Origin of the sequence: Kitasatospora sp. NPDC058218, assembly GCF_042882445.1 — a bacterium.
Lineage (GTDB): Bacteria > Actinomycetota > Actinomycetes > Streptomycetales > Streptomycetaceae > Kitasatospora.
Map to the genome: position 1 here is coordinate 1 of NZ_JBHVWC010000027.1, position 56,775 is coordinate 56,775.

At 74.2% G+C, this 56,775-nt stretch carries 49 protein-coding genes and 1 pseudogene (1 of these 50 only partly in view); 15 read left to right on the top strand and 35 right to left on the bottom strand.

Annotated elements, in window-relative coordinates:
* Positions 1–61 precede the first annotated feature (61 nt).
* A complete protein-coding gene (locus ACFVYI_RS18625; RefSeq protein ID WP_387886681.1) occupies positions 62–805 on the bottom strand; it encodes an SseB family protein in 744 nt (247 codons plus the stop codon).
* Positions 806–923: 118 nt separating this feature from the next.
* Here ACFVYI_RS18625 and ACFVYI_RS18630 point away from each other — a divergent pair, with 118 nt between their 5' ends.
* The 3 genes from ACFVYI_RS18630 (at position 924) to ACFVYI_RS18640 (ending at position 3,859) form a co-directional block, all read left to right on the top strand.
* A complete protein-coding gene (locus ACFVYI_RS18630; protein ID WP_387886684.1) occupies positions 924–2,156 on the top strand; it encodes an amino acid deaminase/aldolase in 1,233 nt (410 codons plus the stop codon).
* A gap of 81 nt (positions 2,157–2,237) precedes the next feature.
* On the top strand, positions 2,238–2,696 hold the full coding sequence (locus ACFVYI_RS18635; RefSeq protein ID WP_387886686.1) for a hypothetical protein: 459 nt from the start codon (positions 2,238–2,240) through the stop codon (positions 2,694–2,696).
* Between the two features lie 239 nt (positions 2,697–2,935).
* Positions 2,936–3,859 carry a lytic polysaccharide monooxygenase gene (locus ACFVYI_RS18640; protein ID WP_387886688.1) on the top strand — a complete coding sequence of 308 codons (924 nt, stop codon included), beginning with the start codon at positions 2,936–2,938 and terminating at the stop codon, positions 3,857–3,859.
* 139 nt (positions 3,860–3,998) lie between these two features.
* Here ACFVYI_RS18640 and ACFVYI_RS18645 read toward each other — a convergent pair whose 3' ends face one another.
* The 4 genes from ACFVYI_RS18645 to ACFVYI_RS18660 form a co-directional block, all read right to left on the bottom strand.
* Complete coding sequence (locus ACFVYI_RS18645; protein ID WP_387886689.1) at positions 3,999–5,174, bottom strand: DUF2510 domain-containing protein; 1,176 nt, start codon at positions 5,172–5,174, stop codon at positions 3,999–4,001.
* Between the two features lie 99 nt (positions 5,175–5,273).
* A complete protein-coding gene (locus tag ACFVYI_RS18650) occupies positions 5,274–6,080 on the bottom strand; it encodes a 3-oxoacyl-ACP reductase (RefSeq protein WP_387886691.1) in 807 nt (268 codons plus the stop codon).
* 9 nt (positions 6,081–6,089) lie between these two features.
* Positions 6,090–7,457, bottom strand: coding sequence for an aldehyde dehydrogenase family protein (locus tag ACFVYI_RS18655; protein WP_387886693.1), 1,368 nt, complete (start codon positions 7,455–7,457; stop codon positions 6,090–6,092).
* Between the two features lie 5 nt (positions 7,458–7,462).
* Positions 7,463–8,866, bottom strand: coding sequence for a glutamine synthetase family protein (locus tag ACFVYI_RS18660; RefSeq protein WP_387886695.1), 1,404 nt, complete (start codon positions 8,864–8,866; stop codon positions 7,463–7,465).
* A gap of 155 nt (positions 8,867–9,021) precedes the next feature.
* On the opposite strand from ACFVYI_RS18660, the gene ACFVYI_RS18665 reads away from it, so the two are divergent.
* Positions 9,022–9,774, top strand: coding sequence for a gamma-glutamyl-gamma-aminobutyrate hydrolase family protein (locus tag ACFVYI_RS18665; protein WP_387886698.1), 753 nt, complete (start codon positions 9,022–9,024; stop codon positions 9,772–9,774).
* On the opposite strand, the gene ACFVYI_RS18670 is transcribed toward ACFVYI_RS18665, so the two are convergent.
* The 7 genes from ACFVYI_RS18670 to chrA form a co-directional block, all read right to left on the bottom strand.
* Positions 9,771–10,682, bottom strand: a complete 912-nt coding sequence (locus ACFVYI_RS18670) for an SGNH/GDSL hydrolase family protein (protein WP_387886700.1) — start codon at positions 10,680–10,682, stop codon at positions 9,771–9,773. The genes ACFVYI_RS18665 and ACFVYI_RS18670 overlap by 4 nt on opposite strands.
* A gap of 162 nt (positions 10,683–10,844) precedes the next feature.
* Positions 10,845–12,068, bottom strand: a complete 1,224-nt coding sequence (locus tag ACFVYI_RS18675) for a beta-ketoacyl-[acyl-carrier-protein] synthase family protein (RefSeq protein WP_387886703.1) — start codon at positions 12,066–12,068, stop codon at positions 10,845–10,847.
* A complete protein-coding gene (locus tag ACFVYI_RS18680) occupies positions 12,065–12,313 on the bottom strand; it encodes a phosphopantetheine-binding protein (RefSeq protein WP_387886706.1) in 249 nt (82 codons plus the stop codon). The genes ACFVYI_RS18675 and ACFVYI_RS18680 overlap by 4 nt, the downstream gene beginning before the upstream one ends.
* A 29-nt stretch (positions 12,314–12,342) precedes the next feature.
* Positions 12,343–13,758, bottom strand: coding sequence for an MFS transporter (locus tag ACFVYI_RS18685; RefSeq protein WP_387886708.1), 1,416 nt, complete (start codon positions 13,756–13,758; stop codon positions 12,343–12,345).
* A 91-nt stretch (positions 13,759–13,849) separates the two neighbouring features.
* On the bottom strand, positions 13,850–14,755 hold the full coding sequence (locus tag ACFVYI_RS18690) for a class I SAM-dependent methyltransferase (protein WP_387886711.1): 906 nt from the start codon (positions 14,753–14,755) through the stop codon (positions 13,850–13,852).
* Positions 14,752–15,747, bottom strand: a complete 996-nt coding sequence (locus tag ACFVYI_RS18695; RefSeq protein ID WP_387886712.1) for an acyl-ACP desaturase — start codon at positions 15,745–15,747, stop codon at positions 14,752–14,754. The genes ACFVYI_RS18690 and ACFVYI_RS18695 overlap by 4 nt, the downstream gene beginning before the upstream one ends.
* 162 nt (positions 15,748–15,909) lie before the next feature.
* Positions 15,910–17,106, bottom strand: coding sequence for a chromate efflux transporter (gene chrA / locus ACFVYI_RS18700; protein ID WP_387886714.1), 1,197 nt, complete (start codon positions 17,104–17,106; stop codon positions 15,910–15,912).
* A 176-nt stretch (positions 17,107–17,282) separates the two neighbouring features.
* Between chrA and ACFVYI_RS18705 the strand changes: the two genes are divergently transcribed.
* Positions 17,283–18,341, top strand: a complete 1,059-nt coding sequence (locus tag ACFVYI_RS18705) for a cation diffusion facilitator family transporter (RefSeq protein WP_387886716.1) — start codon at positions 17,283–17,285, stop codon at positions 18,339–18,341.
* Between the two features lie 58 nt (positions 18,342–18,399).
* Entirely contained in the window at positions 18,400–19,299 is a 900-nt protein-coding gene (locus ACFVYI_RS18710) for a 5'-3' exonuclease H3TH domain-containing protein (RefSeq protein WP_387886869.1), read from the top strand.
* A 76-nt stretch (positions 19,300–19,375) separates the two neighbouring features.
* Here the strand turns inward: ACFVYI_RS18710 and ACFVYI_RS18715 are convergent, their stop codons facing one another.
* Positions 19,376–22,231, bottom strand: a complete 2,856-nt coding sequence (locus ACFVYI_RS18715; protein ID WP_387886717.1) for a DEAD/DEAH box helicase — start codon at positions 22,229–22,231, stop codon at positions 19,376–19,378.
* 258 nt (positions 22,232–22,489) lie between these two features.
* On the opposite strand from ACFVYI_RS18715, the gene ACFVYI_RS18720 reads away from it, so the two are divergent.
* Both ACFVYI_RS18720 and ACFVYI_RS18725 read left to right on the top strand, forming a co-directional pair.
* Positions 22,490–22,864 carry a hypothetical protein gene (locus ACFVYI_RS18720; protein WP_387886719.1) on the top strand — a complete coding sequence of 125 codons (375 nt, stop codon included), beginning with the start codon at positions 22,490–22,492 and terminating at the stop codon, positions 22,862–22,864.
* 30 nt (positions 22,865–22,894) lie between these two features.
* Positions 22,895–23,227, top strand: a complete 333-nt coding sequence (locus ACFVYI_RS18725; RefSeq protein WP_387886721.1) for an ArsR/SmtB family transcription factor — start codon at positions 22,895–22,897, stop codon at positions 23,225–23,227.
* Between the two features lie 159 nt (positions 23,228–23,386).
* On the opposite strand, the gene ACFVYI_RS18730 is transcribed toward ACFVYI_RS18725, so the two are convergent.
* A complete protein-coding gene (locus tag ACFVYI_RS18730) occupies positions 23,387–24,565 on the bottom strand; it encodes an aminotransferase class V-fold PLP-dependent enzyme (RefSeq protein WP_387886723.1) in 1,179 nt (392 codons plus the stop codon).
* A 92-nt stretch (positions 24,566–24,657) separates the two neighbouring features.
* On the opposite strand from ACFVYI_RS18730, the gene ACFVYI_RS18735 reads away from it, so the two are divergent.
* The 3 genes from ACFVYI_RS18735 to ACFVYI_RS18745 all read left to right on the top strand — a co-directional run bounded on the left by ACFVYI_RS18735 (position 24,658) and on the right by ACFVYI_RS18745 (position 29,736).
* A complete protein-coding gene (locus ACFVYI_RS18735) occupies positions 24,658–26,727 on the top strand; it encodes a prolyl oligopeptidase family serine peptidase (protein ID WP_387886725.1) in 2,070 nt (689 codons plus the stop codon).
* An 88-nt stretch (positions 26,728–26,815) separates the two neighbouring features.
* Entirely contained in the window at positions 26,816–27,193 is a 378-nt protein-coding gene (locus ACFVYI_RS18740; protein ID WP_387886727.1) for a YrdB family protein, read from the top strand.
* A 170-nt stretch (positions 27,194–27,363) separates the two neighbouring features.
* Positions 27,364–29,736 (top strand): immune inhibitor A domain-containing protein, encoded by a 2,373-nt coding sequence (locus ACFVYI_RS18745; RefSeq protein ID WP_387886729.1) that lies wholly within the window; start codon positions 27,364–27,366, stop codon positions 29,734–29,736.
* 298 nt (positions 29,737–30,034) lie between these two features.
* Here the strand turns inward: ACFVYI_RS18745 and ACFVYI_RS18750 are convergent, their stop codons facing one another.
* From ACFVYI_RS18750 to ACFVYI_RS18780, 7 genes are all read right to left on the bottom strand, one after another.
* Entirely contained in the window at positions 30,035–32,368 is a 2,334-nt protein-coding gene (locus tag ACFVYI_RS18750; protein ID WP_387886732.1) for a collagenase, read from the bottom strand.
* 250 nt (positions 32,369–32,618) lie between these two features.
* Positions 32,619–32,780, bottom strand: a complete 162-nt coding sequence (locus ACFVYI_RS18755) for a hypothetical protein (RefSeq protein WP_387886734.1) — start codon at positions 32,778–32,780, stop codon at positions 32,619–32,621.
* A 136-nt stretch (positions 32,781–32,916) separates the two neighbouring features.
* A complete protein-coding gene (locus tag ACFVYI_RS18760; RefSeq protein WP_387886737.1) occupies positions 32,917–33,942 on the bottom strand; it encodes an ABC transporter ATP-binding protein in 1,026 nt (341 codons plus the stop codon).
* A complete protein-coding gene (locus tag ACFVYI_RS18765) occupies positions 33,939–34,937 on the bottom strand; it encodes an ABC transporter ATP-binding protein (RefSeq protein ID WP_387886739.1) in 999 nt (332 codons plus the stop codon). The genes ACFVYI_RS18760 and ACFVYI_RS18765 overlap by 4 nt, the downstream gene beginning before the upstream one ends.
* Entirely contained in the window at positions 34,937–35,923 is a 987-nt protein-coding gene (locus ACFVYI_RS18770; RefSeq protein WP_387886741.1) for an ABC transporter permease, read from the bottom strand. Before ACFVYI_RS18770 ends, ACFVYI_RS18765 begins: the two co-directional genes overlap by 1 nt.
* Positions 35,920–36,879, bottom strand: coding sequence for an ABC transporter permease (locus tag ACFVYI_RS18775; RefSeq protein ID WP_387886743.1), 960 nt, complete (start codon positions 36,877–36,879; stop codon positions 35,920–35,922). Before ACFVYI_RS18775 ends, ACFVYI_RS18770 begins: the two co-directional genes overlap by 4 nt.
* A 13-nt stretch (positions 36,880–36,892) precedes the next feature.
* Positions 36,893–38,644 (bottom strand): ABC transporter substrate-binding protein, encoded by a 1,752-nt coding sequence (locus ACFVYI_RS18780; protein ID WP_387886745.1) that lies wholly within the window; start codon positions 38,642–38,644, stop codon positions 36,893–36,895.
* Positions 38,645–38,931: 287 nt separating this feature from the next.
* Between ACFVYI_RS18780 and ACFVYI_RS18785 the strand changes: the two genes are divergently transcribed.
* Entirely contained in the window at positions 38,932–40,338 is a 1,407-nt protein-coding gene (locus tag ACFVYI_RS18785) for an aminopeptidase P family protein (RefSeq protein ID WP_387886871.1), read from the top strand.
* A gap of 131 nt (positions 40,339–40,469) precedes the next feature.
* Here ACFVYI_RS18785 and ACFVYI_RS18790 read toward each other — a convergent pair whose 3' ends face one another.
* The 3 genes from ACFVYI_RS18790 to ACFVYI_RS18800 all read right to left on the bottom strand — a co-directional run bounded on the left by ACFVYI_RS18790 (position 40,470) and on the right by ACFVYI_RS18800 (position 43,440).
* Positions 40,470–41,492, bottom strand: a complete 1,023-nt coding sequence (locus tag ACFVYI_RS18790) for a nitronate monooxygenase (protein ID WP_387886748.1) — start codon at positions 41,490–41,492, stop codon at positions 40,470–40,472.
* Positions 41,493–41,566: 74 nt separating this feature from the next.
* Complete coding sequence (locus tag ACFVYI_RS18795) at positions 41,567–42,232, bottom strand: response regulator (RefSeq protein WP_387886750.1); 666 nt, start codon at positions 42,230–42,232, stop codon at positions 41,567–41,569.
* The gene (locus ACFVYI_RS18800; protein ID WP_387886752.1) at positions 42,229–43,440 is read right to left on the bottom strand and encodes a sensor histidine kinase; all 1,212 of its coding nucleotides are present in this window, start codon (positions 43,438–43,440) and stop codon (positions 42,229–42,231) included. Before ACFVYI_RS18800 ends, ACFVYI_RS18795 begins: the two co-directional genes overlap by 4 nt.
* A gap of 258 nt (positions 43,441–43,698) precedes the next feature.
* On the opposite strand from ACFVYI_RS18800, the gene ACFVYI_RS18805 reads away from it, so the two are divergent.
* Together ACFVYI_RS18805 and ACFVYI_RS18810 are read left to right on the top strand one after the other, a co-directional pair.
* The gene (locus ACFVYI_RS18805; protein WP_387886755.1) at positions 43,699–44,775 is read left to right on the top strand and encodes an ABC transporter permease; all 1,077 of its coding nucleotides are present in this window, start codon (positions 43,699–43,701) and stop codon (positions 44,773–44,775) included.
* A complete protein-coding gene (locus tag ACFVYI_RS18810; RefSeq protein ID WP_387886758.1) occupies positions 44,772–45,452 on the top strand; it encodes an ABC transporter ATP-binding protein in 681 nt (226 codons plus the stop codon). Before ACFVYI_RS18805 ends, ACFVYI_RS18810 begins: the two co-directional genes overlap by 4 nt.
* A gap of 1 nt (position 45,453) precedes the next feature.
* Here the strand turns inward: ACFVYI_RS18810 and ACFVYI_RS18815 are convergent.
* The 3 genes and pseudogenes from ACFVYI_RS18815 to ACFVYI_RS18825 form a co-directional block, all read right to left on the bottom strand.
* Positions 45,454–46,045, bottom strand: a pseudogene (locus tag ACFVYI_RS18815) (Uma2 family endonuclease).
* Positions 46,046–46,147: 102 nt separating this feature from the next.
* Positions 46,148–46,861: a GntR family transcriptional regulator gene (locus ACFVYI_RS18820; RefSeq protein ID WP_387886760.1), complete on the bottom strand. Its 714-nt coding sequence runs from the start codon at positions 46,859–46,861 to the stop codon at positions 46,148–46,150.
* A 177-nt stretch (positions 46,862–47,038) separates the two neighbouring features.
* Positions 47,039–47,944 (bottom strand): NAD(P)-dependent oxidoreductase, encoded by a 906-nt coding sequence (locus tag ACFVYI_RS18825; protein WP_387886762.1) that lies wholly within the window; start codon positions 47,942–47,944, stop codon positions 47,039–47,041.
* Positions 47,945–48,044: 100 nt separating this feature from the next.
* On the opposite strand from ACFVYI_RS18825, the gene ACFVYI_RS18830 reads away from it, so the two are divergent.
* Complete coding sequence (locus ACFVYI_RS18830; RefSeq protein WP_387886764.1) at positions 48,045–48,623, top strand: TetR/AcrR family transcriptional regulator; 579 nt, start codon at positions 48,045–48,047, stop codon at positions 48,621–48,623.
* Positions 48,624–48,973: 350 nt separating this feature from the next.
* On the opposite strand, the gene ACFVYI_RS18835 is transcribed toward ACFVYI_RS18830, so the two are convergent.
* From ACFVYI_RS18835 to ACFVYI_RS18870, 8 genes are all read right to left on the bottom strand, one after another.
* Positions 48,974–49,861 (bottom strand): ornithine cyclodeaminase family protein, encoded by an 888-nt coding sequence (locus tag ACFVYI_RS18835; RefSeq protein WP_387886873.1) that lies wholly within the window; start codon positions 49,859–49,861, stop codon positions 48,974–48,976.
* Between the two features lie 92 nt (positions 49,862–49,953).
* The gene (locus tag ACFVYI_RS18840; protein ID WP_387886766.1) at positions 49,954–50,982 is read right to left on the bottom strand and encodes a proline racemase family protein; all 1,029 of its coding nucleotides are present in this window, start codon (positions 50,980–50,982) and stop codon (positions 49,954–49,956) included.
* Positions 50,982–52,355: an aldehyde dehydrogenase family protein gene (locus tag ACFVYI_RS18845; RefSeq protein WP_387886876.1), complete on the bottom strand. Its 1,374-nt coding sequence runs from the start codon at positions 52,353–52,355 to the stop codon at positions 50,982–50,984. Before ACFVYI_RS18845 ends, ACFVYI_RS18840 begins: the two co-directional genes overlap by 1 nt.
* Before the next feature lie 23 nt (positions 52,356–52,378).
* On the bottom strand, positions 52,379–53,383 hold the full coding sequence (locus tag ACFVYI_RS18850; RefSeq protein WP_387886768.1) for a proline racemase family protein: 1,005 nt from the start codon (positions 53,381–53,383) through the stop codon (positions 52,379–52,381).
* A gap of 90 nt (positions 53,384–53,473) precedes the next feature.
* Complete coding sequence (locus ACFVYI_RS18855) at positions 53,474–54,337, bottom strand: dihydrodipicolinate synthase family protein (RefSeq protein WP_387886878.1); 864 nt, start codon at positions 54,335–54,337, stop codon at positions 53,474–53,476.
* Positions 54,338–54,455: 118 nt separating this feature from the next.
* Entirely contained in the window at positions 54,456–55,928 is a 1,473-nt protein-coding gene (locus ACFVYI_RS18860; protein ID WP_387886770.1) for an NAD(P)/FAD-dependent oxidoreductase, read from the bottom strand.
* Positions 55,909–56,253, bottom strand: a complete 345-nt coding sequence (locus tag ACFVYI_RS18865; RefSeq protein ID WP_387886772.1) for a (2Fe-2S)-binding protein — start codon at positions 56,251–56,253, stop codon at positions 55,909–55,911. Before ACFVYI_RS18865 ends, ACFVYI_RS18860 begins: the two co-directional genes overlap by 20 nt.
* 115 nt (positions 56,254–56,368) lie before the next feature.
* On the bottom strand, positions 56,369–56,775 hold the final stretch of the coding sequence (locus ACFVYI_RS18870) for an NAD(P)/FAD-dependent oxidoreductase (protein ID WP_387886773.1). Its footprint extends 757 nt past the window's final position; only the last 407 of its 1,164 coding nucleotides appear in the window; its start codon lies off the right edge, out of view — the gene reads right to left on this strand; the stop codon is at positions 56,369–56,371.

Sequence of the window (56,775 nt, forward strand, 5' to 3'; positions counted from 1 at the left end):
CCCTCCACCCGGCGGGTGGAGGGGGCACCGCCGCGTCCGGCCTCCCTGCCGCGCCCCCGCGCTAGCGGCGGTACAGGGGCTCGCCGGGCAGCCCGGCGTCGGCCGGCAGGACGGCCAGGCCCAGGCCCCGGTCGAGCCGGACCCGCAGCACCGGGTCGGCCGCGACGGCCTGCCCGAGCCGCTGCGCGGCCGCCTGGACGGCCTCCTGGTCCAGCGCCGGGTCGAACACCACCGCGAGCAGGCCGTCCCCCTCCTGATAGGGCGCCAGCAGACCGCTCACCACCTGCGGCTCGGCCGCCAGCAGGGCCCGGACGGCCTCGCGCACCTCGGGGTCGCGCACCGGCGGCAGGTACGGCCGGTTCTCCGCCAGCGCGCGCAGCCGGGCCCCGGACAGCTGGTAGGGCACCGGGCCGGCCGGATCGATCAGCAGGGTGTCCGCGCGCTCGGAGTAGGCGACCATCGCGGCCTGCGGGGCGGCCACCGGCGCCGGCCGGGCGTCGGCCCGCCAGCGGGTCATCGCCTCCATCGAGGTGAAGGCCGGCAGCGCCCGGCGGCCGTCCGCGGCCTCGATCACCGGGACGGCCATGTCACTGGTCTTCTCGTGCTTGTGCCCGTGCTCGTCCAGTTCCACCTCGCCGAGGACGGCGACGATCGGGACCATCAGCCGGGTCGGCGTCAGCGCCGCGAGCACCTCCGGCTCGGCCGCGCGCTCCTGCGCCCAGCGGGCGAGCGCCTCGGCGAGAGCCGGGTCGGCGGTGCCGTCGTCGGCGGCGAATCCTGGGTTCGGAATGTTCTTGCGGTCCACCCGGCCGACCCTATGCCACCTCACACCCGCCACCGGATCGAGGCGGATCACGCGCCGCCGGGGCGGATCACCCGTCACAGGCCTACCCACCGGTAGTCCGGTGTGGCACTCTGCGCCCATGGCCACGCTCGAAGCTGCTGCCCGCACCGCCGCCGCGCCCTCGCCGGCGGCCGACCGAGCCCGGTACGACCGGGCCACCGCCCACCTGGACGGCCCGGTGGCCGTCGTCGACCTGGCGGCCTTCGACGCCAACGCCGCCGACCTGGTCCGCCGGGCGGCCGGCAAGCCGATCCGGGTGGCCAGCAAGTCGGTGCGCTGCCGGGCGCTGCTGGAGCGGGTACTGGCGACGGACGGCTTCGCCGGGGTGATGAGCTTCACCCTCGGCGAGTCGCTCTGGCTGGCCCGGGCCGGCGTCCGCGACGTCCTGCTGGCCTACCCCAGCGCCGACCGGGCCGGCTTCGCCGAGCTGACCGCCGATCCGGCGGCGGCCGCCGCCGTCACCGTCCTGGTGGACGACCCGGCCCAGCTCGACCTGATCGACGCGGCCCGGACCGGCCCCGCCGAGGTGCGGGTCTGCCTGGAGCTGGACACCTCGCTGCAGCTGTTCGGCGGGCGCGTACGGGTCGGCGCCCGGCGCTCGCCGATGCGCACGCCCGAGGACCTCGGCGCCTTCGCCGAGCTGGTGCAGCGCCGCCGGGGGTTCCGGGTGGTCGGGCTGATGGCCTACGAGGGGCACATCGCCGGGGTGGGCGACAGCCTGCCCGGGCGGCCGGTGCGCTCGCGGATGATCCGGCTGATGCAGGCGAAGGCACGAACCGAGCTGGCCGAGCGGCGCGCGGCGGCGGTCCGGCGGCTGCGCGAGGTGGCCGAGCTGGAGTTCGTCAACGGCGGCGGCACCGGCAGCGTCGAGTCGACCGCGGCGGAGCGGGCGGTCACCGAGGTGGCGGCCGGCTCGGGGCTGTACGTGCCGCGGCTGTTCGACCACTACCGCGCGTTCCGCGGCCGGCCGGCCGCGCTGTTCGGCCAGCCGGTGGTGCGCCGGCCCGGCCTCGGCGTGGTGACGGTGCTCGGCGGCGGCTACCCGGCCTCCGGCGCGGCCGGGCCGGACCGCTCGCCGGTGCCCTACCTGCCGCCGGGGCTGCGCTACGACCCGATGGAGGGCGCCGGCGAGGTGCAGACCCCGCTGCTCGGCGCGGCCGCCGACGACCTGCTGATCGGCGACCGGGTCTGGTTCCGGCACGCCAAGGCGGGCGAGCTGTGCGAGCGCTTCGCCGAGCTGCACCTGATCGACGGCGACACGGTGGTGCGCACCGTCCCGACCTACCGGGGCGAGCTGAAGACCTTCCTCTGACCTCGCCGGATTCCCCGCTGCGGCACCGCCGTTGCTCTACCGTGGTTCCGACGGGACCGGACGTGAACCCAGGGGGCAGCCGTGGAGGCCGATATCGTGCAGCAGCTGGTGACGTCGGGCGCCACCACACTGGTCGGGCTGATGGCCACCGAGGCCTGGACGCAGGCCCGTTCGCGCTTCGCCGCGCTGTTCGGGCGCGGCGAGAGCGACGAGACGGAGGCGGCCGCGCTGGAGCGCTCGCGGGTGGTCATCACCCGCGCCCAGGAGAGCGGCGACACCGAGGCCGTCAACGACCTGACCGGCACCTGGCGCGGCCGGCTCCGCCAGGCACTGCTGGAGGACCCCGGGGCGGCGGACGAACTCCAGGGAATCCTGGACGAGTTCAGGCCGCAGCTGCCGGCGCGGGGCGGGGTCACCGTGCACAACACGATCAGCGGCGGGACGGTGAACGGCAACGTGATCCAGGCCCAGAACGTGCACGGGGGCGTGACCTACCACCAGGCCGTGCAGCCGCCGATCCGACCGTTCACCGGCCACTGACCTTTTCCCAGCCTTAAAGAGGCCCGAGGGGACGCCTAACTCCTGCGTCCCCTCGGGCCTCTGTGCTGCGCGTACGGCTACAGTCCGTCAAAAAGTACGCCACGACCGACTATTGCCAGTTGGTCTAGTCCAATCATACGCTCAGCCCGGGTCCCGCGTGCCGGGCCGGCGGACCCCGGGCAGACGTGCCCATCCCCCACACTCTCGGTCCGGAACACTGGTCAAGGAGTCCCCACCCCATGTCCATCAAGCGAAGTGCCCTGTCCCTCGGTGTCATAGGCGCCGCGGTCCTCGCCGTTTCGACGACCGCCGCCGGCACCGCCAGCGCCCACGGTGCCATGACCAACCCGGTCAGCCGGATCGCGGCCTGCTACGCCGAGGGCCCGGAGACCCCCAAGTCCCAGGTCTGCAAGGACCTCGTGGCGATGAGCGGCACCCAGCCGCTGTACGACTGGAACGAGGTCAACATCGCCAATGCGAACGGCAACCACCAGGCGCTGATCCCGGACGGCAAGCTCTGCTCGGCCAACCGCGACAAGTACAAGGCGCTCGACATGCCGCGCACCGACTGGCCGGCCACCCCGGTCAGCGCCGGTTCGTTCAACTTCAAGTTCCGCGTCACCGCCGCGCACGTCGGCACCCAGACCGTCTACATCACCAAGGCCGGCTACGACCCGACCAAGCCGCTGAAGTGGTCCGACCTGGAGTCGACCCCGGTCGCCCAGGTGCAGGTCACCCGCACCGCCACGGACGGGTACTACAACTACGCGGGCACGCTGCCCCAGCGCACCGGCCGCCAGCTGCTCTACATGGTCTGGCAGCGCAGCGACAGCCCCGAGGCGTTCTACAGCTGCTCCGACGTCGACTTCGGCCAGCCCGCGGCCGCCGCCGGCCAGACCGTGTCGGCGCTCTCCGCGCAGGCTCCGGTCGCGCCGAGCGAGGAGCAGATCACCGCGGGCCAGTCCAAGTCCACCGTCGCCCACCACGGGCACGGCGGCAACGCCAACGAGCCGGCGGGCGCGGTGGTGCCGACCGCCAACGCCGCCGTCGGCGGCTCGGCCACCGGTCCGCTGCTGCTGGCCGGCGCCGCCGCGATCAGCGTCGGATGGGCCGGCATGGTGCTCCGGCGCCGTCGCTTCGAGGCTGTTCGACGCGACTCCTGACCGCCGGAGGCCTGGGCCGGACCGCCCACCGACCCCCGTGCGGTCCGGCCCAGGCGATCCCCACCACGGCGTGTGAACACGGCGGCGGCCCACCCGGACTCCTCCGGGTGGGCCGCCGTACGTGAGCGGAGCTGCGCGGTCAGGTGGTGGTACCGCCGTCGGGGCCGGCCCCCGGGAAGGCGGGCACCTTGCCGGTGTAGTCGGCGATGCCCTTGACGATGGTGTCCATCACGGCGACATCGGGCGCCTTGGCGGCGATGTCGAAGCCGAGGTGGACGGAGATCAGCGACTTGCCGTCGGCGGCCGGGAAGACGACGGTCTGCACGTAGCCGTCGTTGCCCTTCGCCGCATCGACCTTCCACCGGACCAGGTAGCCGTCCCGGCCGTCGACCTTGACCGCCTCGGACTTCAGCTCCTCGTGGGAGTTGAGGTCGTTGTACGAGTCCTTGGCCGCCTTCTCGATGTCGGCCTTGGCCGCCGCCTGGACGTCGGTGCCGCCGCCGGCGATCCGGCCGGTGTTGGCGCCGCCCAGCGAGCAGTTGCCGCCGCCCTCGCATTGGTAGAGGCCCACGCTCAGCGCGGCGAAGCCGTCCGGGGTGGTGGTGCCCTGCCAGCCGGAGGGGACCGGCAGGGTGATCCGGTTCACCAGGTCGGCGGCGGGACCGCTGCCCTGGCCGTTGCCGCCACCGCTGCCGCCGTTGCCCTTGCCCTTGCCCTGACCGTTGCCGTTGCCCTGACCGTTGCCGTTGCCGTTGCCCTGACCGTTGCCATTGCCCTTGCCCTGGCCGTTGCCGCCGTTGCCGTTGCCCTGGCCGCCGTCGCTGTCGGGGCCGCCCAGATCGGGCAGACCGCTCCACGGGCCCTCCTCGCCGTACGGCGGGGCCTGCCGGGGCGCGCGGTGCGAGGCACGCGTCTCCCCGTGGCCGTCCATCACCAGGTAGGTGATCCCGGAGCCGGCGCCGAGGCCCAGCAGGGCCGCGACGGTGGCCGCGATCACCAGCTTGGACGGCTTGCGCCGGGGCTTGGGCGGCGCGGGCGGTGCGATCGCGCCGTAGGCGGCGCCGAAGGGGGGCGGCTCCGGGTAGCGGACCGTCGGCCCGCTCCCCAGCACCTCCCCCTCCAGCACCCGGGTCTCGGCGGTCGCGTCCGACCCCGGGGCCGCCGGCGCCGCGGGCTCCGGCGCCGGCGGGGCGTCCGAGGGTGCGGGCCGGGTGTCGGCCGTCCAGCCCTTGCCGTCCCACCAGCGCTGCGGTCGCGGATCGCTGGTGGTGTCCTTCGGGTCCGGGTACCACCCGGCGGGAATCTGCTCGCTCACGACAGAGAATCTAAAGGCAGCCGGATAAACGCGATATCAGCGCGACCGCCAATTCCCGGCATTCTGCATGAGATTACGGTGAGAAGGCCGAACGGAGGGCTAGATCGGGGTCACATAGGCCCCCGCGATGCCGCCGTCGACCAGGAACTCGCTCGCCGTGATGAAGGAGGAGTCGTCGCTGGCGAGGAAGGCGACCGCCGCCGCGATCTCCTCGGGCCGGGCGAACCGGCCGAGCGGAATGTGCACCAGCCGGCGGGCCGCCCGCTCCGGGTCCTTGGCGAACAGCTCGCGCAGCAGCGGGGTGTCCACCGGCCCGGGCGAGAGCGCGTTGACCCGGATGCCCTCCCGGGCGAACTGCACGCCCAGCTCGCGGGACATCGCCAGCACCCCGCCCTTGGAGGCGGTGTAGGAGATCTGCGAGGTGGCCGCGCCCATCCGTGCCACGAAGCTGGCGGTGTTGATGATCGAACCGCGCCCGTGCCGCCGCATGTACGGCAGCGCCGCCTTGCAGCACAGGTAGACGGAGGTCAGGTTGACCTCCTGCACCTTGCGCCAGGCCGCCAGCTCGGTGGTCAGGATGGAGTCGTCCTCCGGCGGCGAGATGCCCGCGTTGTTGAAGGCGACGTCCACGCTGCCGTAGGTCTCGTAGGCCTCGTCGAAGAGCGCCTCGACCATGTACGGGTCGGTGACGTCGGTGTGCACGAACAGGCCGCCGACCTCCTGGGCGGCCGCCTTGCCGGTGTCCTCGTCGACATCGGCGCAGACCACCTTGGCGCCCTCCGAGGCGAGCCGGCGGGCGGCGGCCAGCCCGATGCCGCTGCCCGCTCCGGTGATCACGGCCGTCCGGCCGACCAGACGCCGGCAGACCGGGCCGTCCTTCTCGGTGGCGGCGGGCTTCTCGCTCATGGCCGGCTCCTACTCCTCGCTGTGGATGAACACGTTCTTGGTCTCGGTGAAGTCGACCAGCGCGTCGGGCCCGAGCTCCCGGCCGATGCCGGAGTCGCCGAACCCGCCGAAGGGCGTCCAGTACCGCACCGAGGAGTGCGAGTTGACGGACAGGTTGCCCGCCGCGACGCCCCGGGCCAGGCGCAGCGCCCGGCCGACGTCCCGCGTCCAGATGGAGCCGGAGAGCCCGTAACGGGTGGCGTTGGCCAGCCGCACGGCGTCCGCCTCGTCGTCGAAGGGGAGCACCACCGCGACCGGGCCGAAGATCTCCTCGGTCGCCGCGGGCACGCTCGGGTCGGCGGGGGCGAGCACCGTGGGCGGGTACCAGAAGCCGGGGCCGTCGGGCACCGCGCCGCGGGCCAGCACCGGCAGCTCGGGGGTGACGTAGGAGGCGACCCGGCGGACCTGGGCGGCGGAGATCAGCGGGCCGAGTTCGGTGTCCGGGTCGGCCGGATCCCCGGTGCGGACGGCTTCGACGGCGGGCAGCAGCAGGGCGAGGAAGTCGTCGAGGGCCTCGCGCTGGACCAGGATGCGGCTGCGCGCGCAGCAGTCCTGCCCGCTGTTGTCGAGGAAGGACATCGGGTCGGCGGCGCGGGCGAGGTCGGCGTCCGCGAAGACGATGTTGGGGCTCTTGCCGCCGAGTTCGAGGGTGACCCGCTTGGCCCGGGCCGCGCAGCGGGCGGCGACCTCCTTGCCGACCAGGGTCGAGCCGGTGAAGACGATCTTGCGGACGGCGGGGTGGTCGACCAGGGCCCGCCCGGTGGTGGCGCCGGCGCCGGGGACGACCTGGAGGAGACCCTCCGGAAGCCCGGCGGCGAGGGCGAGTTCGGCCAGCCGCAGCGCGGTGAGCGGGGTGGCCTCGGCGGGCTTGAGGAGCACGGCGTTTCCCGCGGCGAGGGCGGGGGCGAAGCCCCAGGCGGCGATCGGCATCGGGAAGTTCCAGGGGGCGATCACCCCGACCACGCCGATCGGCTCGTGGAAGGTGATGTCCAGGCCGCCGGCCACCGGGATCTGGCGGCCGGTCAGCCGCTCCACCCCGCCGGCGGCGTACTCCAGCAGGTCGCGGACGTTGCCCGCCTCCCAGCGGGCGTTGCCGAGGGTGTGGCCGGCCTCGCTCACCTCCAGGGCGGCCAGCTCGGGGATGTGCACCTCGACCTGGTCGGCGAAGCGGCGCAGCAGTCGGGCGCGTTCGCCGGGGGCGAGCGCGGCCCAGCCCTGCTGGGCCTTGAGGGCGCGCTGGACGGCGGCGTCCAGCTGAGCCGGGGTGGTGTCGGGGACGGTGCCGAGCGGCTCGCCGGTGGCGGGATTGAGGACGGTGCAGGCGGCGGGACCCTCCATGCCGCTCACATCCGCTCGAAGGATCGGTAGCGCTCCCAGTCGGTGACGGCGCTGTCGTACGCGTTCAGCTCGACCCGGGCCATGTGCAGGTAGTGCTCGACCACGTCACTGCCGAACGCGGCGCGGGCGAGCTCGCTCCCCGCCCAGCGGTCGGCGGCCTCGCGCAGCGAGCCGGGCACCCGGGCGTACTCGTCGACGGCGTAGGCGTTGCCGAGGCAGGGGGCGGGCAGTTCGAGCTTGTGCTGGAGGCCGTGCAGGCCGGCGGCGATCATGCCGGCGACGGCGAGGTACGGGTTGACGTCACCGCCGGGGACGCGGTTCTCCATCCGCAGGCTCGGACCGTGACCGACCACCCGGTAGGCGCAGGTCCGGTTGTCCCGGCCCCAGGCGACGGCGGTCGGGGCGAAGGAGCCGGGCCGGTAGCGCTTGTAGGAGTTGATGTTGGGCGCGTAGAGCAGGCTGAACTCGCGCAGGGCGGTGAGCTGGCCGGCGAGGAAGTGCCGCATGGTGTCGGTCATCCGGCCGTCGCGGTCGGCGAAGGCGGGGGCGCCGCCCGGCTCGCGCCCGTCCCGGAGGTCCCGCAGGGACAGGTGGATGTGGCAGCTGTTGCCCTCGCGCTCGTCGTACTTGGCCATGAAGGTGAGCGCGCAGCCCTGCTGGGCGGCGATCTCCTTGGCGCCGGTCTTGTAGACGCTGTGCTGGTCGCAGGTGGTGAGGGCGTCGGCGTAGCGGAAGGCGATCTCGTGCTGGCCGAGGTTGCACTCGCCCTTGGCCGACTCGACCACGAGGCCGGCGCCGGCCATCTCGTTGCGGATCCGGGAGAGCAGCGGCTCGACCCGGGCGGTGCCGAGCAACGAGTAGTCCACGTTGTACTGGTTGGCCGGGGTGAGGCCGCGGTACCCGCCGAGCCAGGCCTGTTCGTAGGTGTCACGGAAGACCAGGAACTCCAGCTCGGTGCCGATGTCGGCGGCCAGGCCGTACTCGGCGAGGCGCCCGATCTGGCGCTGCAGCAACTGGCGGGGCGCGGTGTCGACGGGGTGGCCGCCGTGCCGGGCGAGGTCCGCGGTGACCTGCGCGGTGCCGGGCTGCCAGGGGGTGAGCCGGAGCGTGCCGAGATCGGGGCGCATGGCGAAGTCCCCGTAGCCCGTCTCCCAGGAGGAGTGGGCGTAGCCGTCGACCGTGTTGAGGTCGACGTCGACGGCGAGCAGGTAGTCGCAGGCCTCGGCGCCGTGCTCGGCGACCTCGTCGAGGAAGAACCGGGCGGCGAAGCGCTTGCCCTGGAGCCGGCCCTGCATGTCGGTGAAGGCGAGGGCGACGGTGTGGATCTCGCCGGCGTCGACCAGCGTGCGCAGCTCGTCGATGGTGAGCGGCGCGCGCGGCGGCGCACCCGCGGCGGCGTTGTCGGGCATGACGGAACCCTCCCCTTCGATCACTCAGCGAGATCAGACGGTCACAGCGAACCGTACGGCCTGCCACGGACAGCACGGAAGAGGGCGGACGGGTGTGGCGCGCCGATACGCGTGGTTGACGGGGTATCAGGCGGGGCGGGAGGAGAATGCCCGCCATGGATCGCAGGCCTTTCATCGGCGTCAGCACCTACCTGGTGGACGCGAGTTGGAGCGACTGGCGGGCCCGCCGGGTGGCACTGGTGCCCGAGCGGTACACCGCGTACGTGCGGGATTCGGGCGGGATCGCGGTGCTGCTGCCGCCGGACGCCCCGGAGCGCGCGCCGGAGGTGCTCGCCCGGTTGGACGCGCTGGTCGTCGCGGGCGGGCCGGACATCGACCCGGCGTACTACGGGCAGCCGCCGCACCCGCTGACCGAGGCGGACGCGCCGGAGCGGGACCACTGGGAGTCGGCGCTGCTGCGGGCGGCCCTGGCGGCGGGCATGCCGCTGCTGGGCATCTGCCGGGGCATGCAGGTGCTGAACGTGGTGTGCGGTGGCTCGCTCGTCCAGCACCTCCCGGACGTGGTCACCCCGGACGTGCACGGCGGCTCGCCCGGCAGGTACGGGGAGCACACGGTGCGGCCGGTGCCCGGCACGCTGCTCGGCGGGCTGCTGCCGGAGAGCGAGCTGACCGTGCCGACCTTCCACCACCAGGCGGTGGACCGGCTCGGCTCGGGGCTGCGGGTGAGCGCGCACGCGCCGGACGGGACCGTGGAGGCGGTGGAGGGGCCGGGGTTCACCCTCGGGGTGCAGTGGCACCCCGAGCAGGGGGACGACCTGCGGGTGATGCAGGCCCTGGTCCGGGCGGCGACGGCGGCCCGGACGGTGCCGCTGGAGGCGGTCGGGGCCGTCGCCCTCGGCAGCTCCTAACCGGTCGCGGCGGCGGGCTCGGCGACCCCGGCGGTTCCGGCGGTTCCGGCGGTTCCGGCATGGTCGGTCTCGACGCGGTCGGGCCGGCGGGCGGCCTCCAGCAGGCTCGGCAGCATCCGCTCCGCGTGCTCCGCGTAGCCGCGCGGGGACGGGTGCACGCCGTCCGGGCCGAGGAGTTCGTGCGCCCGGTCGCGGAACTCGGTGCCGGAGGACGGCGCCGGCACGGCACCGACCCGCTCGGCGGCCCGGCTCTGCAGCCGGGCCAGCCGCCGGGAACGGCGAGCGCCCCACCAGCGGGCCGGCGACCGGAGCCCGGGGGCGTACCCGGGGTCGGGGCAGGGCACCACGACCAGCTGCCACCCCGTTTCGTGCAGGACCCCCAGCAGGTGGGCGAAGCCGCGGCCGGAGCGCCCCAGCGGCAGGGGGAGCAGGGCGTCGTTGCCGCCGACGATCAGCACCGCGAGACCGGGCCGCAGCCGGGCCGCCCGGGCCACCTGCCGGCGCAGGCCCGCCGTGGTGGCGCCGACCCGGGCGAGCACCCGCAGGTCCACCGGCCGGTCCAGGCGGCGGCCGAGGCCGTCGGCGAGCCGGGCGCCGAGGGTCTCCTCGCGACGGCCGGCCCCGAGGCTCTGGGCCAGCGAGTCGCCCAGCATCAGCAGGGTGAGCGGCCGGTCGTCGGCCGGTTCGGCGGGCCCGTACCGGCCGTCGGCGATCGGGACCGACCAGTCGGCGGGCGGGCGGCGCATCAGCACCCGGCTGTAGAGGCGGGCGGCGGTGAGCCGGGCGCGGCCGAGCGGTCCGCCGGAGCGGCGCGGCCGGCGGGCGGCGTCGGGGCGGGCCTGCGGCGGGGCGGTCGGGGCCGGGACGGCGGACGGGGCGGGGCCGGCGGTCGGGGTGGGGCCGGGCATGGCGGTACTCCAGGGCGGGTCGGCGGGCGGGGGTGACGGACCCGGGGCAGCACGGAGCCGCCGCTCGACCCTTCCGGGTGCGGCAGCCGTGCCGGAGCCCGGGCACGGGCGGGCGGCGGACGGGGACGGGGACGGCGGGGAACGCCGGCGGTCGGGCGGTGGTCAGACGGCGGTCAGGACGACGACCGCGTTCTGGCCGCCGAAGCCGCTGGAGACCGAGACGGCGGCCTGCAGGGCGACCGGCCGGGGCGCTTTGGTGACCACGTCGAGGTCGATCGCCTCGTCCATCCGGTCGAGGTTGGCGGTCGGCGGGATCAGCTGGTGCTGCAGGGTCAGTACGGTCAGTGCCGCCTCGATCGCACCGGCCGCGCCCATGGTGTGTCCGATCACGCTCTTGTTGGCGGTGACCGGCGGCGGGCGGTGGAAGACCTGGCGCAGCGCCGCCGCCTCCGCCGGGTCGTTCAGCGCGGTGCCGGTGCCGTGCGCGTTGACGTGCCCGATCTCGTACGGCGCCAGCCCGGCGTCGGCGAGCGCGGTGTCGAGGGCGCGGGCGAGGCCGTCGCCGTCCGGGTGGGGCGCGGTGAAGTGGTACGCGTCGGCGGCGGAGCCGTGCCCCGCCAGGTAGGCGCGCGGGCGGACACCGCGTGCCCGGGCGTGCTCGACGCGCTCCAGGACCAGGACACCCGCGCCCTCGCCGAGGACGAAGCCGTCCCGGTCGGCGTCGAACGGGCGGGAGGCGCCGGCCGGGTCGTGCCGCCGCCGGGAGAGCGCGCCCAGCCGGTCGAAGGCCGTCGCCACCATCCGGGAGCGGCCGCTGTCCGCACCGCCGGCCAGCACCAGGTCGCAGGTGCCGGCCCGGAGCAGGTCGCAGGCCAGCCCGAGCGCACTGGTGCCGGACGCGCAGGCGGTGCTGACGACCAGGCTGGGCCCGAGCGCCCCGAGATCCAGACTGACCTCGCCGGCCGCCATGTTGGGGATGCTGCGGGGCAGCATCAGCGGGGAGATCCGGTCGGCCCGGCCCTGCTCCAGCCGGGCGTACTCCACCTGGTGGGTCGTGACGCTGGTGGCGCTGACGCCGAGCACCACCCCGACCCGGGCGCCGTCCCACCCGGCCGGGTCGAGCCGGGCGTCGTCGACCGCCTCGCGGGCGGCCAGGACGGCGAGTTGGGCGAACGGATCGAGCCGGCGCGCCAGCCGGCCGCCGAGCAGCCCCGGCGCGTCGTACGGGTCGACGGTGCAGCAGAAGTCGGCGTTCAACCCGGCCAGCGTGAGGTCCGGACGCGCGGTCGGCTCACCGCCCAGGAAGTGCTGCCAGGTGGCCGCCGTGCCGAAGCCGGCCGGGGTGACCAGGCCGAGCCCGGTCACGGCCACCGTGCGCCCGCTCAACTGACCGCGCCCGCTGCCAGGCCGGCGTCGGCGAAGGCCGCGAGCTCACCGAGGGTGCCGTCCGGCCGGATGTCGGCCACGGTGACGCCGATCCGCTCCTCCACCAGCAGCGAGAGCTCGACCAGCGCCAGGCTGTCGAGCTCCAGCGAGGCCAGGGTGGCGCCGGGCCGGACGCGCTCGGCGGCGACGTCGAACTCCGTGATCAGGCAGGCGTGGAGGATGTCGTAGCTCTGGGACGAGGACATGCCGGTGGGCCTTTCGCTAGTGGGTGTGGTCAGTCGAGCTCGGGGACGAGAACGGGGGCCGGGGCCGGGGCCGGGCGGCGCCCGGGGAGCCGGTACCAGGCGAGGACGGCGGCGAGCAGCGCGGCGGCGCCGCCGACCCGGGAGGCGGCGGCGAGACCGTCGGTGAACGCGCCCGCGTCCCCCGCCGGGGCGCCGGCCACCGAGGTGGCCAGGACCGAGCCGAGCACGGCCACGCCGAGAGTCGAACCGACCTGCCGGGTGGCGTCGTTGAGGGCGGAGCCGACCCCGGCCATGGCCGCGGGCACGGCGCTCATCACCAGCTCGGTGGCGACCGGCGCCAGCAGCCCGGCGCCCAGGCCGCAGATGCCCTCGAAGGCCAGCACCGGAGCGTCCCCCGAGTCGGCGGCCAGCCGGCCCAGTTGGGCGAAGCCGGCGACGATCAGCAGCAGGCCGCCCGCCACCGGGACCCGGGCGCCGAGCCGCCGCGCCACCACCGGGCCGAGCACCGCACCGGCCGCGAGCCCCAGCGACAGCGGGACCATCCGCAGCCCGGCCTGCCAGGCCGACAGCCCGCGCACCTGCTGCAGGTAGAGCGTGAGCAGGAACATCGCACCGAACATCGCGAAGGACATCAGCGCCAGGCACAGCGTGGCCGGCCAGACCGGCCCGCCGCGCAGCAGCCGGACCGGCACCATCGGCGCCGCGCACCGCAGCTGCCACCCCGCGAACCCGGCGAGCAGCAGCGCCGCCGCCCCGAAGGCGGCCAGCACCTCGGCACTGGTCCAACCGCGCCCGGGGGCCTCGATGATGGCCCAGACCAGCGCCAGCAGCCCGCCGCAGGAGAGCAGCGCGCCCGGGCGGTCCAGCGGGCGCGCCCCGGGGTCACGCGACTCGGGCAGCACCGGGACGACCGCCAGGAGCACCGCCACCACCGGGACGTTCAGCCAGAACGCCGCCTGCCAGCCGTGCCGCTCGACCAGCCAGCCGCCCACGACCGGCCCGAACAGCGCGCCGACCCCGGCCACCGCCGCCCAGATGCCGATCGCCCGCCGGCGGTCCGCCGCCGCGGGGAGGACGTGCACGATGGTGGAGAGGGTCGCGGGCATGAACAGCGCCGCACCCAGCCCCATCCCGCAGCGGGCCGCGACCAGGTGGGCGGGGTCGTCACCGACGGCGCCCGCCACCGAGGCGAGCGCGCAGAGCGCCAGCCCGGTGGTGAACGCCAGGCGCCGGCCGTACCGGTCGCCCAGCGCTCCCGCGGCCAGGACGCAGCCGCCGAGCGCCAGCGCGTAGCCGTCGACGATCCACTGGGTCTCGGCCAGGCTCGGGCCCAGCTCGGCCCGCAGGCCGGGGACGGCCACGTTCAGGACGGTGAAGTCCAGGCCGAGCAGGAACAGCGCGGCGCAGACCACCGCCACCGCCGCCCACGCCCGCCGCCCGGCCACCGGGCCGCGCTCCTGCCGCGCTCCCCCTTGCCGGACGCCCCCTCGCCGCACGCTCGCTCGTCGCACGCTCGCTCGTCGCACGCTCCCGGCCTCAGACCGGCAGCCGCAGCGGCTCGTCACGCCGCCGCAAGCCGATCCGGTACAGCGTGGCGGCGCCGCGCAGGAACGTCACCTCGCAGGCCCGCAGGTACAGCCGGTAGCGCCGGTAGCCCTCCGGGCCGACCAGGCGCTCGGCCTCCTCGCGGGCCCGCAGCAGCCGGGCGGACCAGGCCCTGAGGGTGCGGGCGTAGTCCTCGGCCGAGGCGTGCAGCACGACGACCGAGAAGTAGGGGTCGGCCGCCGCCGCGATCTCGCTCAGCCGGGGCAGCCTGGCCCCGGGGAAGATGTCGCTGCCGACGAAGGACCCCACCGGGCCCCCGCCGTCGGCGGCGCCGTCGTACGCGATGGTCTGCAGCGACATCCGGCCGCCGGGGCGCAGCCAGCCGTGGCAGTGCTCGAAGTACCGGGCGTAGACGCCGAGCCGTTCGGCGTGACTCATGTCGGCGGTGGCGAAGTGCTCGAAGGAGCCCATCCCGACGACCACGTCGTACGGCTGCGCCGGGCGGTGGTCCTCCCAGCTCTCCAGCCGGGCCTCGACGCCCGGCAGGCCGAGCGCCTCCAGGTGGGCGTGCTGGGCGCGGGAGATGGTCAGGCCGGTGGCGGAGGCGGCGCGGTCCTCGCGGACGGCGTGCGCCAGCATCGCGCCCCAGCCGCAGCCGATGTCGAGCAGCCGCGCCCCGCCGCCGCGTTCGGCGCCGACGAGGTCCAGGTGGTGGTCCAGCTTGGCCCGCTGGGCGCGCGGCAGCGCGGTGTCGTCCGGCTCGTCACCGGGGATGCCCGTCCACATCGCCGCCGTGTACGCCAGCGTCTCGTCGAGCCAGAGCGCGTAGAACTCGTTGCCGAGGTCGTAGTGGAACTCGATGTCGGTGACGCCGGTGCCGGCGGTGGTGATGGTCATGCTGCTCCTGTTCGGCCGGTCGGGCTTGCGAGCGGGGCGTTCTCGGGGGCTCCCCCGGCGCGGCGGGCGCGCGCCGCCAGGGCCTGGTCCCGGCGTTCGACGAAGCGGGCGGCCCGGGTGTCCAGGCGATCCAGGTGCTCGGCGAGCCGGTCGCGGGCCTGTTCGCCGACCGGGCCGAGCCCGGTCAGTTCGAAGAGCTGCAGCGAGCGCACCAGCGGGACCAGCACCTCGTCGTGGTGGACCCTGAGGTCGTACACGCCGGCCACCGCGACCTCGGCCGCCATCCGGGCGAAGCCGGGCATGCCCTGCCCCGGCATGGCGAAGTCGCGGACGGTCCGGTCGAGTACCGCGAGCACCGGGTCGGGATCGAGTTCCAGGGCGACCCGCAGCAGTTCGCGGTAGAAGACCATGTGCAGGTTCTCGTCCTGGGCGATCCTCGTGAGCAGCCGCTCGCAGACCGGGTCGCCGCTGAGCCGGCCGGTGTTGCGGTGGCTCACCCGGGTGGCCAGCTCCTGCACGGTCGCGTAGGCGACCAGGCCGAGCACGCCGACCGGCTCGGGGACGGCACCGGCGCCGAGCTGGGCCATCCGGGCGCGCTCCAGGGCGATCGGGTCGACGGCGCGGGCGGCGTGCAGGTAGGCGCGGATGGATCCGGCGTGCCGGTCCTCCTCGGCGGTCCACCGGTGCAGCCAGGCGCCCCAGACGCCGTCCCGGGAGGTCTGCGACCCGAGCGTCCAGTGGTAGCCGGGCAGGTTGTCCTCGGTGAGCAGGTTGACCACCAGGGCGGAGCGCACGGCGGGGCTCAGCGCCGACTGTTCGGGGCGCCAGGGCTGCCCGTCGAGCGGGCCGTCGAAGTCCCGGCCGAGGGTCCACGGCACGTACTGGTGCGGGAACCACTCGCGCGCCGAGTTGAGATGACGATTCATCAACTCTTCGGTGGCGGGCTCTAATTCGACGAGCCAGCGGACGGCTTCCGCCGTAGCGATCTTCACGGATGGTGATCGTTGCGCAGCCGTGCGCACCGGCGCAAACCGGCCTCACCCGATCGGGTCAAGCACGCCGCCAGGCTGACGCCGACGGCCCAACGGCGCCCGGCGTCCTCGGCCTGGGCGGCTCTCCCGCCCCGGGACCGGGCCCCACCGCAGGACCGGACCTCACGCCGGGGGCAGGCCGGCCAGGACGGCGAGGGCGCCGGCCCCACCGGCCGCGAGCAGGGTGAGCACCACACCCCTGCGGGCCGCGACCAGCCAGAGCAGCGCGCCCGCCAGCACCCCCCACTGCCAGCCCCGGCCGAGCGCGGCGGCGAGCGGCACGGCCGAACCCGCGATGGCGCCGATCACCGCCGGCCCGGCACCGGTGAGGAAGTCCTGCACCCGCCGGTCCGCCCGGAGCCGGTCGAAGTGCCGGGCCCCCAGGAGGACGAAGAGGAACGACGGCGCGAAGGCCACCGCCGCAGCCAGCAGCCCGCCGCCGACCCCGGCGGCCGCGTAGCCGACCGCCGCGACGGTGTGCACCACCGGCCCGGGGGTGACCTGGCCGAGGGCCACGGCGTTGAGGAACTGACCGTCCGTCATCCAGTGGTAGCGGTGCACCGCGTCGGCCTGCATCAGCGGGATGATCACGAAGCCGCCCCCGTAGGAGAGCGCCCCCACCTTGAACGCCACCCAGGCCACCGCGCCGAGCCCGGCGAGCCCGCCGGCCACCGGCAGCACGGGCAGCGCGGCGGCCGGCGGCAGCGGGGCGCGGCGCCCGCCATCGCCATCGCCGTCACCGTCGCCGCCCCGCGCCCGCGCCCGGACGGCGATCTCGGCCAGGCCCGCGGCGACCAGGACCAGCACCAGCCACGGCCCGGTGAGGATCGCCGCGACCGCGCCCGCGAGGGCGTACCCGGCCCAGCGCGCCCGGGCGCGGCTCCCCCGGCCCGCGCGGGCGAAGCTCCCGGGGATCAGCGAGGTGGCCGCCTGCACCGCCACCGCCGGGACCGCGGCACCGGCCCCCGCGGCCGCGCCGAGCACCCAGAGCGGCGGGTGGCCGGCCAGGAAGAACGCCGACAGGGCGAGGATCAGCACCAGCCCGGGCGCGATGAAGCAGAAGCCGCCGACCAGCGCCCCGGGCGCCCCCCGCAGTCGCCACGCGGTGAGGACGGCCAGCTGGGTGGAGGCCGGGCCGGGCAGCAGGTTGGTCGCCGCGATGCCGTCCTCGAACTCGTCCGGCTCCAGCCAGCGGCGCTGTTCCACGCAGAGCCTGCGGAGCAGCAGGATGTGCGCGGGCGGCCCGCCGAACCCGAGCAGCCCGATCCGGCCCCACTGCGCGGCGATCGTGTCGAGGCCGACCCGCCCGGTCCATTCCATCCTGCGTCTCCCCTGCTCAGTGGCGGCGCGACGATACCGGACGGGGGTTACGGCGCGGCAATGACAACGGTCTCCAGTGCAGCCTTTGGATCTTCTTTCGATCTGCGGTTCACTTCGACTGCAGGCAGGTGCGTCCCTGTCTGTCCCCACCCCCATGCGTCCAGGAAAGGACTTCGATGGCCGGGCACGAGCACTCCCACGATGATCATGCGCATGACCATCGGCACGCCGCCGGCGGGCACGGCGCGCACGGGCACGGGCACGGCGGGCACTCCCACGGCGTGGCCGCCGACGCCGACCGCCGCTGGCTGGTGAGCGCCCTCGCGCTGATCGTGGTGTTCATGGCCGGCGAGGTGGTGGTCGGCTTCGCCGCGTCGTCGCTGGCGCTGATCTCCGACGCGGCGCACATGCTCACCGACGCCGCCTCGATCGTGCTCGCCCTGGTGGCGATGCGGCTGTCCGCCCGCCCGGCCCGCGGCGGGTACACCTACGGGCTCAAGCGCGCCGAGATCCTCTCCGCCCAGGCCAACGGCGTCACCCTGCTGATCCTCTCGGCCTGGCTGGGCTACGAGTCCGTCGCCCGGCTGATCGACCCGCCGGACGTGGCCGGTTCGCTGGTGCTGGTCACCGCGCTGGTCGGGATCGTGGTCAACCTGGCCGCCGCCTGGTGCATGTCGAAGGCCAACCGCAGTTCGCTCAACGTCGAGGGCGCCTTCCAGCACGTGGTCACCGACCTGTACGCCTTCATCGCCACGGCGGTGGCCGGCGCGGTGATGCTGGCCACCGGCTTCGCCCGGGCCGACGCGATCGCCTCGCTGATCGTGGTGGCGCTGATGCTGAAGGCCGGCATCGGCCTGGTCCGCGCCTCCGGGCGGATCTTCCTGGAGGCCGCCCCGGCCGGCGTCGACCCGGACGCGGTGGCGGACCGGCTGGTCGCCCAGCCCCTGGTGGAGGAGATCCACGACCTGCACATCTGGGAGATCACCTCGGGCCAGCCCGCGCTGTCGGCGCACATCCTGGTCACCCCGGGCGGTGACTGCCACGCCGTCCGCCGGGAGTTGCAGCGCCGACTGGCGAAGGAGTACGCGATCACCCACAGCACCCTCCAGGTCGACCACGTCGGCGAGGACGACGCGGGCGCGCTGCTGCAGATCACCACCCCGGCCGGTGAGCTCCCCGAGCACTGCGCCGACTCGCACGGTCCGGTCCACCGCGCCGGCCCCCACGAACACTGAAACCGGCGGGCTGTCGGCCGGGTACGGCATGATCTGAGACGTGACCGCACCGCGACTGATGCTGCTCGACTCCGCCAGCCTGTACTTCCGGGCCTACTACGGCGTGCCGGACACCCTGCGCTCCCCGCAGGGTGAGCCGGTCAACGCCGTCCGGGGCCTGCTGGACTTCATCGCCCGGCTGGTCCAGGACCACCGGCCCGACCGACTGGTCGCCTGCATGGACGCCGACTGGCGCCCGCAGTGGCGGGTCGACCTCATCCCCTCCTACAAGACGCACCGGGTCGCCGAGGCGGCCGTGGACGGCGAGGAGGAGGTGCCGGACACGCTCGCCCCGCAGGTGCCGGTGATCGAGCAGGTCCTGGACGCCCTCGGCATCGCCCGGGTCGGCTCCCCCGGCTACGAGGCGGACGACGTGATCGGCACCCTCACCGCCCGGGCCGAGGGCCCGGTGCAGATCGTCACCGGGGACCGCGACCTCTTCCAGCTGGTCGACGACGCCCGCGCGATCACCGTGCTGTACCCCGTCAAGGGGATGGGGAACCTCCAGGTCACCGACGACGCGCTGCTGCTGGAGAAGTACGGCGTGCGCGGCGCCCAGTACGCCGACATGGCCGCCCTGCGCGGGGACCCGAGCGACGGCCTGCCCGGCGTCAAGGGGGTCGGCGAGAAGACGGCCGCCCAGCTGATCAACGAGTACGGCGACCTCGCGGCCATCCGGGCCGCCGCCCTCGACATCCGCTCGAAGCTCACCCCGGCCCGCCGGCGCAACATCGTCGAGGGCGCGGCCTACCTGGACGTCGCCCCGACGGTGGTCCGGGTCGCCGAGGACGCGCCGCTGCCGGCCTTCGACCCGGCGCTGCCGCGCGAGCCGCTGGACCCGATGACCCTGGAGGAGCTGTCCGCGCGCTGGGGCCTCGGCACGTCGCTGGAGCGGGTCCTGGCCGTCCTGGCCGGCTGACGGACGCGGGGCGCGGGAAGGACGCGAAGGGGGCCCGTCGTCGCGACGACGGGCCCCCTTCGCTCGGCTGTCGCCGTCAGCCCACCGAGGAGTAGGCGATGATGCCGCGGCGCAGGCCGTCCACCGCCTTGCGGGCCGTGCGGCGCAGTTCGGCGTCCTCACCGGCGGCGTCCTGGATCTGGCCGAGCACGTCGATCAGCTGCTTGGTCCAGCGGACGAAGTCGCCGGCCGGCATGTCGGCGTCGCGCAGCACCGAGTCCAGGCTGTGGCCGAGGGCCCAGCGGTAGGCGGCCCAGGCGAAGCCGACGTCCGGCTCGCGCTGGCCGACGCCCTCGGCGGTGTTGATCCGGTGCTGCTCCTCCAGGGCGTCCAGGTGACCCCAGATCCGGACCATCTGGCCGAGCGCCTCCTTCGCGCCGCCCTCGGGCACCCGGGGGGCGGCGGCGTCGTCGGACTGCCGGGCCTCGTAGACCAGGGCCGAGGCGCAGGCGGCGAGTTCGGCGGCGGCCAGACCGCTCCAGACGCCCTCGCGGATGCACTCGGAGGCGAGCAGGTCCAGCTCGCCGTAGAGCCGGCCGAGCCGCTTGCCGTCGTCGGTGACGGTGTCGCCCTGCAGGTAGCCGAGGTCGGTGAGCAGGCCGCAGACCCGGTCGAAGGTGCGGGCGATGGTGTGCGTCCGGGAGCGCATCCTGCGCTCCAGGAGCTCGGTGTCGCGGTGCAGCCGGTGGTAGCGCTCGGCCCAGCGGGCGTGGTCCTCGCGCTCGTCGCAGCCGTGGCAGGGGTGCTGGCGCAGGACGGCGCGCAGCCGGGTGATCTCCGGGTCGTCGGCGGCGGCCGCGCGGCCCTTGCGGAACCGCTCGGGCTCCAGGTGGCCCGCCTTGGTGCGCAGCGCGGAGGCGAGGTCACGCCGGGACTGCGGGCTGCGCGGGTTGAAGGACTTGGGGATGCGCACCCGCTCGATGGCGGCGACCGGGTGCGGGAAGTCGATCATCGCGAGCCGCTTGACCTGCCGTTCGGCGGTGAGCACCACCGGGCGCGGGCCGTCCTGGAAGTCGGGGTGGCGCGCGCCGACCCGGCCGTTCCGGCTGACCGGCGGCAGGCCCGGGTCGAGGACGAGCGCGAGACCGGCGAACTTGCCGGTGGGGACGTGGATGACGTCGCCCGGCTTGAGGTGCTCGATGGACTCGACGGCGGCCGCCCGACGCTGGCTGCTGCCCTCGCGGGCGAGGTCGTTCTCGCGGTCCTTGAGCTGCCGGCGCAGCTCCATGTACTCGTCGAAGTCGCCCAGGTGGCAGGTCATGGACGCGCGGTAGCCGTCCAGGCCCTCCTCGTTGCGCTGGACCTGGCGGGCGATGCCGACCACCGAGCGGTCCGCCTGGAACTGCGCGAAGGACGTCTCCAGCAGCTCGCGGGAACGGTGCCGGCCGAACTGCGAGACCAGGTTGACGGCCATGTTGTAGGACGGTCGGAAGGAGGACTTCAGCGGGTAGGTCCGGGTGCCGGCCAGGCCGGCCAGCGCCTCCGGGTCCAGCCCGCGCTGCCAGAGCACCACGGCGTGGCCCTCGATGTCGATGCCGCGCCGGCCGGCCCGGCCGGTGAGCTGGGTGTACTCGCCGGGGGTGATGTCGGCGTGCGTCTCGCCGTTCCACTTGACCAGCTTCTCCATGACCACCGACCGGGCGGGCATGTTGATGCCGAGCGCCAGCGTCTCGGTCGCGAAGACGGCCTTGACCAGGCCCTTCACGAAGAGCTCCTCGACCACCTCCTTGAACCGCGGCAGCATCCCCGCGTGGTGGGCGGCGATGCCGCGCTCCAGCCCGTCGAGCCACTCGAAGTAGCCGAGGACGTGCAGGTCCTCGTCGGGGATGTCGGCGCAGCGCTCCTCGACGAAGGCCCGCACCTGGGCCCGGTCCTCGTCCTTGTTGAGCCGCAGGCCGGAGCTGAGGCACTGCTGGACGGCGGCCTCGCAGCCGGCCCGGCTGAAGATGAAGGTGATCGCGGGGAGCAGGCCCTCGGCGTCGAGCCGGTCGATGACGTCGACCCGGCCCGGCGTCCAGACCTTGCCCGGGCGGCCGTTGGGCATCGAGCGCCCCCGGCCGCGGCCGAACCGGTCGCGGGGGTTGCGGTCGAGCTCGGAGCGGGCGAGCCGGACCAGCTCGGGGTTGACGGCCTTGGCCGGGTTGCGCGGGGCGTCCTTGGGGCGGCCGTCGCGGTCCGGGTTGGCGAACAGGTCGTACATCCGGTTGCCGGCCATGACGTGCTGCCACAGCGGGACCGGGCGGTGCTCGGAGACGATCACCCTGGTGCCGCCGCGCACGGTGTCCAGCCAGTCGCCGAACTCCTCGGCGTTGGAGACGGTCGCGGAGAGCGAGGCCAGCACGACCGACTCGGGGAGGTGGATGATGACCTCCTCCCAGACGGCGCCGCGGAAGCGGTCGGCGAGGTAGTGCACCTCGTCCATCACCACGTAGCCGAGGCCGTCGAGCGCGGAGGAGCCGGCGTAGAGCATGTTGCGCAGCACCTCGGTGGTCATCACCACCACGGGGGCGTCCCCGTTGACGCTGTTGTCACCGGTGAGCAGGCCGACCTTGGCGGCGCCGTAGCGCTTGACCAAGTCCCCGTACTTCTGGTTGGAGAGGGCCTTGATGGGCGTGGTGTAGAAGCACTTGCGCCCGGCCTGGAGGGCGAGGTGCACGGCGAACTCGCCGACGATCGTCTTGCCGGAGCCGGTGGGCGCGGCGACCAGGACGCCCTCGCCGTCCTCCAGGGCCCGGCAGGCCTCCAGCTGGAAGTCGTCCAGCGGGAAGTCGTAGAGCTGCTGGAAGCCGTACAGGGCGGTGGCCTGCTCCTTGGCCCGGCGGCGGAAGGCCGCGTACGCCTCGGCGGGGCTGAGCTCCCGGTCGTCGGGCTGCTCGGGCTCAGGGGTGTTCATCGCCGTCCGGGTGTGATTGGTGTGATCTCGCATCTCAGCGAGAGGTTACCCGGGAGGACTGACATCGATAGCACCGATTTTCCGCGCCACCGGATCGGTTCTCTCTCACATCCATAGTTGCAAATGTCTTCAAGCAGCCACGAAGCGGCCATCTTCGAACGTCTCCGGTCATCCGCGGTGCCGCGCCGTCCGGCCTCCCTACATTCGGTCCCACAGCCACCACGCAGGGGAGTCCCCCGCTCACAGGAGGAGAAGACGATGGCGAACCTGGAGACCTCGCTCAAGGAGGCCATGGGCATCGAGGGCGCGATCGGCGTGGCCCTGGTCGACTACGGCAGCGGCATGGCGCTCGGCACCCTCGGCGAGGGCGGCGAACTGGACCTCAACGTCGCCGCCGCCGGCAACACCGACGTGGTCCGGGCCAAGATGCGGGCCATGGAGCTGCTCAACCTCCACGACAACGAGATCGAGGACATCCTGGTCAGCCTCACCAGCCAGTACCACCTGCTCCGGCCGCTCACCATGCCGAACGGCCGGGGGCTCTTCCTCTTCCTGGCGCTCAACCGCGCCCGCGCCAACCTGGCGATGGCCCGCCACCAGCTCAAGCGGATCGAGGTCGCGCTGGAGATCTGACCGGGCCGGGGCACCAGGGAAAGGAGCGCTGTGGCGGTCGCGCTGTACCAGGCCAAGGCCGAGTTCTTCCGGATGCTCGGCCACCCCGTCCGGATCCGGGTGCTGGAGCTGCTGCAGGCCGGACCGACGCCCGTCCGCGACCTGCTGGCCGAGCTGGCGATCGAACCGTCCAGCCTCTCCCAGCAGCTCGCCGTGCTGCGCCGGTCCGGCATCGTCACCGCCACCCGGGAGGGCAGCACGGTGGTGTACGCGCTGTCCGGGACGGAGGTCGCCGACCTGCTGCGGACCGCCCGGCGGATCCTCACCGGGCTGATCGCCGAGCAGAACGCGCTGCTCGCCGAACTGCGCGCCGGCGCCGACTGACACCGTGTCGGGACATGACCATCTCCCGCACCCGCCTGGCCGCCGCACTCGCGCTCACCGGCACCGGCCCGGCAGAACGGCGCCGACCGACACCCGGCCCGGCAGAACGGCGGCACCGGCCGGGGCCTCGCGCGGCGGCCGCCCCGGCTACGACCCGCCCTACCGCCCCTCGGACAGCACCTCCGCCAGGCCCGCCGCCAACGTCCGGTACTCGTGCGGCCGGTTGTACAGCTGCGCGCTGATCCGCAGCACCCCGCCGCCCGGCCAGGCGCGCACCACCGTCCGGACGGCGTGCCGCTGCCAGAGCCGGGCCATCAGCCCGCGGGCCTCGTCCTCGGTCCCGCCCCGGCCCGGGGGCAGCCGCAGCGCGCGCATCGAGACCCCCGGCTCGGCCGGCAGCGGCGTCAGGCCGAGGTGCTCCGCGAGCACCTCCAGGCCGTGCGCGGCGAGCTCCTCGTTGTGCCGGCGGACCAGGTCGGCGCCGAGCCCGCGCAGCAGGTCGAAACCGGCCGGGGCGGCCAGCCAGGGCGTGTAGTCGCAGGTGCCGCGCCACTCCACGTTCCCCGGGAAGCCCCGGTCGTGCTCCCAGGAGAGGGCGAGCGGGCGGACCTTGCCGGTCCACTCCGGGCGGACGGCCAGGACGCCGGTGGCGCGCGGGGCGAAGGCCCACTTGTGCAGGTTGCCGAACCAGAAGTCGGCCTCGCCCTCGACCGGCGCGGCCAGCATCCCGGGGGCGTGGGCGCCGTCCACCACGGTGGTCACCCCGCGCTCGCGCAGGGCGGCGAGCAGGGCCGGGCCGGCGATCCGGCGCGCGGTGGGCGAGCTGATCTGGTCGAGCACCGCGAGCACCGTGCGCCCGCCGGCCGCGGCGAGCACGGCGTCCCGGGCGGCCTCCTCGTCGGGGGTGTCCAGCGGCAGTCGGACGGTGTCGACCTCGGCCCCGACCTCCCCGGCCCGCCGCCGCACCGCCTGCGTCACGGCCCCGTAGCCGTGATCGGTGACCAGGATCCGGTCGCCGGCCGCGAGCGGGACGCTGTCCAGGGCGATCGCGACCGCCTCGGTCGCGTTGGCGACCAGGGCGAGCCCGGCCGGGTCGGTGCCCAGTTCGGCGGCGAGCCGGGCCCGGGCGGCGGCGACCCGGCCGGGCAGGTCCGCGAAGAAGCCGTCCGGGTCGCGCTCCTGTTCGACCCGGAACCGCTCCTGCAGCCGCTGGACCGGGACGGGCACCGCGCCGTACGACCCGTGGTTGAGGTGGACCGCCGCCCGGTCCAGGGTGAACAGCTCGTCCGTACCGGGCAGTGGCGCCGGGGGTTCGACGGTCCGCAGGTCCTCGATCACTTCGCCTCCATGGGGAAGATCATAGGTGATGTGTGACATTTCACATGACCCAGCACTGGTCCAGGGCGGTACCGCGCGGCGAACATCGGGCGGTGACCATCACCGACCCCTTCCTCAACCTCAGCGCCCGTACCGGCCGCTTCGGCTACGGCGCCCCGCGCGCGATCACCCTCAGCGAGGACGGTACCCGGCTGCTGCTGCTCCGCTCGACCGGCCCGGAGGACCGGGTCGACCGGCTCCACCTGCTCGACCTCGCCACCGGCGAGGAGCGCCTGGTCGCCGACCCCGCCGCCCTCGCCCCCGACCGCACCGGCGACCGGGACGACCTGCCCGCCGTCGAGCGCCGGCTGCGCGAACGGACCAGGCTGACCGCCGCCGGCATCGGCACCTTCGCGGCCACCGCGGACCTCGCGGTCGCCGTCTTCGCCCTGGACGGGCGGCTGTTCCGCGCCGACACCACCGCCGGCACCTGCGCCGAACTCCCCGTGGCCGGACCGGCCTTCGACCCCCGGCCCGACCCGGCCGGCCACCGCGTCGCCTACGTCGCCGACGACGCCCTGCACGTCACCCCCGGCCACCCGCCGCTGAGCCCCGCCGACGGCGCCCGCTGGGGCGTCGCCGAGTTCGCCGCCGCCGAGGAGCTGGGCCGCGCCCGCGGTCACTGGTGGCGCCCGGACGGCGGCGCGCTGCTGGCCACCAGGGTCGACGAGTCCGCCCTGCCCCGGAAGCACTTCGCCGACCCGGCCCGCCCGGACGACCAGCCCGAGGACTTCGCCTATCCGCAGGCCGGCGGGCCCAACGCCGACGTCCAGCTCTGGGTCCTGGGCCTGGACGGCAGCCGGACCCGACTGAGCTGGGACGCCGAGGCGTTCCCCTACCTCTGCGCCGCCGAGTGGGCCGACGCCGGTGAGGTCCTGCTCACCGTCGCCGACCGCCTGCAGCAGAACATCCTGCTGCTCACCGCCGACCCGACCACCGGCGCCACCCGCGAACTCTCCCGCACCACCGACGAGTTCTGGGTGGACGACCTGCCCGGCACCCCCGCCCGACTGGCCGACGGCCGGCTGCTCACCGTCCACGACACCCCCGCGGCGCGCGGCCTGGCGCTGGACGGCAAGCCGCTGGACACATCCGGCCTGCAGATCCGCCGGGTGGTCGGACGACTGCGCGGCAAGCTGCTCTGCGAGACCGGCCAGGGCGACCCGGCCGACCAGTACGTCCACCTGGTCGACCCCGACGGCGGCGCGCCCGAGCTGGTCAGCTCCGGCCCCGGCGTCCACTCCGCGCTGGCCTCCGCCGACACCCTGCTGCTCGTCTCGGCCGGCCCCGAGGGCGTGCGCCGCCGGGTGACCGGCCCCTCGGGCGAGGCGGTGCTCACCGACCTGTCCGCCGCGCTGCCCTACCGGGTCGAGCCGAGGCTCGCCCGGGTGACCGAGCACGGCCTGCCCACCGCCGTGGTGTACCCGCGCGGCCACCGGTCCGGCCGGCGGCTGCCCGTCCTGCTCGACGTCTACGGCGGGCCCGGCTTCCAGGCCGTGGCGAACGAGCCGCGCCGCTGGCAGCTCCGCCAGTGGTGGGCCGACCAGGGCTTCGCGGTCGTCACCACCGACAACCGGGGCACCCCGTTCGTCTCCCCCACCTTCACCCGGGCGATCTTCCGCCGCTTCTCCGAGGCCGCGCTGGACGACCAGGTGGCCGCGCTGCACGCGCTCGCCGAGAAGCACCCCGACCTCGACCTCGGCCGGGTGGGCGTGCGCGGCTGGTCCTACGGCGGGTACTTCGCCGCGCTCGCCGTCCTGCGCCGACCGGACGTCTTCCACGCCGCCTGCGCGGGCGCGCCGCCCACCGACTTCCGCCGGTACGACACCGCCTACACCGAGCGCTACCTCGACCTGCCGCAGCACAACCCCGAGGGCTACGCGGCGGACTGCCTGATCGACGACGCGCCGTCGCTCACCCGGCCGCTGCTGCTGATCCACGGCCTGGCCGACGACAACGTGCACCCGTCGCACACCCTGCTGCTCTCGCAGGCGCTCACCCGGGCGGGCCGCCCGCACAGCGTGCTGCCGCTGCCCGGCGTCACCCACATGACCCCGGACGGCGTGAACGAGCAGGTGACGACGGCCGAACTGGCCTTCCTGCGCGGCGCCCTGTCGGGGTGATCCGTTGTGGCGGGCGCCGGTGCCTGCCAGACTCCCGCCGGGACCGACGTCCATCCGGGCGCCGGGCCGGACGGGGAGGATCAGACGGATGAGGATCAGCAGACCGGGCCCGGTCTCGCAGCGGCAGTGGACTCCGGTGACCGTGGTCAACGGCGGGCTCGCCTTCGCGCTGGAGCTGGGGCTGCTCGCCGCGCTCTGCTACTGGGGCTTCAGGACCGGCTCCGGCCCGTTCACCCGGGCACTGCTCGGGCTGGGCGCGCCGGTCCTCGCGGCGATCACCTGGGGGCTGTTCCTGGCCGCGGGCGGCCCGACCGTACGGCTGCCGCTGCCCGCGGAGATCGCCCTCAAACTGGCGGTCTTCGCCATCGGCGCGCTGGCCCTGAACGCCGCCGGCCGCCCCGCCCTGGGGCTGGTGTTCGGGGTCCTGGCATTGATCAGCGTGACCGTGGAGTACACCACGGGCTGACCGAACGCCGGCCCACCAGCGCCGCACGACCGCTCAGGTCGTGCGGCGCTCTGCGTTTCGCCCCTGTCCAGCGTCTTCCGTGTGACCCATGACATGTGAAATATTACCTGCGCTCCACCGACTGTTGCCCGACTCCCCCGACCATCCACCGTCCTGAAAGGACAGGTCAGTTGCGCAGACTGTCCGCGGCACTCGCGGCCGCGCTCACCACGAGCGCGATAGCGGCCACCCTCATCGGCACCCCCGCCCAGGCCACTCCCCCCTCCCCCACCACCATCGCGGCCGCCGCCGCCGAGGGCACCGAGGAGGGCGGCACCGAGGCCCCTCCCGGCCCGCTCGCCCCCCAGGAGCGCGAGCGCCAGTCGCTCCGCACCAAGGCACTGGAACAGCTCAACAAGGGCTCCGTCGCCAAGACTTCGCAGAAGCGGGCGCCCGCCAAGGTGAAGATCGGCAACGACTACGTCCAGCTCGCGCAGCAGCGCAAGGACAAGGTCTTCGTCATCCTCGCCCAGTTCGGCGACCAGGTGGACAACACCACCCAGTACAACGGCCAGCCCCGCTACGGCGGCACGCCGGGCCCGCAGCACAACACGATCCCCGCGCCCGGCAAGAGCGACAACCACACGCTCTGGAGCAAGAACTTCGACCGCGGCTACTACCAGCAGATGTTCTTCGACGACTCGCCCGGCGCGGTCTCGATGCGCAACTACTACCGCACCCAGTCCTCCGGCCGCTACGACATCGAGGGCACGGTCAGCGACTGGGTCACCGTGCCGTACAACGAGGCCCGGTACGGCAGCAACAAGGGCCCCCAGGGGTCCGGCGCCTGGACGCAGGGGCAGGAGTTCATCCGGGACGCGGTCAAGGCCTGGTACGACGGCGAGATCGCCAAGGGCCGTACCGCCGCCGACGTCAAGGCCGAGCTGGCCCAGTACGACGTCTACGACCGCTACGACCACGACAAGGACGGCGAGTTCAGCCAGCCCGACGGCTACCTGGACAACGTGGTCGTGGTGCACGCGGGCGTCGACGAGACCTGGGGCGGCGGCGCGCAGGGCGCCGACGCCCTGTGGGCGCACCGCAGCTGGGCCTTCCCGGACCCGGCCGGCCAGACCGGCCCGGCGGGCAACCGGATCGGCGGCGCACCGGTCGGCGACACCGGCCTGTACGTCTACGACTACGTGCAGGGCGGCGAGAACAGCGGCGTCGGCCTGTTCGCCCACGAGTACGGCCACAACCTGGGCCTGCCCGACCTGTACAGCACCAACGGCGGCGACAACAGCGTCAACTTCTGGTCGCTGATGTCCTCCGGCTCGTACCTCGGCAAGGGCAAGAACACCACCGGCGGCTACCCCGGTGACCTCGACGCCTGGAGCAAGCTGCAGTTCGGCTGGCTCGACTACGACGAGGCGCAGGCCGCCACCCGCTCCAGCCACGCGCTCGGCGTCAGCGGCTACAACACCGACCAGGCCCAGGCGGTCCTGGTGCACCTGCCCGACGGCACCACCAGCACCGAGCTGGCCGACCCGAACCAGGGCGCGAAGCACTGGTGGAGCGGCACGGGCGACAACCTGGACAACTCGCTGGCCCGGACGGTCGACCTGCGCTCGGTGACCGGCCCGGTCACGCTGACCGCCGCCGCCTGGTACGACATCGAGCAGGACTACGACTTCCTCGCCGTCGAGGCCTCCACCGACGACGGGAAGACCTGGAAGGCGCTCGGCGGCACCGTCGACGGCACGCCGATCGGCAACACCACCGCCAACACCCCGGGACTGAGCGGCACTTCGGGTGCCTACCGGCAGCTGTCCGTCCCGCTGGACGGGTACGCCGGGCAGCAGGTCCGGCTGCGCTTCCACGTCACCTCGGACGGCAACACGCACGGCCGCGGCGTGCTGGTCGACGCCGTCCGGATCGCCGCCGGTGACACCGAGCTGTTCGCCGACGGCGCCGAGAACGGCACGAACGGCTGGACCGCCACTGGGTTCTCCGTCGTCACCGGCCGCACCGCGGTCACCCAGCACCCGCGCGCCTACCTGGTGGAGAACCGCCGGTACGCGGGCTACGGCGCCTTCCTGAAGACCGGCCCGTACAACTTCGGGTACTCCGGCGTCGACGGCAAGAAGGACATCGTCGACAACTACCCGTACCAGGAGGGCGTGCTGGTCTGGCTCTGGGACACCGGGTACGGCGACAACAACACCAAGGACCACCCGGGCGGCGGGCTGATCCTGCCGATCGACGCCCACCCGACGCCGATCAGGTTCGCCGACGGCTCGCTGGTCAACGGCCGCGCGCAGACCTTCGACGCGACCTTCTCGCTGAAGCCGACCACCGCCTTCACCCTGCACAAGGCCGGCGTCCCGGTGCGGATCGGCTCCGAGCCGGCCGTCCCGGCCTTCAACGACCGCACCGGGGTGTACTCCGACCCCGCCACGCCGCAGCTCGGCGTGAAGGTGCCGGACACCAACACGAAGATCGAGGTCGTCCGCGAAGCCCAGGGCGGGCGGATCACCACCGTCCGGGTGGGCCCGGCCTCCTGACCCGGCTCCCCGGCGAAGGCCCCGACTCCCGCGCACGCGGCGGGAGTCGGGGCCTTCCCGCGTTCCGGGGTACGGGGGCGGGGCGGAGCGGGGGCCGGGCGGGACGGGTCAGAGCCGAGCGGGGCGGACCCGGGCAGAGCCGGGAAGAGCAGAGCCGAGCGGGAACACCAACCGGCCGCCCACCCGGGCGGCCGGAAACACCACCGGCGCGCCGCCGAAGCGACGCGCCGGTGGAACCCGGTCGAGCGTGGCCCTCGTGAGGTTCCCCGCCACGCCCGACCGGGCGTCAGTGGGAGGACTACCGCCGCAGCGGGCCCTCGCAGTTGTAGTCGGCGGTGCCGGCCTGGCCGGTGGGCCAGACGTCGACCTTGCCGAACCAGCAGTTCATGTCGGCCAGGTTGTTGGCGGCGCCGCCGCCCCGGCCGAGCAGGTAGGTGTCGACGGTGGCGGCCATGTCCGCCCGGACCCGGCCGGCGTCGGCCGCGTTGGTGAGGTTGGCGGTGATGCGACCCGAGCAGCTGAAGCGCATCTTGCTGTTCCAGTCGCCGTTGTCCTTGCAGACCGGGGCGTTCTGGGTCGCGGCGGCGAAGGCGGCCTGGACCTCGGAGGCCCAGGCGTACCGCAGGGAGCCGTTCGCGGCGTACTTGGTCACCGGGACGTAGAGCGAGTCGGCGAGCGGTATCTCGGCGTCCAGGTAGGCGGTGTACTCGCGCTGGAGCGCGGCGTCCCGGCCGAGGCGGTCGCGCCAGGCGTCGTAGCCGGCCTTGTCGTCGGCGCGCAGCAGGCGGTACATCTCGGCCAGCTGCTCGGGGTGCCTCTCCCCCAGCAGGTTGAAGAAGGTCGCCGCGTACGGGTAGGCCCGGAAGCCCTGGGAGGCCCAGGTGGCGTGCAGGACCTGGTCGACGGTCAGCCGCGGCTTCCGGTCGCGGTCGTCCCAGCCGACCTGGCGGACCATGTACTTGCGGGCCTTCACGCCGCCGTCGCGGGTGGAGCCGGCGAAGTACTCGGCGGTGCCCTCGTTCATGGCGAAGGTCTCCTCGCCGGGCCAGCGGAGGGTGTAGCCGTTCTCGGGGATGGCCCAGCGGGCGTTGAGGTAGTGGGTGTACTCGTGCCGGAAGAGCTCCTCCAGGCTGAAGTACGACTCGTCGCCGGTCCGCTGGTAGGTGAAGAAGGTGGAGCGCTCCTCGACGAACATCCCGCCGTTGTTGACGTCACCGATCCCGAAGAGCAGGTTCTGCAGGTTGATGTACCGGGACTTGGTGTCGTACAGCTGGATGTCGAGGGCCGGGTGGGTGTCGTCGGCCAGCGGCCGGTCGGTGCCCAGCACGCGGAAGAACTGGGCCTTGACCTGCTTGGTGGCGTAGTAGAGCTGGTCGGCGGTGGCCCGGTCGAGCGCGGTGTGGATGTTCAGGGTGCCGTTGTCGTAGCTGTACGTGTGGGGGAGGATCTCCCGCTCCACGTCGGCCCGGCAGACGTTGTACTGGCCGCAGGTCCCGAGCGCGTTGAGCGCCACGCCGAGGCTGGCCCAGGGCTTGCTGAGCCGGCCGAAGACATCGGTGACCTGGCTGAACGTCTGGCCGACCTGGTCGCGCAGACCGGACTTGAGCGCGTCGATCGTGGTGAACCGGCCGTACTCCAGCATCGCGTCGCCGGCCGCCCACTCGCTGGCGGTGCCCTTCAGGTGCCGGTAGCCCGCGTACGCCCGGAAGGCCTCGCGGTAGTCGGCGTCGGCGGTCACCGCGGCGCGGAACAGGCCCTGCGGGTCCTGGCCCTCGTTGTAGACGCCCTGGTAGTTGAGCTGCAGGGCGCTCAGGACCGCCCAGTTCCAGCCGTAGTCGCCGATGGCGGCGCTGCCGGGGGCGAACACCCCCAGGACGCGCTTGACCAGGGGGATCCGGCCGAGCCGCAGCGTGGGCGCGGTACCGGTCTGCAGCAGCTCGCCCATGACGCTGCCGTTGGCGGTGGTCGGCTCGAACACCCGGGCGTTGGCGGTGTAGCGGGTCATCGCCCGGTCGACGGCCGCCGTGGTGACGGCGTCGCGGATGTCGATCACGTCGTGGTAGTGGAAGTCGAAGAGCACCACGACGTGCAGGTAGTACCAGAGTTCCTTCTGGTTGAGGTTGTTGGCGCTGTCGAAGGACGGCGCCAGGTCGCTGATCCGGTCCGCCACCGCCCGGACGTGGGCGCCGGTCATCACCTTGGCGAACCGCGCGTCCCAGCTGCCCAGCAGCGGCAGCAGGCACTCCTCGTACGGGTTCCGGCGGTCGGCGAGGAAGTCGGCCAGCTCGCCCGGGGTGAACGCGCTGAAGCGCTCGACGGTGCAGGGCGCGGCCTGGTCGGCGGCGGCCGGCGCGGCCCCGGTCGGCGTCGCGGGCTGCGGCTCGGCGGTGGTCGGCTGGAGCGCCGCGGCGCCCGGCCAGCCCCCGGGGCCGGCCGCGAAGGCACCGGCCGGCGCGGTGGCGGGGTGTGCCACCGCGTCGTCGGGGCCGTACGCGGCCGATCCGGACGCCCCGGCCGGGGTGCCGGCGGGAGCGGGGACGGCGGCGGCCGGGGTACCGGCCGCCTGGGCGCTCTGCACGAGCGGCGCGGCCAGGGTCACGGCCAGCGCCACCGAGAGCATCGTGGTACGCATGCGTCGGGTTGAAGACACCAGAACTCCTGTGAGTGGGGTAATGAGCAGTCGGTGTCGTGCATGAACCTGGCGCGTGCCCGTGGGGGGTGGAGGTGGGGCACGCGCGAGGTCCGATCCCGGGGCGCGGCGGGGAGAGGTGTGCGCTCCGAAAGGACCGGCCGGGTGGAAGGGTCGGCCGGGCCTGGCCCGTACGGGCCCGCCGCGGAAGCGGTCAGGACGGCGGGCCCGTACGGGAGTCTGTGGGGCGGGGCTACCGTCGCAGCGGGCCCCCGCAGGTGTGGTCGGCGGTGCCCGCCCGGCCGTCGGACCGGACGTCGACCGTGCCGGACCGGCCGGTCACGGCTTCGACGTGGTCGGCGACGTCCTCGGTGGGGCCGAGGACAACGCGGTGCGCGGCGCGGGGAGTTGACACCGGTGCTCCTGATTCGGGGAGGAGTGGGGGTGGAGCGGGTGTGCGGCTGGAGGCGTGTCCTCGGACACACTCGGAGCCGCACCGCCTCGCGTGGGGGTGCAGGGCGGTGCGGCGGCGGGTGGGGCCGCCGGGGGCCTCAGTTCTCCGGGAAGTGGCAGGCCGCCTCCCGGTTGCCCGGGCCGGCGATCTGCAGCAGCGGACGCTCGGTCCGGCAGATCTCCTGGGCCTTCGGGCACCGCGGGTGGAAGCTGCACCCGGACGGCGGGTTGGCCGGGCTCGGCGGGTCGCCGAGCAGCACGATCCGCTCGCGCGCCCGCTCGGCGGCCGGGTCCGGCAGCGGCACCGCGGAGAGCAGTGCCCGGGTGTAGGGGTGCGCGGGGTTGCCGTACACCTGCGCCTTGTCGCCGATCTCGACGATCCGGCCGAGGTACATCACCGCGACCCGGTCGCAGACCCGCTTGACCACCGAGAGGTCGTGCGCGATGAAGACGTACGCCAGGCCCAGCTCGTCCTGCAGCCGCTCCATCAGGTTGACCACCTGGGCCTGGATGGAGACGTCCAGCGCGGAGACCGGCTCGTCGGCGATGACCAGCCGGGGCGAGGTGGCCAGCGAGCGGGCGATGCCGATCCGCTGCGCCTGGCCGCCGGAGAACTCGTGCGGGTAGCGGTCCAGGTGCTCGGGGATCAGCCCGACCAGTTCCATCAGCTCGGCGGCCCGCTTGCGCGCCTCGGCCGCACCGGTGCCCTGGACCAGCAGCGGCTCGGAGATGATCCGGGCCACCGTCTGGCGGGGGTTGAGCGAGGAGTACGGGTCCTGGAAGACCATCTGCAGGTCCCGCCGGTGCGGGCGCAGTGCGGCCTGCGACAGGCCGCCGATCTCGGTGCCGTCGAAGGTGACGGTGCCCGAGGTCGGGTCGAGCAGCCGGACGATCATCCGCCCGGTGGTGGACTTGCCGCAGCCGGACTCGCCGACCAGGCCGAGCGTCTCGCCCTTGGCGACGTCGAAGCTCACCCCGTCGACGGCGCGGATCGGGGAGCCGGGCCGGCCGGTGCGGCCGCGCTTGCCGGGGAAGGTCTTCACGAGGTCCCGCACCGAGAGGAGCGGCTCGGCGGAGCGCGGCCGGTCGGGCGACGACTGGGACGGCAGCGGACGGTCGGTCATGAGCGGGCTCCCAGCGGCACCAGCGGCAGGTGGCAGGCGGCCTGGTGGCCGGGGACGAGCGGGCCGAACGCGGGGCGCTCGGCCAGGCAGCGGGCGTGCTCCTCGGCGGTGGCGGCGGTGGTGCGGGCGCAGCGCGGGGCGAAGGAGCAGCCCGGGGCGGGGGCGATCAGCGACGGCGGGCTGCCGGGGATGGCCCGCAGCGGGGCGTCGTCGGTGTCGTCCAGGCGGGGCAGCGAGTCGAGCAGCCCGCGGGTGTACGGGTGCGCGGGGGCGCCGAACAGCCGGTCCACGGGGGCCTGTTCGGCGGCTCGGCCGCCGTACATCACCAGCACCTCGTGGGCGACGCGGGCGACCACGCCGAGGTCGTGAGTGATCATGACGACGCCGAGGCCGCGGTCCTGTTGGATGCGGGCGATCAGGTCGAGGATCTGGGCCTGCACGGTGACGTCGAGAGCCGTGGTGGGCTCGTCGGCGATCAGCAGGTCGGGTTCGCAGGCGAGCGCCATGGCGATCATGACGCGCTGGCGCATGCCGCCGGAGAACTGGTGCGGGTACTCGTCGACCCGGCGGGCCGGCTCGGGGATGCCGACCTCGCCCAGCATCTCCACGGCCCGCGCGCGAGCGGCCTTGCGGGAGGCCTTGAAGTGCACCCGGTAGTGCTCGGCGATCTGCTCGCCGACGGTGTAGAAGGGGTGCAGGCTGGACAGCGGGTCCTGGAAGATCATGGCGATCCGCCGGCCCCGGATGGTGCCCAACTGCCGCTCCCCCAGCCCGTTCAGCTCCTGCCCGGCGAGCCGGATCGAGCCGTTGACGGCGGCGCCGCGGTGCAGGCCCATCACGGCCAGCGAGGTGACGGACTTGCCGCTGCCGGACTCCCCGACCAGGCCGAGGGTCTGCCCGGCCTCGACGGTGAAGGAGATGCCGTCGACGGCCCGGACGGTGCCGCGCGGGGTGTCGAATGAGACTGCGAGATCCTCGACCTCCAACAGTGCCATCAGTACCTCACTCTCGGGTCGACCACCGCGTAGAGCAGGTCGACCAGCAGGTTCGCCGCGACGATGAAGAAGGCCGCGAGCAGGGTGACGCCGAGGATGACCGGCTGGTCGGAGCGGATCAGCCCGTCGTAGAAGAGCCGACCGACCCCGGGCAGGCCGAAGATGGACTCGGTGATGACCGCGCCGGCGAGCAGGCCGCCCAGGTCGATGCCGAAGATGGTCAGGATGGGGGTCATCCCGGAGCGCAGCCCGTGCTTGACCGTCACGGTCAGCGCGGGCAGGCCCTTGGCGCGGGCCGTGCGGATGTACGGCTCGGCCATCGTCTCGATCATCGAGTTGCGGCTCTGCCGGGCGTACGTGGCCGCGTACAGCAGGGCCAGCGCGATCCAGGGGAGCAGCAGGTTGGAGGCCCAGCCGAACGGGTCCTCGGTGAGGGCGTGGTACGACGGGTAGGGCAGCAGGCCGGCGGATCGTACGATGCCCCAGATCAGCATGATCGAGGTGAAGTAGACCGGCAGCGAGGCGGCTCCGACCGAGAGCACCGTCAGGACCCTGTCGGTGACGCTGCCCTTGCGCAGGGCCGAGGTGACGCCGGCGCCGAGGCCGAGTCCCAGCCAGAGCACCGCCGCACCGAAGGCCAGCGAGACGGAGACCGGCAGGCGGTCGGCGAGCAGGTCCCAGACCGGCAGCCCGTACTCGTACGAGTAGCCGAGGCACGGGAAGCCGCAGTGCACGGCGCTGGGGCCGCTGCCGTAGTCGCGGCCGGCGAAGATGCCGGCCAGGTAGCTGCCGAACTGGCTCCAGATCGGCTGGTCCAGGCCCATCGCCACCTTGACGGCGGCGAGTCGCTCGGGGCTGCACGTCTTGCCGCAGGCGGCCGCGGCGGGGTCGTTGGGCAGCAGGTAGAAGATGGTGAAGGTGATGGCGCAGATGGCGAGCAGGATGCCCGCGACGCCGATCAGCCGACGGCCGAGGTAGATGATCACGACCGGCCTCCCCGGGGGTCGAGGATGTCGCGCAGCGCGTCACCGAGCAGGGTGAAGGCGAGCACGGCGATGAAGAGGAAGACCGTCGGAATGAGGAAGTACGTCGGGTCGGTCTCGTAGTGGACGATGCTCTCGGAGATCATCTGCCCCCAGGACGCGGTGGGCGGACGGACGCCGACGCCGAGGTAGCCGAGCGCGGCCTCGGTGGCGATCATGCCGGGGATCAGCAGCGTGGTGTAGGCGATGATCGGGCCGGAGACGTTCGGCAGGATCTCCCTGGTGAGGATGCGCCAGGAGCGGGCTCCGCCGACCTTGGCCGCCTCGACGTACTCGCGGTGCTTGAGCGAGAGCGTCTGACCGCGGACCACCCGGGCGATGCCGGGCCAGCCGAACAGACCGATCACCAGCGTCATCAGCAGGATCCGGTTGACGTCCTTGGCCACCGACATCATGGCGATCATGAAGATCAGCGACGGGAAGGACATCGTGAGGTCCATCAGCCGGGAGAGCGCCGCGTCGATGCGGCCGCCGAAGTAGCCGGCGGCGATTCCGGCCAGGGTGCCGGCGACCACGACCACGGCGGTCGCGGTGAACGCGATCAGCAGCGACACCTGGCCGCCGTGCAGGACGCGGGCGAACAGGTCGCGGCCCGAGCCGGGCTCGACGCCGAGCCAGTGCCGGGAGCCGATCCCGCCGAAGGAGCCGATCGGCGTGCCGCCCATGTACGGGTCGACGGCGCGCTTGTCGAACTCTTCGGGGGTCCAGCCGCCGAGCGAACTCAACGGGCCGGCCAGAGCGGCCGACAGCACCAGCACGGCGACGGTGATCAGGCCGAACCGGGCCGAGCCCTTGGCCCACAGCTGGTCCCAGACCAGCCGCCAGGGCCCGCGCCCGGCGGCCTTCGCGGGGCCCGCCGCCGTGACCTCCACGGCGGCGGGCTCAGTGGTTGTACTCATCGGTGACGGTCCCTCAGCCCTGGCTCTTCGCGGGGTCCTTGAGGCCGACCACAGCCATGTCGATCATGCCGGCGAAGCCGGAGTTGCCGAACGCGCCGGCCACGTTGGTGCCGACCAGCAGGGGGCGGCGCTGCCACATCAGCGGGATGGCCGGGGCCTTCTTCACCAGGTCCTCGTCGAGCTGCTTCCAGGCGGCGTTGGCCTCGGCCAGGTCGGTCATGGCCGCGATCTGGTCCATCCGGTCCATCGTGGCCTGGTCCCGGAACTGGCTGTAGTTGCCCTGGTTGCCCTTCTCCTTGATGGTGCGGCCGTCGAAGAGGAAGGGCAGGAAGGTCGCGGCGGACGGGTAGTCCGGGCACCAGCCGTTGATGTACAGCTCGGGGGCGTTCTTGATGTCGCCGACGGCGTCGGCGACGGCGGACGCGTCCACGGTGTTGACGGTGACCTGGATGCCGGCCTTGGCCAGCGACTGCTGGAGCGCCTCACCGCGGCTCTTGTCGCCGATGGAGACGGTGAGCGAGACCTTGAGGTCGGTCTTGCCGGCCGCCTTGAGCAGGTCCTTGGCCTTCTGCGGGTCGCCGGCGGCCGGGATCTTCAGCGGGTCGGCCTTGACGCCGCCGGTCAGCGCGGGCGGCAGGAAGGAGGTCGCGACGTCGGCCATCGCCGGGCCGCCGAACGCGGTGACCTGGGCCTCGCGGTCGACCGCGTACATCATCGCCTCGCGGACCTTCGGGTCGTCGAAGGGCGCCTTGGCGTTGTTCAGGTACAGCATGTCGGTACAGCCGGTGCGCTCGGCCACCATGCGGGCCTTGACGTCCGCCTTGGGCAGCACCTTGGCGACGGACTCGTGCTGCATCCACGGCATCTCGACGGTGGAGGAGTCGGCGCCGTCGCTGGCGATGATCCGGTCGTCGACCTGGCCGCCCTTCAGACCCTGGGTGACCACGATCTTGTCCGGGTAGGCCTTGCGGACCGAGTCGGAGGCCTGGTCCCAGTTGGTGTTGCGGACCAGCACGAGCTGCTTGCCGCGGTCGTAGGACTCGATCTTGTACGGCCCGGAGGAGAACGGCCGCGAGTCGTACTGGGTGCCCTTCTCCTGCGCCTGCGGCACCGGGGAGAAGGTCGGCAGGGTGGCGGTGTACGAGAACTCGGCGACCGGGCGCTTCAGACGGAAGACGATGGTCTTGTCGTCCGGGGTCTCGATGCTGGACAGGTGCTCGCCGGTCAGCGGGCCCTTGTAGTTCTCACCGCCGGCCAGGTACTGGACGGCGTAGTCGGGACCACCGGTGAGGTCCGGGGAGAAGGACCGCTCGACGTTGTACTTGATGTCGGCGGACTTGATCGGGCTGCCGTCCTCGTACTTCAGACCGTCGCGCAGGGTGAAGGTCCAGGTCTTGCCCCCGTCGGAGGACTTGCCGAGGTCGGTGGCGAGGTCCGGGACGATCTCGCTGCCGGCGGCGCCCGGCTCGGCCTTGAACGTGACCAGGGTGCGGTAGATCAGCCGGGTGCCGAAGTCCATGTGCGGCAGCACCCAGTTGCGGGCCGGGTCGAGGTGGGCGAAGTCCTGGTTGGTCAGCACGGTGAGCGTGCCGCCCTTGACCGGGGTGCCGCCGACGATCGAGCCGGCCTCCGCGCCCGGACCCTTGGTGCTGCTGGCCGCGGTGTCGCCGGCCGTGTCGCTCTTGTCGTTCTTGCAGGCCCCGAGGCCAAGGGTGAGTGTCGCTGCGAGGGCCGCCGCGAGGGCGGCGTGGGTGCGCCTGGTCATGTGCAACTCCGCAGTGGGGGGCCGCCGTTGAGGCCCGTCGTCCGACCCCGGAGGTGATCCGGGGCCCGACCGGGGAGGGCGCCCTCAGCAGGCCTAGCCGCTCCACGGTGTGACCCGTAACATAGTAATGTGAAATTGCACTGCACAAGAGATGACGCATCCCGTTATCGAGCTGTGTCCCGTGCGACCCCGCCGCCCCGCATAGGAGTACCCCGGTGACCCTCCGTCAGACCGGCCTCAACACCAGCAGCCACGACCTGCCGACCTCCCCCGCGCTGGAGGCCTACATGGCCACCGCCTGGGCCCCCACCCCGCTCGTCGACGACCGGCGCGTCCCCGGCTACGCCGCCATGCCCGGACGCCGCGCCCGGCTCTCCGCCGCCTTCCCCGGCGAGCGGCTGATCGTCCCCGCCGGCGAGCTCAAGGTCCGCAGCAACGACGACGACTACCGGTTCCGCCCGCACACCGCCTACGCCTGGCTCACCGGCCTCACCGGCGAGGACCAGCCCGGCCACGTCCTCGTCCTGGAGCCCTCCGGCCCCGAGGGCCACGAGCCCGTGCTCTACCTGCGCCCGCGCTCCCCGCGCGGCGGCGCCGACCCCGTCCGCGGCGGCGAGTTCTACCGCGACCGCCGCTACGGCGAGTTCTGGGTCGGCCGCCGCCCCGACCTCGCCGAGGCCACCCGCCTCACCGGCCTGCGCACCGAGCACCTGGACGACCTCGACAAGCTGCTCACCGGACCGCAGCCCGCCACCCGCGTCCTGGCCGGCGTCGACACCGCCCTCGACGCCGCCACCGAGCGGCCCGGCTCACCCGAGCGGCGCGAGAGCGACGCCGCCCTCGCCTCGGTCCTGTCCGAACTGCGGCTGATCAAGGACGCCTGGGAGGTCGAGCAGCTCCAGCTCTCCGTCGACCACACCGTACTCGGCTTCCAGGACGTCGTCCGCGCCCTCCCCGCCGCCCTGCGCCACCCGCGCGGCGAGCGCTGGATCGAGGGCGTCTTCAACCTGCGCGCCCGCGCCGAGGGCAACGGCACCGGCTACGACACCATCGCCGCCTCGGGCGCCCACGCCTGCGTCCTGCACTGGATCCGCAACGACGGCGCGCTCGACCCGAACGCCCTGCTGCTGCTCGACGCCGGCGTCGAGACCGACACCCTGTACACCGCCGACATCACCCGCACCCTTCCGCTCGGCGGCACCTTCACCTCCGCCCAGCGCCAGGCGTACGACCTGGTCCTCGCCGCCCAGGACGCCGGCATCGCCGCACTGCGCCCCGGCGCGCGGTTCCGCGACTTCCACCTCGCCGCGATGCGGGTCTTCGCCGAGGGGCTCGCCGACTGGGGCGTCCTGCCCGTCTCCGCCGAGCAGGCCATCGCCGAGGAGAGCGGCCTCTACCGCCGCTACACGCTCTGCAGCAGCGGCCACATGCTCGGCATGGACGTCCACGACTGCGCCAAGGCCCGCACCGAGACCTACCTCGACGGCGTCCTGGAGGAGGGCCACGTGCTCACCGTCGAGCCCGGCCTCTACCTCCAGCCCGACGACGAGACCCTCCCGCTCGAACTCCGCGGGCTCGGCATCCGGCTGGAGGACGACCTCGTCATCACCGCCGACGGCGCCCGCCTGATGTCCGACGCGCTCCCGCGCACCGCCGCCGCCGTCGAGTCCTGGATGGCCGAGCTGCTCGGCTGAGCACCGCCGCACGGCCGGCAGGGGGTTCGGGCTCAGGCCACCTTGATCGTCCGATCCCCCTGCCGCACGGTGACCTCCACCTCGCCGCCGGTCGCCGCCGCGTACGCGCGCAGACACCACCGCGCCGCGCTTCAGCGGCGGGCCTGCTCCCACAGCTCCTTGACGAGTTCCGCGGCCGGCCCGCTGCGGGCCGCGCGGTGGCCGGTGCCGGCCCACAGGTGCATCGCCCCGGTGTCGGCGCGCCCGGCCGCCGCGGCCCGCAGCGGTTGGGTGAGGTGGTGCACCTCCGGGTAGGCCGCCGGCGCGTAGGGCTCGTACCGCTCGATGAACGCGTTGCGCAGGCCGCGTGCCGGACGGCCGGTGAAGGCCCGGGTCACCACCGTGTCCGGGAAATCGGTCAGGGCGGACCGGTGCGGCGCGGAAGCGCCGGACTCGTCCGCGCGCAGCAGCGCCGTCCCCAGCTGGACGGCCACCGCCCCGGCCCGCAGCGCGGCCGCGACCGCCGGGCCGTCGGCGATCCCGCCCGCCGCGATCAGCGGCAGCGCCGTCACCGCCCCGACGGCGGGCAGCAGTTCGAGCAGCGGGACGTCCCCCGGCCGGTCCGCCACGCCGTGGGTGGCCCGGTGCCCGCCCGCCTCCGGGCCCTGCACGCAGAGCGCGTCCACCCCGACCGCCTCGGCGCGCCGGGCCTCCTGCGGCGTGGTCACGGTGGCGACCTGGTGGGTACCGGCCGCCCGCAGCGCCCTCGCCTCCTCGGGCGAGGGCAGCCCGAAGGTGTACGACACCACGGGGACGCGCGCGTCCAGCAGCGCGGCGATCTTGGCGTCCCAGTCGTCGCGGTCCGGCGCGATCGTCGCGGGCAGTCGCACGCCCCACCGCTCGGCCTCCGGCAGCAGGTGCTCCCGGTAGGCGGCGACGGCCTGTGGATCGCCGGGCGCGGCGGGCACGAAGAGGTTCACGCCGAACGGCCGGTCCGTCAACTCGCGCACCCGAACGATCTGTTCGACCATCGCGGCGGCGCTCCGGTACCCGGCCGCGAGGAACCCGAGGCCGCCGGCGGCGTTCACCGCGGCGACCAGCTCCGGCGTGGTCGCCCCGCCCGCCATGGGCGCGGCGATGACGGGGACGGCGAGTTCGTCGAGGCGGACGGCCATTGCGGGTTTCCTCCACTGCGCGCGACGGTCCGGACCCGCCCAACCCTACGCCCGCCCCCTCGGCCCGGGGCCCCTCACACCCCCCGCCGGATCAGCCCCCGCACCCGCGCCTCGCGCACCGCCGCCGTCCGCGAGTCCACCCCCAACTTCGCGTAGATGTGCACCAGATGCGACTTCACCGTGGCCTGGCTCAGATGCAGCCGCTGGCTGATCCCCTGGTTGGTCAGCCCGTCCGCGACCAGCCCCAGCACCTCCGTCTCGCGCGCGCTCAGTGCCGCCGACGGGGTCCGCATCCGCTCCAGCAGCCGGTCGGCCACCGTCGCCGCCAGCGCCGTCCGCCCCTGCGCCGCCGAGCGGACGGCCCGGGCCAGTTCCTCCGGCGGCGCGTCCTTCAGCAGGTAGCCGGTGGCCCCGGCCTCCAGCGCGGGCAGGGTGTCCGCGTCGGTGTCGTAGGTGGTGACGATCAGCACCCGGGGCGCCGCCGCCCGGGCCGTGATCGCCGCGGTGGCCTGCGCTCCGTTCATCGCCGAGCCCGGCCCGAACTGCAGGTCCATCAGCACCACGTCCACCTCGACCTCCGCCGCCAGCTCGACGGCCCGCTCGGCGGTGGCGGCCTCGGCGACGACGACGAAGTCCCGCTCGCTCTCCAGCACGGCCCGCAGCCCGGCCCGGACCACCGGGTGGTCGTCGGCGAGCAGCAGGCGGATCACGGGTTCGGCGCGGGTCACGGGTTCGGTCACGGAGAGTCCTCGGTGGTGGGGGCGACGGGCAGCAGCACGGCGAGCGCCGTCCCCTCCCCCGGGGCGGACTCCACGGCGAAGGTACCGCCCAGCGCCCGCGCCCTGGCCCGCATGGACGGCAGGCCGAAGCCGCCCTCCCCGCCCCCCGCGCTCGCGGCCGCCCGCGCCGGGTCGAAGCCCGCCCCGTCGTCGAACACGTCCAGCGCCACCTCGCCGTCCATGTAGCTGAGCGTCACCTCCGCATGCGAGGCCTTCGCGTGCCGCACCGTGTTGCCGAGCGCGGACTGCGCGATCCGCAGCAGCGCGACCTCCTGCGGCACCGGCAGCCGCACCTGGTCCCCCGAGACGTGCAGTCGGACGGGCAGGCCGGCATGGGCCGTCGTGGTGGCGCAGAGCCGTTCGAGGGCGACCGGCAGCGAGGCGCTCTCCAGGTCGGGCGGGGTGAGCGCGCGGACGAAGCGGCGGGCCTCGGCGAGGTTGTCCTGGGCGGCCTGACGGGCCTGCTCGACGTAGTCGGCGGCGGCCTCCGTCCGGTCGGGCAGGGCCCGCTGGGCGGCGCGCAGCAGCAGCTGGATGCTGGACAGGCTCTGGGCGAGGGTGTCGTGGATCTCCCGGGCGAGCCGTTCCCGCTCGGCCAGCACGCCGGCGGTGTGCTGGGCGGCGTCGAGGCCCGCGCGGGCGGCGGTGAGCTCGTCGATCAGCCGGCGGCGTTCCTCGCTCTCCCGGTAGAGCGCCTGGTAGCCGAGGGCGGTGACGGTGGCGACGGCCGCGCCGAGCGCGGGACCGATCGCGGCGGCGACGCTGAAGGCGTGCTGGTGCCAGGACCACGCGGCGATCGCGGTGACCGCGGTGAGGGCGACGGCGACGAGCCCGCCCCGGCGACCGAGCAGGTGCAGTTCCAGGAAGTACAGCGGGAAGGCGAGCCAGACGCCGTCCTGGGTGGCGATCAGCACGCCCACCCAGGTGACGCCGAGCAGGGCCAGCCAGAGCGTGGCGGCCCGCCGCGACCGGCGGACGGCGCCGACCAGCGGGCCGGCCGCGTAGACCGCGCCCATCGCCGTGCCGGCGGCGACGACGGCCGCCGGGTCGCCGCCCCGGCCGACCACCGCGCGGGCCACGGCGAGTGCGAGCAGGCCCGCCACCAGCAGGTGCAGGCAGACCTGGAGTACGCGGGCGACGGGAGTGGTTCGAGGTCGTTCGGTCGCCATCCGTCCAGCCTAGGGTCCGCGGCTCCGGATCGGCATCAATCAAAGGGTTGAACTCCGCCTCTCCCCTTCGATGCCGAGGATCCAACCCCCCGCGCGATGCCCGCCGACCCCGTCCCGCGCGACCGTGGTGAGCGTCGAAGCCGCCTGCGTGGCGGCAGTTGCAATCGCAATCGCAGTCGTAGCCGTAGCCGTAGCCGTAGTCGCACTCGCAGCCGTAGTCGCAGTCGCAGTCGCAACCGAGGGAAGGAGATCGCGGACGTGTTCGTCGCCTGGAGGGACCTGCGGTTCGCCAAGGGGCGGTTCGCCCTGATGGGAACCGTCGTCGTGCTGATCACCGTACTGGTCGGCCTGCTGTCCGGCCTGACGGCCGGGCTCGGCAGGCAGAACGTCTCGGCGATCACCGGCCTGCCCGCCGACCACCTGGCCTTCGCCGTCCCGGCCGAGGGGCAACAGCTCTCCTTCACCGACTCCCAGGTCACGCCCGAGCAGTGGCAGGGCTGGTCGCAAGTGCCCGGGGTCACGGCCGCACAGCCGCTCGGCATCACCACCACCAAGGCCGCCGCCGGGCAGCGCACCGCCGCGCTCTCCGCCTTCGGCGTGCCGGACGGCTCACCGCTGGCCCCGCAGGGCGCGTCGGTCGGCCCGGGCCGGGCCGTGCTGTCGCAGACCGCCGCCGACGACCTGGGCGGCCTGCGCCCCGGCGCGGCCTTCACCCTGGCGGGCCGCCCGCTCCAGGTCGCGGCGGTGACCGGCGACGCCTCGTTCAGCCACACCCCGGTGGTCTGGACCAGCCTCACCGACTGGCAGTCGGTCGCCCCGGGCGGCGCCGGACACGCCACCGTGATCGCCCTGACCACGGCGCCCGGCGCGGACCTCGGCGCGGCGGACGCCCGCTACGGCACCGAGACCCGGGGCCGGGAGGACGCGCTCTCCGCGATCGGCTCCTACACCTCGGAGAACGGCTCGCTGCAGCTGATGCGCGGCTTCCTGTTCGCCATCTCGGCGCTGGTGATCGGCGCGTTCTTCACCGTCTGGACGATCCAGCGCAGCGCGGACATCGCGGTCCTGAAGGCCCTCGGTGCCTCCACCCGCTACCTGCTCACCGACGCGCTCGGCCAGGCGGTGCTGCTGCTGGTGCTCGGCACGGCCGTCGGCACCGCGATCGCGGTCGGCGCCGGTGCGCTGCTCGGCTCGGCGGTGCCGTTCGTCCTGGACGCCCCGACCGTCCTCGTCCCGGCCGTCGTGATGATCGCGCTCGGCGCGGTCGGCGCGGCCCTGTCCATCCGCCGGATCACCTCCGTCGACCCGCTGACCGCCCTGGGGAGCGCCCGATGAGCCTGCACCTCGACCACATCACCCTGACCTACCCGGACGGCGACGGCCGGCTGACCGCGCTGGACGAGGTCTCGCTCACCGTCCCCAAGGGCTCGATCACCGCGGTGGTCGGCCCGTCCGGCTCCGGCAAGTCCAGCCTGCTGGCCGTCGCCGCGACGCTGACCACCCCGGACACGGGCCGGGTGGTGGTGGACGGCGTCGAGACCACCGGGCTGAGCCGCGCCGAGCTGACCGCGCTGCGCCGGCACCGGATCGGCATCGTCTTCCAGCAGGCCAACCTACTGCCCTCGCTCACCGCCGCCGAACAGCTCCAGGTGATGGCCCACCTCGACGGCCGCTCCCCGCGCGCCGCCCTCCCCCGTGCCCTCGAACTCCTGGCCGCCGTGGGCCTGCGCGACCAGGCGGCGCGGCGGCCGCACCAGCTCTCCGGCGGTCAGCGCCAGCGCGTCAACATCGCCCGCGCCCTGATGAACGACCCGACGGTGCTGCTGATCGACGAGCCCACCAGCGCGCTGGACCACGAGCGCGGCGCCGCCGTGATCGAGCTGATCACCGAACTCACCCACCGCCGCGCCACCGCCACCGTGCTGGTCACCCACGACCGGACCCACCTCACGGCCGTCGACCGGGTCGCCGAGGTCCACGACGGAAGGCTCACCGTGCCGGCGGCGGCGTGAGCTACTTCTTCGCGGTGAGCACGTCGTCCACCGAGAGCGTCACCGACGCCCCGATCGACTCCGGCAGCGTGAACGACTGCCCGGGGTGGTGGACGGCGTGCACCCGGTACTCACCGCTGCGGCTCGGTGAGCACCATCACGCGCTGGTTGCTCCGGTCCACGATGACGTAGACCGGCACCCCGGCGGAGGCGTAGGCCGTCGGCTTCCTCTTCAGGTCGTCGCTGATGTTCGAGGAGGTCACCTCCAGCACGAGACGGAAGACCGCTGGGTCGTAGCAGTTGTGCTCGACCAGGTGGTCCTCGATATCGGCGTCGACGATCACCAGGTCGGGAATGGCGAAGTCCGAAGGTCCGTCCGGCAGCCAGAGGCCGACCTTCTGCATGACCTCGATCTCGTCGCTGAAGCCCGCCGCGAAGAACACGCGCATGCACCGGCTGAGCGACCTACCGTGCTGAATGCTCGACGGCGGCGTCACGGTGACCTGGCTCCCGACGACCTCGACCCGGTAGCCGGCGAACTGGTTGGAGATCAGCTCGGCGACTTCGAGCAGCGTCGGCTGCTCCACGGGCTCTTCCACCGCGGCGGCGGACATGGAGTCCCTCCCGATTGCCGGTGTCGAGAGCATCATCGTAGGCCGCAGATGCCGTCGGCCGCCCGATCGTCGGTCTTCACCCGAACGAGCGGCCGCGGGCCCCTAACGCGCCCGCAGTCGCAGCGCCGGGCGGGCCTCCTCCTCGGCCTCCTCCTGGCCGGCGGCCCAGAGCGAGCGGACGTGGCCGAGGTGGCGGGACATGCAGGCCTCGGCGGCCTCGGAGTCGCCGGTGAGGATCAGGTCGAGCAGTTCCAGGTGCTCCTCGGCGGAGGAGACCAGCTCACCGCGCTGGTCGAGGCGGTTGAGGCCGTAGAGCCGGGACCGCTTGCGCAGGTCGCCGACGACCTCGACCAGGCGGGCGTTGCCGGCCAGGCCGAGCAGGTCCAGGTGGAACTGCCGGTCGGCCTCCAGGTAGCCGATCAGGTCGTGCTTGCGGGCGGAGGCCACGATCGCCTCCGCCTGCGGGCGCAGCGCCTCCACCTGCTCGGCGGTGGCGGTGCGGGTGACCCGGCCGATGGTCGGGACCTCGATCAGGGCACGGATCTCGGTGAAGTCGTCGAGGTCGCGCTCGGTCAGCTCGGTGACCCGGAAGCCCTTGTTGCGGACTGCCTCCACCAGGCCCTCGCGGGCGAGGTCGAGCATCGCCTCGCGGACGGGGGTGGCGGAGACGCCGAAGTCGGCGGCGAGCGCGGGAGCGGAGTACACCACGCCGGGGCGCAGCTCGCCGGAGATCAGCGCGGCCCGAAGGGCGTGGGCGACCTGGTCGCGCAGCCGCTCCTGAACGGAGATCAGGGTGCGGGGTTTGAGGTCGGCCATGGTGTTCCTCCGGATGGGTCGCAGAACACCAGCGTACAATGTCACGTTACGTTGAGTGTGCAACATTCCGCTATTTGGAGCATTCGTCGCCGACCGCATTTGCCCGGCGGGGCCCATGGTGGCAGCGACCGCCGGCCGTCGCAACGGCCGGCGGCACATCCATGGCGGATCGCCCGGCTACACCCCCTTGAACAGCCCGATCAGACTGGTCGCGCTGGACTCGCCGTGCCCGGCCTCGACCCCGCGCCGGAAGGTCTCGACCAGCAGCGCGGGCAGCGAGCCGTCCACCCCGGCGGCCTCCACCGTGTGCAGGACGTGCTCGGCACTGGCCAGACCCATCGCGAGCCGGTCCACGTCGCCCTCGTGGAAGCCGGTCGCGATCCGGGGGGCGTAGAAGGCGAGGAAGTCGGGCATCGAGGCGGCCGTCGAGGAGGCGTACGGCAGGAACTCCTCGGCCGAGATGCCGTGCGCCTCGGCGACGGCGGTGGCGTGCAGGTAGCCGAGCAGCGACGTCCAGAAGAGGTCCATCTGGATCTGGTAGTACAGCTGGGCCAGCCCCGGGTCGTCGCCCCGGTAGTCGGCGCCGGTCAGCACCTCCAGGGTTTCCCGGTGCCGCCGGAACAGCTCGGCCGGCCCGCTGTAGAAGGTGGAGGACTCGGCCCGGCCGATCCCCGAGGGCGGCGACTGCACCCCGCCGGTGAGCTGGCCGGCCCCGCGCGCGGCCAGCCAGCGGGCGGCTTCGCGGGCCCGCGCCGGGGTGTCCGAGCTCAGATTGACGATCACCTTCCCGGCGAGCGCGCCCTCGGCGGCGGCCAGGACGGCGAACACCGCGTCGTAGTCGGTGAGGCTGAGCACGACCACCTCGTTGGCGGCCACCGCGGCCCGCGCGTCGGGCGCCAGGACGGCGCCGCGGGCGACCAGCTCGTCGGCCCGGGCGGCGGTCCGGTTCCAGAGTGTCACGGCGTGGCCGGCGTCCAGGTAGGCGCCGGCCATCGCCTGCCCCATCGGGCCGAGGCCGATCACGGTGACGGACCGCTCGACGGTACCGGGCTGCCGCGAGGCGGGCACGGGTGAAACAGACATGGGAATTCCCCTCCGCTAGAACGAACGCTCTATCCAGGAGAGGAAGCTAACACAGCTCTGTAACGAACGCTCTATTCAGTTGTTCGGCTAGACTCGGCCCGTGAAGACGACGACCACCGGCACCCGCGAGCGGATCGTCCGGTCCACCTCCCGGCTCTTGCAGCGCCAGGGCTACGAGGGCACCGGGATCAAGCAGATCTCGCGCGAGGCGGAGGCCACCCTCGGCTCCGTCTACCACTTCTTCCCGGGCGGCAAGCAGGAGTTGGCCGCCGAGGCGATCCGCCACGGCGACCAGGAGTTCGCCGAGCTGCTCCGCGCCGGCCTGGCCGGCGCGGACGACCCGGCCGAGGCGATCACGACCTGCACCGGACTGCTCGCCACGGGCCTGCGCGAGTCCGACTGGCAGGACGGCTGCCCGATCACCAGCACCGCGCTGGAGACGATCGGCCGCGCGCCCGTGATCGAGCAGGCCGTCGCCGAGGCGTTCACCCACTGGCGTGCCGTCGTCGCGGAGAAGCTGCTGGCGGCCGGCCTCGGCGCGGACGACGCCCGCGAACTCGCCGCCACCGTCGTCAGCACCCTGGAGGGCGCCGAGCTGACCGCCCAGGTGGCCCGCAGCGAGGAGCCGCTGCACCTCGCCGGCAAGCACCTGGCCCGGCTGATCCGCAGCTACCGGTAGCCGGGCACACGAAAGCGGCCGGCGTGGCCGGGGATCCCGTCCCACCACGCCGGCCGCTGCTTCGGCCCACCCCTACGACGTTCGACCACAGTCCGAGGAGACGGACATGGGCATCGAACTCGCCCTCTACGCCGGCCGCCCCCACCGGGGCCGCAACGCCCCCGCCGTGCTGCGGAGTTCCCACCTCCACGGCGGGGCGCCGGCGGCGGTGGCCGCCCTGCTCACCCGTTGCACCACCGAGGAACACCGGGCGGCCGTCCACGGCCTGGCGGAGTTGCCCGCCTCGTGCGCACACACGCCCGGCAGTCGGCTCTGCTTCCCGGGCGACCGACCTCCCGGGCGCTCGGCACCTAGCCGGGCAACTCCGCCGCCCGGCCCCGCTCGTGGATCTCCGCCGCGACGGCGAGGTCCTGCCAGGCCATCCCGACGCTCTTGAAGAAGCGCGGCCGGTCGCTCGGCACCGGCACCTCGCCGCGCACCAGCTCACCCAGGTTCCAGAGCGCGTCGGCCCCGGTGACGCCGGCCATCAGCAGGTCCCCCGCCTCCCGCAGGGCGGCAACCCGGGCCTCGACGTAGAGCGCGGCCCGGCCGACCAGCACGCCGTCCACCTCCCGCGCCTGCGGCTCGTGCGAGCCGACCGCCGCCACCACGGCGTGGTCGGGCACCAGCGCACCGTCGAACAGCGGGGTGCGGGCCGTGGTGCAGCAGACCACCAGGTCCGCCTCGGCCACGGCGGACGCCGTGCCCACCGAGGCCGCCAGCCCGAGCGAGCGCGCGTACCCGGCCAGCGCCTCGGCGGGCGCCTCGCTGCGGGCCACCACGGTGACCCTGGTCAGCGGCCGGACGGCGAGCAGCGCGTCCAGGTGCCCGTACGCCTGCGGGCCGGAGCCGAACAGGACGAGGTGCGAGGCGTCCGGCGCGGCCAGCCGGCGCAGCGCGACGGCGGTGACGGCGGGCGTGCGCAGCGAGGTGAGCGCCGCGCCGTCGAGCAGGGCGACCGGCTGCAGCGTCGGACCGTCCAGCAGCAGGTAGCTGCCGGTGATCCGGGGCAGGCCGAGGGCGGCGTTCCCGGGGGCCACCCCGGCGATCTTCACCCCGGCGTACTCGGCCGTGGCCGCGGGCATCAGCAGCAGCTCGCCGGCCGGCACCGGCATCGCCGACCGGGCGGGCCCGGCCTCCGGGTCCAGCCCGGCCAGCAGCACCCGCTCGATCGCGTCGGCCGCCTGGGCCGGGGTCAACGACCCGTCGACCCGGGCGACGCCCGGCGCGGCGTTCTGGAGCGGCTCAGTCGCCGCGCCGGGCAGCAGGAGGGGTTCGGAGCGGGAGGAGGTCACAGCAGGAACCCCGTCCCCAGCGTGTCGTCCGGGTCGAGCAGGAAGGTGTGCTCGCCGGTGCGGTGGGCGGTACCGGTGACCTCGGTGACCACGCCGGCGCCGAGCGGGTCGCCGCCCGGGAGCACCCGGCCGGTGAACACCGTCCCGATCACCGACTCGTGGCGCAGTTCCTCGCCCGGTGCCAACCGCCCCTCGGCGGCGAGCACGGCCAGGCGCGCCGACGTGCCGGAGCCGCAGGGCGAGCGGTCGATCTGCCCGTCCGCGAAGACGGTGACGTTGCGCTGGGCCGGCCCCGCCCCGTCGTCGGGCAGTTCGTCGTACAGGATCACCCCGTAGACGCCCGAGAGCCGCGGGTCGCTCGGGTGCCGGACGGCCGGCGAGTCGGCCAGGGCGGCGCGGATCTCCCGCCCGACGGCGGTGAGTTCGGGCAGCAGCCCGGTCTCGACGGTGAGCCCGAGCGCGGCGGCCGGCACCGAGGCGTAGCAGGCGCCCGCATGCGCGACGGCCACCTCGACGGTGCCGCGCGAGGTCTGCACGGGCAGCTTCTGCGCGCTGACGACGGCCGGCACGTTGCGGAAGGTCACCCCGGTGGTCCGCCCGCCGGCGCGGTGGACGGACGCGGTGACCCGACCGGACGGGACGTCGATCCGCACCCGGGCCACCCCGTCGTCCGGGGCCTGGACCAGCCCCGAGTCGACCGCCCAGGCGCCGAGCGCGATGGTGCCGTGGCCGCACGCGGTGGAGTAGCCGTCCTTGTGCCAGAAGAGCACCCCGAGGTGCGCCTCGTCGTCGTCCGGCGGCACCAGGAACCCGCCGTACATCCCGGCGTGCCCGCGCGGCTCGCTGACGAGCAGCCGCCGCACGTCGTCGAGCGCGCCGGGCCGGGGCGCGGTGGCCGTGCCGCCCGCGCCGATCGCGACGGCCCGCCGCTCGGCGACGCTGTCACCGGGGATGGCCGGCGTCCCGTCGAGGACGATCCGGAACGGTTCGCCGGCCGCGTGGTAGTCCACGGTCCGCACGTCCATCAGGCACTCCCCGCCGGCAGCAGGGTGATGGTGCGACTGGCGGTGTAGAAGTCCAGCGCCGCCTGGCCCTGCTCCCGGTCACCGTGGCTGGCACCCTTGGCGCCGCCGAACGGCAGGTGGAAGTCGACGCCGCTGGAGGGCGCGTTGACCCGGATCATGCCCGCGTCCAGCCGGTCGGCGGCGGCGAGCGCCACGTCCAGGTCACGGGTGTGCACCGAGGCGGACAGCGTGTACGGGGTGTCGTTGGCGAGCGCGATCGCCTCGTCCAGGTCGGCCGCCGCGTGCAGCACGGCGATCGGGCCGAAGAACTCCTCACGCCGCAGCGGGTGGTCCTCCGGCACGTCGGCGACCAGGGTCGGGTCGAGGTACCAGCCGCTCCGCTCCGGCACGCCGCCGCCGGTCAGCACCTCGGCCCCGGCCTCGCGGGCCGAGGCGACGGCCGCGGTGATCTCGTCCCGGGTGCCCGCGCTGATGAGCGGCCCGCAGGACGCGTCGTCGACCTGGGCCAGCGCCTTGACCAGTGCGGCCTTCAGCGGCTCGTACGCCGCGCCGACGGCGATCACCCGGCTGGTGGCGGTGCACTTCTGCCCGGCGTACCCGGCGATCGCGGCGGCCAGGTGGCCGGCGGCCTGCGCGATGTCGGCGTCCGGGAGGACCAGTGCCGCGTTCAGCCCACCGAGTTCGGCCTGAACCGGGGTGCCACGCTCGGTCGCGGTCCGGACCACCTGCCGGCCCACCCCGGTGGAACCGGTGAACGAGACCACGTCGGCGGCGGCGACCAGCTCGCCGCCCTCCGCGCCGCCGCCCGGCAGCACGGTGAAGACGTCCGCGGGCAGACCGGCCTCGGCGACCAGTTCGGCCAGCCGCAGCGCGCAGCCGACCGCCTCCGAGGACGGCTTGAGCACCACGGAGTTGCCGACGGCCAGCGCCGGGGCGGCCTTCCAGGTGGGGATCGCCAGCGGGAAGTTCCACGGCGTGATCAGCCCGGCCACCCCGTACGGGCGGCGGCGGGTGAGCAGCAGCCCGGGCCCGCCGGCGGTCTCGTGCACGGCTCCGGACGCCGCGAACGGCGCCTGCGCGTAGTAGCGCCAGATCGCGGCGGTGCGGGCGACCTCGCCGCGCGCCTCCGCGAGCGGCTTGCCGACCTCGCGGACGACCAGCGCCGTCAGCTCCTCGGCGTTCGCCTCGACCAGCTCGGCGATCCGGGTGAGCGCGGCGGAGCGGGCGCCGGCACCGCCGGCGAGCCACCCGGCCTGCGCGGTCCGGGCCCGCGCGACGGCGGTCCGGACGGCCTCGGCACCGGGCGCTTCGACCTTGACCACGAGGTCCTCGGGATCGGCGGGGTTGTACGAAAGGATCGTCACAGCAGGCAGCCCTTCAGGGTGTTCAAGGAAGTTCAGAGCAGGAACCCGGCCGGGAACGGGTCGCTCGGGTCCAGGAAGTACTGGGCGGTGCCGGTGATCCAGGCCCGTCCGGTGACGGTGGGCACGACGGCGGGCCGCCCGGCCACCTCGGTCTCCTCCACCAGTCGGCCGGTGAAGGTCGTCCCGATGAAGGAGTCGTTGCGGAAGTCCCGTCCGATCGGGAGTTCGCCCCGGGCGTGCAGCTGGGCCATCCGGGCGGAGGTGCCGGTGCCGCAGGGCGAGCGGTCGAACCAGCCGGGGTGGATGGCCATCGCGTGCCGGGAGTGCTCGGCCGTGGAGCCGGGGGCGAGCAGCTGGACGTGGTGGCAGCTGTGGATCGACGGGTCCTCGGGGTGCACCGGCCGGTCCGGGCCGGCGTTGATGGCGTCCATCAGGGCCAGACCGGCGTCCAGGATGTCCTGCTTGCGCTCGCGCTCGAACGGCAGCCCGAACTCGGCGAGCGGCAGGATGGCGTAGAAGTTGCCGCCGTACGCGAGGTCGTAGCCGACCGTGCCGTACCCGGGCACCTCGATCTTGCGGTCCAGGGCGACGGAGTACGAGGGCACGTTGCGGATGGTCACCGCGGTGGCGGCGCCGTCCTCGACCCGGACCTCGGCGATCACCAGCCCGGCGGGGGTGTCCAGCCGCACGGTGGTGACCGGCTCGACCACCGGGACCATGCCGGTCTCGACCAGCACGGTGGCCACGCCGATGGTGCCGTGGCCGCACATCGGCAGCAGGCCGGAGACCTCGATGTAGAGCACCCCGAAGTCGGCGTCCGGGCGCGTCGGCGGCTGCAGGATCGCACCGCTCATCGCGGCGTGGCCGCGCGGCTCGTACATCAGCAGCGTCCGGAAGTGGTCGAGGTGCTGCTGGAAGTGCAGACGGCGCTCGGCCATGGTGGCGCCCGGGATGACGCCGAATCCGCCGGTGACGACCCGGGTCGGCATGCCCTCGGTGTGCGAGTCGACGGCGTGGAACACGTGGCGGCTGCGCATGTGGTTGCGGCTCCCGTCGGGGTGTGGGTGGGGTGGCGGGCCGGGCCGGCTGCCCCAGCAGCCGGCCGCACCCGATGGCAGCGGTGTCGGTTACCCGAGACCCTCGGCCAGCGCCTTCTCGGTGGCCGCGCGGACGGCCGCCTCGATCTCCGGGTTGAGCGGCAGCCGCGGCTCGCGGGTGGGCCCGCCCGGGCGGCCGGCGATGTCCATCGAGAGCTTGATCGCCTGGACGAACTCGGTCTTGGAGTCCCAGCGCAGCAGCGAGTGCAGCGCCTTGTAGAGCGGCAGCGCGACGTCCAGGTCGTGCGCGACGGCCGCCTTGTACAGGGCGGCGCTCGCGGCCGGCAGCGCGTTCGGGTAGCCGGCGATCCAGCCGACGGCACCGGCGAGGGCCAGCTCCAGCAGCACGTCGTCGGCGCCGATCAGCAGGTCCAGCCCGGGGGCCAGCTCGGCGATCTCGTAGGCGCGGCGGACGTCGCCGCTGAACTCCTTGACCGCGACGATGGAGCCCGCCGCGTGCAGCTCGGCGAGCAGCGAGGGGACGAGGTCGACCTTGGTGTCGATCGGGTTGTTGTACGCGACGATCGGCAGGCCGGCCTTGGCCACCTCGGCGTAGTGGGACCGGACGGCGGCGCGGTCGGCGCGGTAGGCGTTCGGCGGCAGCAGCAGGACGGAGCCGGCGCCGGCCTCGGCGGCCTGCTCGGTCCAGCGGCGGGACTCGGCGCTGCCGTAGGCGGCCACGCCCGGCATGACCCGGGAGCCGTCGCCGGCGGCCTCGACCGCGACCTCGACGATCCGGGCCCGCTCCTCGGCGGTGAGGGTCTGGTACTCGCCCAGCGAGCCGTTGGGGACGACGCCGTCACAGCCCGAGTCGATCAGCCAGCGGACGTGCTCGGCGTAGGCGTCGTAGTCGACGGAGAGGTCCGAGCGCAGCGGGATCGTGGTGGCGACCATGATGCCGCGCCAGGGCCGGGTGGTGTCGCGGGGGGTGTTGGACACAGATGACTCCTTGGTGAGGTGTGACATTTTATTAGAGAGCGCGGGCGGAGACAAGTGTCCCCGCGCCACGGGTTCAGGACGGCGGCAGTCCGGTTCCCGGACCGGCCGCGAGCTGCGAGAGCGGGACGGGGCAGGACAGTGGACGGCTGTCCGCCCGCGCGTCGCCGGCACCGGAGAGGCAGGCCACCGCCGGACCGCACATCCGGCCCTGGCACCAGCCCATCCCGGCCCGGGTGAGCAGCTTGACGGTCCGCGCGTCGCCGGCGCCGAGCTCCTCCACGGCCTCGGTGATCTTGGCCACCGGGACTTCCTCGCAACGGCAGACATCGGTGTCCGGGCGCAGCCACTGCGTCCAGCCGGGACCGGGCCGGTGCGCCGCCGCCATCAGCTCGGCGAAGGCGCGCAGCCGGGAGCGGCGGCGCAGCAGGGCGGTGCGGACCGGCGCGCCGGCGACCGCGTGCGCGGCCAGCTCGCCCTCGGCGATCGCCAGGTCGGCCCCGCCGACGCCGCAGGTCTCGCCGGCCGCCCAGAGACCGGGGAGGGTGGTGCGCAGCCGGGAGTCCACCGCGAGCGCGACCGTACCGTCGGGCGTCGTCCTGGTCCCGGCGCCCAGCTCGGTGGCCAGCTCGATCTGCGGCAGCAGGCCGTGGCCGACGGCGAGCGCGTCACAGGCGATCCGGCGCTCGGTGCCGGGCACCGGCCGCCAGTCGGCGTCCAGCCGGGCGACGGTGACGGCCGTGACCCGGTCGGTGCCGTGCGCCTCGATCACGGCGCTGCGGCGGCGCAGCCGGACGCCGTGGCGCAGCAGCGCGGCGCCGTGCCCGGCGCCCTCGACGAGCTTGGCCGGGACGGCGGCCAGCACGTCGGGGCGCCGCGCGTAGCCGAGGTAGTCGGTGGCCTCGACCACGGCCGGCACCTGCGCCCCCGCGGTGACCAGCGAGGAGGCCGCCGCGAGCAGCAGCGGCCCGCTGCCAGCCACCACGATCCGCCGGCCCGGCAGCACCAGGCCGGACTTGAGCATGGCCTGCGCGCCACCCGCGGTGACCACCCCGGGCAGCGTCCAGCCGGGGAACGGCAGCTGCCGCTCGTACGCGCCGGTGGCCAGCAGGACGGCGGCGGCCCGGACGGTGGCCCGGTCGGCGGCCTCCGGCCCCACCGTGGCGTGCACCGCCCAGGCGGTGTCGCCGGGGCGCTCCAGCGCCCAGACCTGGTGGCCGGCCAGGAGGTCGACCCGGCCGGTCCTGCGGTGCACCGCGAGCCGGTCGGCCAGGCCGGTGTAGACGGACCAGCCGTGGTGCAGCCGGTCGGGGCGGGTGGCGCCCAGGCCGGGTGCGGGGTGGCGGTAGTACTGGCCACCGGTGCTCGGGCCGGCGTCGAGCAGGGCGCAGCTCAGCCCGAGGTCGGCGGCGGCCACGGCCGCGGCGAGACCCGCCGGGCCGGCTCCGATCACGGCGAGGTCGTAGGTGCGGCGGCCGCGGAGCCCGGACGCCCCGGGCTCCTCGGCCGGCTCGAAGGGCTCGAACGGTTCAGACGGCGAGGTCGGCACGGCCGTTGCCCTCCTGGGTGGTGACGACGGTGCCGGGCTCGGCCGGCAGCAGACAGGTGCGCTGGTTGGGGCGGCCGTCCACGACGGCCAGGCAGTCGAAGCAGGCGCCGATCCCGCAGAACGCCCCGCGCGGCTTGCCGCCGACCCGGGTGGTGCGCCAGGCCAGCACGCCGTCGGCCCAGAGCGCGGCGGCGACGGACTGCCCGGGCAGTGCGGGCACCGGCCGGCCGTCGAAGTCGATGGTGTGGGCGGGTCCCGGCTCCGCCCCGACCAGCCCGGCCGGGGTCCGGCGTTGCATCGGCGGGTTCATCCGCGCGTTCTCCATTCCGAAGTTCCTCTGATCCACCGTGGCGCGCCCGCGCCACTCGTCCGCCCCGCGTTCGGGGGGCCACCGGCGGCCCCGGGCGTACCGGCGGCGTGCCGGCCCGCCCCCGCCCCGTTCACTCCCCGACCGGGAACCGGTCCGGCCGGAACGGCGAGAGATCCAGCTCCGGCTGCTTGCCGGTGAGCTGCTCGGTGATCAGCAGCCCGGTCGCCGGGGCCAGCCCGATGCCCGCGCCCTCGTGGCCGCAGGCGTGGTGGAGCCCCGGCACCCGTGGGTCGGCGCCGATCGCGGGCAGGTGGTCCGGCAGGTACGGGCGGAAGCCCCGGTAGGCACGGAGCACGCTGACGTCGGCGAGAACCGGGAAGAGCGCCGCGGCCTGCGCGGCGAGCCGGTGCAGCACCTCCACCGAGAGGGTCCGGTCGAAGCCGACCCGCTCCCGGCTGGCGCCGATCAGCACCGGGCCGCCGGGGGTGCCCTCGACCACCGCCGAGGTCTGCAGCGCGGCCGAACCGCTGGCCACGT

Excerpts from the sequence above, each read along its gene's own strand:
- ACFVYI_RS18820 (WP_387886760.1), bottom strand. The coding sequence starts at position 46,861 with ATGGCCGACCTCAAACCCCGCACCCTGATCTCCGTTCAGGAGCGGCTG.
- ACFVYI_RS18825 (WP_387886762.1), bottom strand. The coding sequence starts at position 47,944 with ATGTCTGTTTCACCCGTGCCCGCCTCGCGGCAGCCCGGTACCGTCGAG.
- chrA (WP_387886714.1), bottom strand. The coding sequence starts at position 17,106 with ATGGAATGGACCGGGCGGGTCGGCCTCGACACGATCGCCGCGCAGTGG.
- ACFVYI_RS18760 (WP_387886737.1), bottom strand. The coding sequence starts at position 33,942 with ATGACCGACCGTCCGCTGCCGTCCCAGTCGTCGCCCGACCGGCCGCGC.
- ACFVYI_RS18750 (WP_387886732.1), bottom strand. The coding sequence starts at position 32,368 with ATGCGTACCACGATGCTCTCGGTGGCGCTGGCCGTGACCCTGGCCGCG.
- ACFVYI_RS18655 (WP_387886693.1), bottom strand. The coding sequence starts at position 7,457 with ATGGAGGGTCCCGCCGCCTGCACCGTCCTCAATCCCGCCACCGGCGAG.
- ACFVYI_RS18800 (WP_387886752.1), bottom strand. The coding sequence starts at position 43,440 with ATGGCGACCGAACGACCTCGAACCACTCCCGTCGCCCGCGTACTCCAG.
- ACFVYI_RS18660 (WP_387886695.1), bottom strand. The coding sequence starts at position 8,866 with ATGCCCGACAACGCCGCCGCGGGTGCGCCGCCGCGCGCGCCGCTCACC.
- ACFVYI_RS18765 (WP_387886739.1), bottom strand. The coding sequence starts at position 34,937 with ATGGCACTGTTGGAGGTCGAGGATCTCGCAGTCTCATTCGACACCCCG.
- ACFVYI_RS18810 (WP_387886758.1), top strand. The coding sequence starts at position 44,772 with ATGAGCCTGCACCTCGACCACATCACCCTGACCTACCCGGACGGCGAC.
- ACFVYI_RS18665 (WP_387886698.1), top strand. The coding sequence starts at position 9,022 with ATGGATCGCAGGCCTTTCATCGGCGTCAGCACCTACCTGGTGGACGCG.
- ACFVYI_RS18680 (WP_387886706.1), bottom strand. The coding sequence starts at position 12,313 with ATGTCCTCGTCCCAGAGCTACGACATCCTCCACGCCTGCCTGATCACG.
- ACFVYI_RS18780 (WP_387886745.1), bottom strand. The coding sequence starts at position 38,644 with ATGACCAGGCGCACCCACGCCGCCCTCGCGGCGGCCCTCGCAGCGACA.
- ACFVYI_RS18740 (WP_387886727.1), top strand. The coding sequence starts at position 26,816 with ATGAGGATCAGCAGACCGGGCCCGGTCTCGCAGCGGCAGTGGACTCCG.
- ACFVYI_RS18650 (WP_387886691.1), bottom strand. The coding sequence starts at position 6,080 with ATGAGCGAGAAGCCCGCCGCCACCGAGAAGGACGGCCCGGTCTGCCGG.
- ACFVYI_RS18855 (WP_387886878.1), bottom strand. The coding sequence starts at position 54,337 with ATGGTCGCCACCACGATCCCGCTGCGCTCGGACCTCTCCGTCGACTAC.
- ACFVYI_RS18715 (WP_387886717.1), bottom strand. The coding sequence starts at position 22,231 with ATGAACACCCCTGAGCCCGAGCAGCCCGACGACCGGGAGCTCAGCCCC.
- ACFVYI_RS18670 (WP_387886700.1), bottom strand. The coding sequence starts at position 10,682 with ATGCCCGGCCCCACCCCGACCGCCGGCCCCGCCCCGTCCGCCGTCCCG.
- ACFVYI_RS18640 (WP_387886688.1), top strand. The coding sequence starts at position 2,936 with ATGTCCATCAAGCGAAGTGCCCTGTCCCTCGGTGTCATAGGCGCCGCG.
- ACFVYI_RS18850 (WP_387886768.1), bottom strand. The coding sequence starts at position 53,383 with ATGCGCAGCCGCCACGTGTTCCACGCCGTCGACTCGCACACCGAGGGC.
- ACFVYI_RS18840 (WP_387886766.1), bottom strand. The coding sequence starts at position 50,982 with ATGGACGTGCGGACCGTGGACTACCACGCGGCCGGCGAACCGTTCCGG.
- ACFVYI_RS18710 (WP_387886869.1), top strand. The coding sequence starts at position 18,400 with ATGCTGCTCGACTCCGCCAGCCTGTACTTCCGGGCCTACTACGGCGTG.
- ACFVYI_RS18790 (WP_387886748.1), bottom strand. The coding sequence starts at position 41,492 with ATGGCCGTCCGCCTCGACGAACTCGCCGTCCCCGTCATCGCCGCGCCC.
- ACFVYI_RS18720 (WP_387886719.1), top strand. The coding sequence starts at position 22,490 with ATGGCGAACCTGGAGACCTCGCTCAAGGAGGCCATGGGCATCGAGGGC.
- ACFVYI_RS18785 (WP_387886871.1), top strand. The coding sequence starts at position 38,932 with ATGGCCACCGCCTGGGCCCCCACCCCGCTCGTCGACGACCGGCGCGTC.
- ACFVYI_RS18865 (WP_387886772.1), bottom strand. The coding sequence starts at position 56,253 with ATGGAGAACGCGCGGATGAACCCGCCGATGCAACGCCGGACCCCGGCC.
- ACFVYI_RS18775 (WP_387886743.1), bottom strand. The coding sequence starts at position 36,879 with ATGAGTACAACCACTGAGCCCGCCGCCGTGGAGGTCACGGCGGCGGGC.
- ACFVYI_RS18630 (WP_387886684.1), top strand. The coding sequence starts at position 924 with ATGGCCACGCTCGAAGCTGCTGCCCGCACCGCCGCCGCGCCCTCGCCG.
- ACFVYI_RS18690 (WP_387886711.1), bottom strand. The coding sequence starts at position 14,755 with ATGACCATCACCACCGCCGGCACCGGCGTCACCGACATCGAGTTCCAC.
- ACFVYI_RS18705 (WP_387886716.1), top strand. The coding sequence starts at position 17,283 with ATGGCCGGGCACGAGCACTCCCACGATGATCATGCGCATGACCATCGG.